The sequence below is a fragment of the Embleya hyalina genome, from assembly GCF_003967355.1.
In the GTDB taxonomy this organism is placed as follows: Bacteria; Actinomycetota; Actinomycetes; order Streptomycetales; family Streptomycetaceae; genus Embleya; species Embleya hyalina.
Map to the genome: position 1 here is coordinate 55500 of NZ_BIFH01000048.1, position 44056 is coordinate 99555.

The 44056-nt window shown below is 72.3% G+C and carries 45 protein-coding genes (1 of these 45 running past the window's edge); 26 read left to right on the plus strand and 19 right to left on the minus strand.

Annotated elements, in window-relative coordinates; all coding sequences use genetic code 11:
• The 4 genes in view from EMA17_RS44990 to EMA17_RS45005 are tightly spaced (at most 28 nt apart) and all read left to right on the plus strand, a layout consistent with a single transcriptional unit that may run on beyond the window.
• Positions 1-431: the final stretch of an FAD-binding oxidoreductase gene (locus tag EMA17_RS44990; protein WP_126643007.1), read on the plus strand. Its footprint begins 1111 nt before the window's first position; the window shows 431 of its 1542 coding nt (coding positions 1112-1542); its start codon lies off the left edge, out of view; its stop codon occupies positions 429-431.
• Positions 432-459: 28 nt separating this feature from the next.
• Complete coding sequence (locus EMA17_RS44995) at positions 460-1116, plus strand: glycerol-3-phosphate responsive antiterminator (RefSeq protein WP_126643008.1); 657 nt, start codon at positions 460-462, stop codon at positions 1114-1116.
• An 18-nt stretch (positions 1117-1134) separates the two neighbouring features.
• Entirely contained in the window at positions 1135-1434 is a 300-nt protein-coding gene (locus tag EMA17_RS45000) for a putative quinol monooxygenase (RefSeq protein WP_126643009.1), read from the plus strand.
• On the plus strand, positions 1431-2579 hold the full coding sequence (locus tag EMA17_RS45005; RefSeq protein WP_126643010.1) for an alcohol dehydrogenase catalytic domain-containing protein: 1149 nt from the start codon (positions 1431-1433) through the stop codon (positions 2577-2579). Before EMA17_RS45000 ends, EMA17_RS45005 begins: the two co-directional genes overlap by 4 nt.
• A gap of 35 nt (positions 2580-2614) precedes the next feature.
• On the opposite strand, the gene EMA17_RS45010 is transcribed toward EMA17_RS45005, so the two are convergent.
• Complete coding sequence (locus EMA17_RS45010) at positions 2615-2866, minus strand: DUF397 domain-containing protein (RefSeq protein WP_126643011.1); 252 nt, start codon at positions 2864-2866, stop codon at positions 2615-2617.
• 6 nt (positions 2867-2872) lie between these two features.
• The gene (locus tag EMA17_RS45015; protein WP_126643012.1) at positions 2873-3745 is read right to left on the minus strand and encodes a helix-turn-helix domain-containing protein; all 873 of its coding nucleotides are present in this window, start codon (positions 3743-3745) and stop codon (positions 2873-2875) included.
• A 188-nt stretch (positions 3746-3933) separates the two neighbouring features.
• Here EMA17_RS45015 and EMA17_RS45020 point away from each other — a divergent pair, with 188 nt between their 5' ends.
• Positions 3934-4776 (plus strand): phosphotransferase family protein, encoded by an 843-nt coding sequence (locus EMA17_RS45020; RefSeq protein ID WP_126643013.1) that lies wholly within the window; start codon positions 3934-3936, stop codon positions 4774-4776.
• Between the two features lie 439 nt (positions 4777-5215).
• Here the strand turns inward: EMA17_RS45020 and EMA17_RS45025 are convergent, their stop codons facing one another.
• The 5 genes from EMA17_RS45025 to EMA17_RS45045 form a co-directional block, all read right to left on the minus strand.
• Positions 5216-5881 (minus strand): HAD family hydrolase, encoded by a 666-nt coding sequence (locus EMA17_RS45025; protein WP_126643014.1) that lies wholly within the window; start codon positions 5879-5881, stop codon positions 5216-5218.
• Positions 5882-6038: 157 nt separating this feature from the next.
• Entirely contained in the window at positions 6039-7124 is a 1086-nt protein-coding gene (locus tag EMA17_RS45030; protein ID WP_126643015.1) for a WD40/YVTN/BNR-like repeat-containing protein, read from the minus strand.
• Between the two features lie 107 nt (positions 7125-7231).
• Positions 7232-7594: a DUF2203 domain-containing protein gene (locus tag EMA17_RS45035; RefSeq protein ID WP_126643016.1), complete on the minus strand. Its 363-nt coding sequence runs from the start codon at positions 7592-7594 to the stop codon at positions 7232-7234.
• A 95-nt stretch (positions 7595-7689) separates the two neighbouring features.
• On the minus strand, positions 7690-7890 hold the full coding sequence (locus EMA17_RS45040) for a hypothetical protein (RefSeq protein ID WP_126643017.1): 201 nt from the start codon (positions 7888-7890) through the stop codon (positions 7690-7692).
• 47 nt (positions 7891-7937) lie between these two features.
• On the minus strand, positions 7938-9152 hold the full coding sequence (locus EMA17_RS45045; protein ID WP_126643018.1) for a helix-turn-helix domain-containing protein: 1215 nt from the start codon (positions 9150-9152) through the stop codon (positions 7938-7940).
• Between the two features lie 213 nt (positions 9153-9365).
• Between EMA17_RS45045 and EMA17_RS45050 the strand changes: the two genes are divergently transcribed.
• The 4 genes from EMA17_RS45050 to EMA17_RS45065 are packed head-to-tail and all read left to right on the plus strand — an operon-like array spanning position 9366 to position 13501.
• Complete coding sequence (locus EMA17_RS45050; RefSeq protein ID WP_126643019.1) at positions 9366-12017, plus strand: sensor histidine kinase; 2652 nt, start codon at positions 9366-9368, stop codon at positions 12015-12017.
• Positions 12014-12472 (plus strand): roadblock/LC7 domain-containing protein, encoded by a 459-nt coding sequence (locus EMA17_RS45055; protein ID WP_078974301.1) that lies wholly within the window; start codon positions 12014-12016, stop codon positions 12470-12472. Before EMA17_RS45050 ends, EMA17_RS45055 begins: the two co-directional genes overlap by 4 nt.
• Positions 12469-12903 carry a DUF742 domain-containing protein gene (locus EMA17_RS45060; RefSeq protein ID WP_174861529.1) on the plus strand — a complete coding sequence of 145 codons (435 nt, stop codon included), beginning with the start codon at positions 12469-12471 and terminating at the stop codon, positions 12901-12903. Before EMA17_RS45055 ends, EMA17_RS45060 begins: the two co-directional genes overlap by 4 nt.
• Entirely contained in the window at positions 12884-13501 is a 618-nt protein-coding gene (locus EMA17_RS45065; protein ID WP_126643058.1) for a GTP-binding protein, read from the plus strand. Before EMA17_RS45060 ends, EMA17_RS45065 begins: the two co-directional genes overlap by 20 nt.
• Before the next feature lie 22 nt (positions 13502-13523).
• On the opposite strand, the gene EMA17_RS45070 is transcribed toward EMA17_RS45065, so the two are convergent.
• Positions 13524-15848: a terpene synthase family protein gene (locus EMA17_RS45070; protein ID WP_170222360.1), complete on the minus strand. Its 2325-nt coding sequence runs from the start codon at positions 15846-15848 to the stop codon at positions 13524-13526.
• 266 nt (positions 15849-16114) lie between these two features.
• Between EMA17_RS45070 and EMA17_RS45075 the strand changes: the two genes are divergently transcribed.
• Positions 16115-16540, plus strand: coding sequence for a RidA family protein (locus EMA17_RS45075; RefSeq protein ID WP_126643020.1), 426 nt, complete (start codon positions 16115-16117; stop codon positions 16538-16540).
• A 110-nt stretch (positions 16541-16650) separates the two neighbouring features.
• Positions 16651-17022, plus strand: coding sequence for an effector-associated constant component EACC1 (locus EMA17_RS45080; protein WP_126643021.1), 372 nt, complete (start codon positions 16651-16653; stop codon positions 17020-17022).
• Positions 17023-17123: 101 nt separating this feature from the next.
• On the opposite strand, the gene EMA17_RS45085 is transcribed toward EMA17_RS45080, so the two are convergent.
• The 3 genes from EMA17_RS45085 to EMA17_RS45095 all read right to left on the minus strand — a co-directional run bounded on the left by EMA17_RS45085 (position 17124) and on the right by EMA17_RS45095 (position 20064).
• On the minus strand, positions 17124-18392 hold the full coding sequence (locus EMA17_RS45085; RefSeq protein ID WP_126643022.1) for a VWA domain-containing protein: 1269 nt from the start codon (positions 18390-18392) through the stop codon (positions 17124-17126).
• Positions 18393-18532: 140 nt separating this feature from the next.
• Complete coding sequence (locus EMA17_RS45090; RefSeq protein ID WP_246127304.1) at positions 18533-19033, minus strand: aminotransferase class III-fold pyridoxal phosphate-dependent enzyme; 501 nt, start codon at positions 19031-19033, stop codon at positions 18533-18535.
• Positions 19034-19641: 608 nt separating this feature from the next.
• Positions 19642-20064, minus strand: a complete 423-nt coding sequence (locus EMA17_RS45095; protein ID WP_126643024.1) for a YjbQ family protein — start codon at positions 20062-20064, stop codon at positions 19642-19644.
• Between the two features lie 145 nt (positions 20065-20209).
• On the opposite strand from EMA17_RS45095, the gene EMA17_RS45100 reads away from it, so the two are divergent.
• The 3 genes from EMA17_RS45100 (at position 20210) to EMA17_RS45110 (ending at position 22853) form a co-directional block, all read left to right on the plus strand.
• The gene (locus EMA17_RS45100) at positions 20210-20578 is read left to right on the plus strand and encodes a winged helix-turn-helix transcriptional regulator (RefSeq protein WP_126643025.1); all 369 of its coding nucleotides are present in this window, start codon (positions 20210-20212) and stop codon (positions 20576-20578) included.
• Positions 20579-20767: 189 nt separating this feature from the next.
• Positions 20768-21958, plus strand: coding sequence for a 3-dehydroquinate synthase (aroB, locus tag EMA17_RS45105; protein ID WP_126643026.1), 1191 nt, complete (start codon positions 20768-20770; stop codon positions 21956-21958).
• A complete protein-coding gene (locus EMA17_RS45110; protein ID WP_126643027.1) occupies positions 21951-22853 on the plus strand; it encodes a carbohydrate kinase family protein in 903 nt (300 codons plus the stop codon). The genes aroB and EMA17_RS45110 overlap by 8 nt, the downstream gene beginning before the upstream one ends.
• Here the strand turns inward: EMA17_RS45110 and EMA17_RS45115 are convergent.
• From EMA17_RS45115 to EMA17_RS45130, 3 genes are all read right to left on the minus strand, one after another.
• Positions 22819-24009 carry a sugar phosphate nucleotidyltransferase gene (locus EMA17_RS45115; protein WP_126643028.1) on the minus strand — a complete coding sequence of 397 codons (1191 nt, stop codon included), beginning with the start codon at positions 24007-24009 and terminating at the stop codon, positions 22819-22821. The genes EMA17_RS45110 and EMA17_RS45115 overlap by 35 nt on opposite strands.
• A complete protein-coding gene (locus EMA17_RS45120) occupies positions 24006-24893 on the minus strand; it encodes a sugar phosphate isomerase/epimerase family protein (RefSeq protein ID WP_246127305.1) in 888 nt (295 codons plus the stop codon). The genes EMA17_RS45115 and EMA17_RS45120 overlap by 4 nt, the downstream gene beginning before the upstream one ends.
• Positions 24894-25252: 359 nt before the next feature.
• The gene (locus tag EMA17_RS45130; protein ID WP_160161796.1) at positions 25253-26167 is read right to left on the minus strand and encodes a BadF/BadG/BcrA/BcrD ATPase family protein; all 915 of its coding nucleotides are present in this window, start codon (positions 26165-26167) and stop codon (positions 25253-25255) included.
• 133 nt (positions 26168-26300) lie between these two features.
• On the opposite strand from EMA17_RS45130, the gene EMA17_RS45135 reads away from it, so the two are divergent.
• The 9 genes from EMA17_RS45135 to EMA17_RS45175 all read left to right on the plus strand — a co-directional run bounded on the left by EMA17_RS45135 (position 26301) and on the right by EMA17_RS45175 (position 35172).
• Positions 26301-27584 (plus strand): MFS transporter, encoded by a 1284-nt coding sequence (locus EMA17_RS45135; RefSeq protein WP_160161797.1) that lies wholly within the window; start codon positions 26301-26303, stop codon positions 27582-27584.
• Positions 27581-28663, plus strand: a complete 1083-nt coding sequence (locus EMA17_RS45140) for an SDR family oxidoreductase (protein ID WP_126643031.1) — start codon at positions 27581-27583, stop codon at positions 28661-28663. The genes EMA17_RS45135 and EMA17_RS45140 overlap by 4 nt, the downstream gene beginning before the upstream one ends.
• Positions 28663-30099, plus strand: coding sequence for a trehalose-6-phosphate synthase (locus tag EMA17_RS45145; RefSeq protein ID WP_126643032.1), 1437 nt, complete (start codon positions 28663-28665; stop codon positions 30097-30099). The genes EMA17_RS45140 and EMA17_RS45145 overlap by 1 nt, the downstream gene beginning before the upstream one ends.
• On the plus strand, positions 30092-31438 hold the full coding sequence (locus EMA17_RS45150; protein ID WP_126643033.1) for an aspartate aminotransferase family protein: 1347 nt from the start codon (positions 30092-30094) through the stop codon (positions 31436-31438). The genes EMA17_RS45145 and EMA17_RS45150 overlap by 8 nt, the downstream gene beginning before the upstream one ends.
• The gene (locus EMA17_RS45155; RefSeq protein ID WP_126643034.1) at positions 31435-32445 is read left to right on the plus strand and encodes an alcohol dehydrogenase catalytic domain-containing protein; all 1011 of its coding nucleotides are present in this window, start codon (positions 31435-31437) and stop codon (positions 32443-32445) included. Before EMA17_RS45150 ends, EMA17_RS45155 begins: the two co-directional genes overlap by 4 nt.
• A 10-nt stretch (positions 32446-32455) precedes the next feature.
• Complete coding sequence (locus EMA17_RS45160) at positions 32456-32866, plus strand: PPOX class F420-dependent oxidoreductase (RefSeq protein WP_126643035.1); 411 nt, start codon at positions 32456-32458, stop codon at positions 32864-32866.
• 369 nt (positions 32867-33235) lie between these two features.
• Positions 33236-33448 (plus strand): CbtB domain-containing protein, encoded by a 213-nt coding sequence (locus EMA17_RS45165; RefSeq protein ID WP_126643036.1) that lies wholly within the window; start codon positions 33236-33238, stop codon positions 33446-33448.
• Positions 33449-33543: 95 nt separating this feature from the next.
• Positions 33544-34302 carry a CbtA family protein gene (locus EMA17_RS45170; protein ID WP_126643037.1) on the plus strand — a complete coding sequence of 253 codons (759 nt, stop codon included), beginning with the start codon at positions 33544-33546 and terminating at the stop codon, positions 34300-34302.
• 375 nt (positions 34303-34677) lie between these two features.
• Positions 34678-35172: a P-loop NTPase family protein gene (locus EMA17_RS45175; protein WP_126643038.1), complete on the plus strand. Its 495-nt coding sequence runs from the start codon at positions 34678-34680 to the stop codon at positions 35170-35172.
• Between the two features lie 19 nt (positions 35173-35191).
• Here the strand turns inward: EMA17_RS45175 and EMA17_RS45180 are convergent, their stop codons facing one another.
• From EMA17_RS45180 to EMA17_RS45190, 3 genes are all read right to left on the minus strand, one after another.
• Entirely contained in the window at positions 35192-35725 is a 534-nt protein-coding gene (locus EMA17_RS45180; RefSeq protein WP_078979069.1) for an Lrp/AsnC family transcriptional regulator, read from the minus strand.
• A gap of 113 nt (positions 35726-35838) precedes the next feature.
• A complete protein-coding gene (locus tag EMA17_RS45185; protein WP_126643039.1) occupies positions 35839-37236 on the minus strand; it encodes an NAD(P)/FAD-dependent oxidoreductase in 1398 nt (465 codons plus the stop codon).
• A 341-nt stretch (positions 37237-37577) separates the two neighbouring features.
• Complete coding sequence (locus tag EMA17_RS45190; RefSeq protein ID WP_126643040.1) at positions 37578-39026, minus strand: aldehyde dehydrogenase family protein; 1449 nt, start codon at positions 39024-39026, stop codon at positions 37578-37580.
• Positions 39027-39319: 293 nt separating this feature from the next.
• Here EMA17_RS45190 and EMA17_RS45195 point away from each other — a divergent pair, with 293 nt between their 5' ends.
• The 3 genes from EMA17_RS45195 (at position 39320) to EMA17_RS45200 (ending at position 41445) form a co-directional block, all read left to right on the plus strand.
• The gene (locus EMA17_RS45195; RefSeq protein WP_246127306.1) at positions 39320-40387 is read left to right on the plus strand and encodes an APC family permease; all 1068 of its coding nucleotides are present in this window, start codon (positions 39320-39322) and stop codon (positions 40385-40387) included.
• Between the two features lie 11 nt (positions 40388-40398).
• Positions 40399-40767 carry a hypothetical protein gene (locus EMA17_RS54915; protein WP_246127307.1) on the plus strand — a complete coding sequence of 123 codons (369 nt, stop codon included), beginning with the start codon at positions 40399-40401 and terminating at the stop codon, positions 40765-40767.
• A 102-nt stretch (positions 40768-40869) separates the two neighbouring features.
• Positions 40870-41445 (plus strand): GNAT family N-acetyltransferase, encoded by a 576-nt coding sequence (locus tag EMA17_RS45200; RefSeq protein WP_126643041.1) that lies wholly within the window; start codon positions 40870-40872, stop codon positions 41443-41445.
• A 49-nt stretch (positions 41446-41494) separates the two neighbouring features.
• Here EMA17_RS45200 and EMA17_RS45205 read toward each other — a convergent pair whose 3' ends face one another.
• Positions 41495-42100 carry a CGNR zinc finger domain-containing protein gene (locus tag EMA17_RS45205; protein ID WP_126643042.1) on the minus strand — a complete coding sequence of 202 codons (606 nt, stop codon included), beginning with the start codon at positions 42098-42100 and terminating at the stop codon, positions 41495-41497.
• A 71-nt stretch (positions 42101-42171) separates the two neighbouring features.
• Positions 42172-44056, minus strand: a 1885-nt coding sequence (locus EMA17_RS55655) for a HEAT repeat domain-containing protein (protein WP_176605560.1), incomplete at its 5' end; no start/stop codon positions are given.

Below are 44056 nucleotides of genomic sequence, written 5' to 3' on the forward strand. Positions count from 1 at the left end.
ACGGCTTCACCCCGGGGCCCGGCTTCGTCGCCGACACGCTGGAGATGGCCGGATCGTGGACCGCGCTCGGCGAGGTGTACGACGAGGTGGTCGCGGCGATCCAGGCGGTGCCCGGCACGCTCGCGGCCTCCGCGCACCAGTCGCACGCGTACACCGACGGCGCCTGCGTCTACTTCTCGCTGCGCGGCGACGTGGACCGGCCCCGGCGCCGCGACTGGTACCGCGCGGTGTGGGACGCGGCCAACGAGGTGCTGATCCGGCACGGCACCGCGCTCAGCCACCACCACGGTTGCGGACTGCTGCGCGGCCCGTACCTGCCCGCCGCGCTCGGTGCCGGGTTCGACACGTTCGCCAAGGTCAAGGCCGGCCTCGACCCGGCCGGAATACTCAATCCTGGCAAACTGGGCCTGCCCAACCGCTTCGACGCGTGAGGCGGCCGAGACCCAGCCCAGGTAGGTCATGAACGCCAGTCGACGCCCCGCGAGCGCGCCCCGGATGTCCTCCGTGTTGTCGTCCGCCTTCGCCGAGGTACCCGTGATCGCGTCGATCATCGGACCCCAGCGCCTGCAGAACTTCCTCGGCGCGCCCGCACGGGTGTGCATTCTCGCGTCCATCCCGGTCGGGCAGCTGCCGAACATCGTGCAGCTGCTCGGCCGGGCGGACAAGACGGTGTTCGTCAACGTGGACAGCTGCCCCGGCCTGGCCCAGGACAAGGGCGCGCTGGAATTCCTCAAGACGATGGGTGCGCACGGCATGGTCAGCACCCGGCTCTCGCTGATGGAGAAGGGCCGCCCGCTCGGGCTGCTGACCATGCAGAAGGTGTTCGTCACCGACCGCTCCAACATGCGCCGCAGCACCGACGCGATCGCGCGCGGCGGCCCCGACCTGGTCGAGATCATGCCGTCGCCGATCGTGGCCCGGATGACCCCCGAGGCCAAACGCGCGATGTCGCCGTTCGTCGCGGCCGGCTTCGTGGAGACCGCCGAGGACGCCGCCGCCGCGCTCGCGCTCGGCGCGGTCGCCGTGGCCACGTCCGACCCCCGGTTGTGGGATCTGCGACGCGACCGGCTCGGCGCGACCGCGCCACCCCCGCCATCCGCTTCCTCCGCTCCGTAGTACGTAGGAGAACCACCCTTGAGTTACGTAGTCGTCGCCCGCTATCTCACCCACCCCGACGCGCAGGACCGGGTACTGGCCCTGCTCGACGAGATGACCCGCCACTCGCTGGCCGAACCCGGCTGCCGGAGCTACCGCGTGCACCAGGGCACGGAGGAGGCCCGGACGATCGTGCTCGTCGAGGAGTACGACGCCGAGGCCGACTTCACCGCGCACTGCGCCTCCGCGCACTTCCGGGAGATCGTGCTCGGCGAGGTGGTGCCGCTGCTGGTGAGCCGGGACGTGGTCCGGCTCACCCCGCGCGAGGTCGCGCCGTGAGGATGCGGGCGGCCGTGCTGCGCGGGACTTCGCAGGCCCGGCCGTACGGGACGAGCCGGCCGGTCGCGATCGAGGACGTGGAACTGGGCGACCCGCGTGCGGGCGAGGTGCTGGTCCGGATCGCCGCCGCGAGCCTGTGCCACTCCGACCTGTCCGTGGTCAACGGGGATCGGGTCCGGCCGCTGCCGATGGCGCTCGGGCACGAGGCGGTCGGCGTGGTCGAGGCGGTCGGGCCCGGGGTGGACCGGGTCGTGCCGGGCGAGCACGTCGCGCTCGTGTTCGTGCCCAGCTGCGGCCACTGCGTGCGGTGCGACGAGGGCCGGCCGGCGCTGTGCTCGGCCGCCGCCGCGGCCAACGGCTCGGGCGGGCTGCTGCACGGGCCGTCGCTGCTCCGGGACGCGGGCGGCGCGGTGGTGCACCACCAGCTCGGGGTGTCCGCGTTCGCCGAATTCGCCGTGGTGGCGCAGGAGTCGGTGGTGCCGATCCCGCGCGACGTGCCGTTCGAGGTGGCGTCGATGTTCGGCTGCGCGGTGCTGACCGGGGCGGGTGCGGTGATCAACACGGCGGCGGTACGTCCCGGCCAGTCGGTCGCGGTGTTCGGCCTGGGCGGGGTCGGCCTGTCCGCCGTGCTCGGCGCGCGGGCGGCCGGGGCGTACCCGATCGTCGCGGTCGACCCGGTCCCCGCGAAGCGCGACCTGGCGCTGCGGCTCGGCGCGTCGCACGCCTTCCACCCGGACGAGGCGGTCGGCTCGATCGGCGACCTGATCGGCGGCGGCCCGGACGTGGTGATCGAGGCGGTCGGCAGCGCGGGCGTGATCGCGGACTGCCTGGCGGCGGTGGGCCGAGGCGGCCGGGTGGTCTCCGTCGGCCTGCCCGCGCCGGGACGGCGGCTGGACGCGGTGCCGGCCCTGGCCTTCGCCGGCGAGGGCAAGTCGCTGATCGGCTCGTACATGGGCGACGCGGTCCCCCGCCGCGACATTCCCCGCTACCTGGCCCTGTGGCGGGCCGGGCGGATGCCGGTCGAACTGCTGCACACCGGCACGGTGGAACTGGACGATCTGAACGAGGCGATGGAGGCGCTGGCAAGCGGCGAGGCGATCCGCCAGGTGATCCGCACGGGGGCGCCGGTGGGAGCGCGGCGGTAGGCCCGGGGGCGCGCGACGATGCCCCGACTCGTCGGCTACTCGCCTTCGGGTCGGGGCACTTCCGCGTCGTCCATGGCCGGGGCGGGCGTCGGGAGCGGCGTTCGGCCGCGCAGCGAAGACGTCAGGGCCGCCCAGGAGGGCGCGGCGACGACGAGGTGGCCCACACTCGGGTCCTTGGAGTCGCGGACCGCCCGGTCGGCAGACGGGGTCACGGCTGTTTCCACACAGTTCGCCCCACTGTCCGAGTAGGACGACTTACGCCATTCCGATGCGATTTCGCGATTCACGTGCCTTCATCCCCTCTTCTCGGCCTTTCGCAACACTTCCGTCATGAGCGCCGCGGAGTCCGCGGCACTGTGGGCAGCCGTACGCAGGGCATCGAAAACGAGCGCGTACCCCGACAGTTCCTCCGGCTTCTCGAGATAATGACTGCCCGTCAGGTCCTCCAGGAAGACAGTGTCCGCCAGGGCGCGCCTGTCGAACGAGAACATCACGAACGGCCCACTCATCCCCGCATGCTCGACGGGACTGGTCGGCAGGATCTGAATCGTGACGTTGTCGCGCTCGCCCACCGTCAAAAGGGACTCGAGCTGCTCGCGATGGATGGCGGGTGTACCGGCCACGCTTGTCACCGCGGGTTCCCAGATGATGGCGTGGAGCCGCAGACCGGCGTCGGTCTCGATCCGCGCTTGCCTCTCGCGCCTGATGTCAAGCAGTTGTTCGGAGCGTTCGGGCGCGAGCATCGCCGGGTTGGCGCGCATTACCGTTCGAGCGTAGCCGGCCGTCTGCAAGAGCCCTGGAATGAGCGCCGATTGCCAGGTTCGAATGCACTGCGCGTCCCATTCCAACCCGATGAAGTCGGCATAGTACGGCGCGATCGTGTCCCGACCGTACGGCTCCCACCAACCCTGCCTGTTGCCGTCCTTCGCGAGCCGTTCCAGGTATGCGCGCCGATGTGGGTCGGTCACCCCGTAGTGGTCCAACAGCACCCGGAGATCGATCACTCGGGTCGTAACCGCGCCGGTCTCCATCCTGGAGATCTTCGGCTGACTGCACGCGAGGATCGAGGCGACCCGAGCCGTCGTCAGGCCGGCCGCCTCTCTCAGCTTCCGCAGCTCCGCGCCCAGACGCCGCGAGCGCACGGTGGGCTTGCCTCCAGCGGGCATGGATCGCGCCTTCCCGGTCGGGTGTTCCCCGTCTTTCGGTGAAGGCTAGCGACCACCCGAGCGGCACCACGTGTTCTGCATCGTATGCAGAACACGGCTTGCAGGATGCATACGATGCAGCTACCGAGCGGCGATTCCGTCGTGCGGGGCAGGGCGACACCGACCGTGACCGACGCGAAAGGCACCGCATGGAGCACCGCTGGACATGGCACGAACTGCCCGAACCGGTCCGCGCGGAAATCGAGTCGGTCACCGGTCCGGTACACGAGGCGGAACCGCTCCCCGAAGGGCTGACATCACCGTTCGCGGCCGTGCTTCGGGTGCCGGGGCGAAGCGTGTTCGTCAAGGGCACGCCGACCACGAACGACACAGCCGTCGCCCGCCAGCGGCGGGAGGCGACGGCGGCCCCGTCGGTCGGTGGACGCGTGGCGCCGACCATGCTGGGCCATCTCGCGCCCCCCGGTTGGGACGTGCTCCTGTTCACCCACGCGGCCGGGCGGCACGCCGACCTCACCCCCCGCGGGAACGACCTGACCTCCTTCGCGCACGCCCTGGGTCGAGCGGGCCGTATCCGCGCGCCGCACGGGCTCGACCTGCCGCCGCTCGCCGACCGGTGGGCCAAACACCTCACCCCTGACGAACGCGCCCTGCTCGGCGGGACACACCTGCTGCACACCGACCTGAACCCGCGGAACGTGATCGTCGAAGACCACGGAAACGGCGCACGAACCTGTTTCGTGGACTGGGGCATGTCCGCCATCGGACCCGCGTGGGCGGAACTCGCCTACGTCTACATGTTATTGCTGTGGTCCGATCACACACCCGAAGCGGCACACGCGTGGTTGCGACAGTTCCCGGCCTGGCGAGCGGCATCCAACGCGGGCATCAGAGCATTCATCACCGGCGCAACCACAGAAACAACCACCCACGACCAGGCCGGTCACTGGACATCACTACTCACACACCGACACAACCAAAACCCAACCCAGCCCACCCAACACATGAACCCAATCAGCCCGCCCGGCACATGAACCCAAACAGCCCGGCCGGCGTTTGAGGCCAAATAGCCTGGCCGGCGCTTGAGGCCACCTCGGCCGGAGGCCGGGGAACACTCAGCCCGGCTGGCACATGAACCCAAACAGCCCACCCGGCGCATGAACCCAATCAGCCCGGCCGGCGCTTGAGGCCACCTCGGCCGGAGGCCGGGTCACCCTCAGCCCGGCCGGCGCCTGAGGCCAAACAGCCGGGCTGGCGCTTGAGGCGAAACAGCCCGGCCGGCGCTTGAGGCCACCTCGGCCGAAGGCCGGGTCACCCAGCCCGGCCGGCGCTTGAGGCCAAATCAGCCCCGCCAGCGCTTGAGGCGAAACAGCCCGGCCGGCGCTTGAGGCCACCTCGGCCGAAGGCCGGGTCACCCAGCCCGGCCGGCGCTTGAGGCCAAAAGCCCGGCCGGCAGGCCGCCGGGGCGCGGCGTCACGCCCGCGCAAGCACCGCAGGGTGCAGGTCGCCCACCACGACCGCCGCGAGCGAGGCAACCACCCGACGACCGGGCGCAGCCGGAATCGACGCAGTCGTGCGCACCGCGACAACCGCGCACCCCGCCGACTCCGCCGACGTGACGCCGACCACCGTGTCCTCGACCGCGACGCACGCGCTCGGCTCGACCCCGAGCGCGGTCGCCGCGGCCAGATAAGGGGCGGGGTCGGGCTTGGTCCGCGCGACGTCCTCCGCCGCGACGGTGACCGCGAACCGCGCCGACCCCAACGCGTCCCGCACCAGGTCCACCACGTGCCGCGGCGACGCGGACACGATGGCCAGCGGCACCTCGGCCTCGGCCAGCGCGTCCAGCAGCGCCACGACGCCCGGAAGCGGCTCGATCCGACCCCGCACCCGGTCGGTGAACGCCGCGTCCAGCGCGTCGGACAACTCGTGTACGCACGGCCCCTCGGGCACCACCGCGTGCAGGTAGGTCGCGGTGTGCTCGATGGCGTGGCCCACCACGTCGGCCGTGTCGGTCGGTCCCAGCGCGTAGCCGACCCGGCCCGCCACGTCCTCGACCGCGTCCCACCACAACTGCTCGGTGTCGACGAGGGTCCCGTCCATGTCGAACAACACGGCGGCGGGCAGAACGCTGGACACACTGACTCGTTTCGACGCGATTCGCTGCGTGGAGCGCGGACGTCCCGACCCTCTCAGCCGGACGTGAGCGCAGTACCAAGGCCGGGTTGCGGGCGCGTGAACGTGTGCGAACCCCGCCGTCGCACAGCGCGAGCGCAGCAGCGATGACGCAGCGGCGTCACACCACCGCGGCGCGCAACGACAGTACGTCGGGCAGGTGTTGGGCGATCCGCTCCCAATGGTCGCCGCCATGGTGCCCCCGGTAGATCTCGCCGCTGCGCGAGCCGAAGTACAGGCTGGTGACCTCGGCGTCGTCGGCGCACATCGCGTCGCGCAGGACCGCGGTCCAGAAGCCGTCGGGCAGGCCGTCGGACAACGCGGTCCACGTCTCGCCGGCATCGTCGCTCCGATAGACCCGACAGCGGCCGTCGATCGGGAAGCGCATCGCGTCGGCGGTGAGCGGGACCACGTATACGGTGTCCGGTCGGCGCGGGTGCACCACGATCGTGAAGCCGAAGTCGGCGGGCAGGCCCTCGGCGATCGACCGCCACGTCGCGCCCGCGTCGTCGCTGCGGTAGACCCCGTGGTGGTTCTGCAGGAAGAGCCGGTCGGGCCGCTCCGGATGCCGGGCCACCTTGTGGACGCACTGGCCGTATTCCGGATACTCGTCCGGCTGGAAGGTGACGTGGATCCCGGTGTTGGACGGATGCCAACTGGCCCCGCCGTCCTCGGTGACGTAGACCCCGCCGGTGGACATCGCCACCACGATCCGACGCGGATCGGTGGGGTGCGGCAGCACGGTGTGGATCGCCTGGCCGCCGAAACCGGCCTCCCAGTGCGGACGGTGCGGGTGGTCCCACAACGCGCGGACCAGTTCGAAGGAGCGCCCGCCGTCGGCGGAGCGGAACAGCGCGGACGGCTCCACGCCGGCGTAGACCACGTCGGGCTCGGAACTCGCCCCGGGCACCAGTTGCCACACCCGCTCCACGGAGGCGCCGGCGTCGGCCGGGAAACCGACCCGCCCCAGGTCCGGCTCGCGCCAGCTCGCGCCGAGGTCGTCGCTGGTGACCACGACCGGGCCGAAGTGCTCGTTCACCACGCCCGCCATCACCCGGGGCGCCGACCCCCGCGTATCGATCGCGACCGAGTAGACGCCGGTCATCGGATGGTGCGGCCCGGTGAACTCCCAGGGCTCGGCGCCGCGTGAGCGGCCGATCCACAGGCCCTTGCGGGTGCCGACGGCGAGCAGGACGGATTTCGTCACGATGACCTCCAGGCAGCGATTCCCAGGTGGGAAACGCTACGCGCCACCGGTGACATTCGCCCGATTCGACGCTCTTGTCCGCCTGATTCCCCCGGGCGAACGCGGCACTACGGCAGCGGACGCCGGCCCGCGAAGCCCAGGTCGGTGCGGTGGTACCACCCCAGTTCCCGGTCCCCCTCCAACCAGCACAACAACACCGGTACGCCGTCCAGGTCGGCGGGGAAGTCGACGAGCAGCGGGGCGAAGCCCTTGAGTTCCGCGCCGGTCTGCTGGATCCGGGTCATCAGGTCGTCGAGCCGCGCCTGCATGCCCTTGAGCTCCGGCAGGCCGCCCAGTTCGCTACGGGTCCCGCCCGGCGCCAGCGCCGCGCCCAACTCCGCCGCGTCCGCGCGAACCGCGATCAGTTCGTCGAGTACCGGCATCAGCCGGGACAACTCCGCGCGTGCCTCGTCCACCGTGAACAGACCCATGGCGCACAGCCTCCCATGTCCGCCGGGTATCGACGTCGGCGCCGGGTGGGCGGTCCGCGCGTCCGGCCCGGGCCCGCCATTCCGTCGGACGGAACCTACCCGCCCGGCCGGGAGCCGTGGTCGGTGTGCGCACCGAGGACGCCGCCGGAGGCTTCGGCGCGCGTCGTGTCGTCCAGCTCGATGCGCGGACCGTCGTGCGTCGCGGTCCGGGTGCGCGGGCGATCGCGCAGGCAGAGCAGGACGATCAGCACACCGACGACGAGGAGCAGGTCGGTGACGAGAAAGACGGTGATCACGGCGACTCCCGGAAAGGATCGGCGGCCGGGGCGACCCGGACCACCCCCTATATGATCCATGCCCGTTCCGACCGGGGCGCCCCCTTTCCCGCACAGCGGGCGGCCAGTGCGCGCAGTCGGGCCTCGTCGCCGTCCACCGAGGAGTCCAGGCGCAGGATCTCCTGGACGAAGGTCCGGTTGATCGGCCGACAGCGGATCTCCTGGGCCGCCGCGGCCTCGGCGTCGAGCAGCGCGGTGACCGCCTCGCCGCGCCGGCCCAGCGCGGCCAGCGCCCGGGCGAGGTCGATCAGGTGTCGGGCCTGCCGACCGCGCGGCAGCACGGCGAGCGCGGCCGGGTCCAGCCGACCGTCGACGGCCCGTCCGTACTCGCCGAGCAGCACATGCGCGGTGACCCGGTACAGCGGCACCTGGATCGCGCCGGGATCGATCCGCTCGGCCGCGTCGAGGAGGTCGCGCGTGCCCGATCGATCGCCGAGCCGTGCGGTGGCCAACGCGGCGCCCAGGCGCAGGGTACGCAGCGCCGCCCGGCCGGCCGCCCCGCGCGGCCCCAACGCGGCCGCCAGGTCCGCCTCCACCTCCAGGGCGAACTCGGCGGCGGCCCCGGCCCCTTCGTGCCCGACCATGGCCGCGGTCAGCCGGTCGGCGGCGCGCGCGAGCACCACCGCGTCGCCGCTGCGCCCGGCCGCGGTGACCGCCCGGTCGGCGGCGCGCCAGGCCAGGTCGGCGTCGCCGAACACCTGCGCCGCGGCGGCGGCCAGGGTCAGCGCGCCGGCGCGCACCACCATCGGCGCGAGCGGGTCCGCCGGCCCCTCCCCGACCGGCGCGGCCGTCGTCGCGGCCCCGGTCCCCACCAGCATCGGCGGCACCACACGATCCAGGCACAGGTAGTCGGCCGCGGCGTACGCGGTCCAGCCGTAGGCCAACTCCCGCCGCAGCACCCCGGGGTCCGGCGGCTCGACGGGCGCGCCGGCGGTCGGCGCGAGGTCCGCCCGGCGCAGCGCGACCCGAACCGCCGCGAGCGGATCGTGGTCGCCACCCTCCCGGTTCGGCTCGGGAGGCAGCAGGCGGTCGATCCCGATGCGCAGGACGACCGCCGCCCGGGCGAGTACCGACAGCCGCGGGTCGGCCTGCCGGTGGCCGGCCTCCACGTCCTCGACCCAGCGCACCGATCGGCCCATCAGACGGGCGAATTCGGCCTGGGTCAGGCCCCTGCGCGTGCGCCAGTACGCGATCTGCCGACCGATCCCACCCACCGTGTGCATGCCGTACCCACTCCTTCGGGTAGCGCCGAATGCGCGTTCGGTAACCTATGTGCGGATTCCGCTCCGCCGCTCGTCGTTTCTGCGGTGTATGTGACGCACGGGTAGGAAGTTCCCCACGCACACTGCGTGGATTGTGTCGGGTGCCTCACCGGTACCTTCGGCCGGGTCGCGGCAACCGCAATTTCGGGCCCGGTTGCCCTTGCGGGAGAGTCGATGAGAAAACTGATGCGCGCCCCTCGGGCCGACCGGACCGGGGCGGCTCGCTCGCGGCCGCGTCGGACCTTCACCATCCGGACCCTGCTGGTCCTGCTGACCGTGGTGCCCCTGGTGGCGATGGTCGCCCTGTGGGCGATCGCGACCTATCGGCTCGCGGATCACGCGAGCGGTTTGGACAACGAGGTCTCCGTGGCCGAACGGGCGGGCACGCCCAGCTACTACACGATGATCGCGCTCCAGACCGAACGGCGCCTGACCGCGGCCTGGATGGCCAAGCCCACCCCCGTCGCGGCCGACGCGCTGCGCGGGCAGCGGGTCAAGACCGACGAGGCCGTGAAGCAGTTCGTCGCCTTCGCCCGCAGCGGCGCGCGCGAGACCCCGGGCAACGCGGTGCGCCGCGCCCGTGAGGTGGCCGCGGAGTTGGCGCAACTCCCCGACGCTCGCCGCCAGGTGGACTCCATCGGGGCGATCGGCCGGGACCGCTGGCTGAAGTTCTACACGAGCCAGATCGCCGACCAGATCTCGGTGGTCCAGGCGCTGGCCGAGACCTCCGACACCGACGTCACCTACGCCGGGCAGTTCCTCGTCATCCAGTTCCGCGCCGGGGAGGCGCTGGCACAGGAGGACACGCTGGTGTCGTTCTCGTTGCCCGCCGGGCGGCTGAGCCAGCCGGACTACGCCGCGTTCGTACAGAACGTGGGCGTGCGTCGGCACTCGATCGACGACGAGATCGAGCCCTTCCTGCCGCCGGAGTCCCGGGCCGGCTATCTGGCGCTCACCCAGAACCCGGCCTGGCACGACCTGGTCTCGATGGAGAACGCGATCATCGCGACGGTCGACGCGCCGCGCGAGGCGCGCGCCACCGGCAGCGGTATCCCGATCCCGGCCGAACTGGCCAGCTGGCGCAGCGTTCTGGACCGACTCGCCGAGCCCGCCTCGACCTTCGACTTCGCCCGTGTGGACCAGGTGTTCGCGGCCGGCGACGAGGCCACCTCGGACACCTGGAACCAGGTGTACCTGCTCAGCGCGATCGGCCTCGCCTTCGTGGCGATCGGCGGCGTGTTGTGCTGGCGGATCACCCGGGCGGTGCGGCGGCGGTTGTTCCTGCTGCGCGACGCGACGGTGGAACTGGGCACACACCGGCTGCCGATGGTCATCGAGCGACTGCAACGCGGCGAGCGGGTCGACCTCGCGGTCGAGGCGCCGGAGGTGGAGGCGGGTCGGGACGAGATCGGCCAGGTCGCCTCCGCGTTCAACGCCGCGCAGCGCGCGGCGCTGGACGGCGCGGTGCAACTGGCCCGACAGCGCGAGGGTTTCGCGAAGGTCTTCGTCAACACGGCGCTGCGCACCCAATCGCTGGTGAACCGTCAGATCGGCGAGTTGGACACGATGGAGCGCCGGCACCAGGACCCGGAGCTGCTGCGCGAGTTGTTCACCATCGACCATCTGGCCACCCGACTGCGGCGATACGAGGAGAACCTCGTGGTGCTCACCGGCAACCGCCCGGGCCGACGCTGGAGTCGCCCGGTCCGCATCGTGGACGTGGTGCGCGGCGCGGTCGGCGAGGTGGAGGACTACCACCGGGTCGAGGTGTACTCGGATCCGGACGTGCAGCTGTCCGGGCCGGCCGTGGGCGGGGTGATCCACCTGCTGGCCGAACTCGTGGAGAACGCCACGATGTTCTCGCCGCCGGACACGCCGGTGCATGTGCGCGCGGCGGCGGTGGCCAAGGGCTTGGCGATCGAGATCGAGGACCGCGGACTGGGCATGTCCGAGGTGGAATACGAGGCGGCCAACCGGCAGTTGGCGGTGCCGACCACGTTCGACGTGATCGCGCTCGCCGACGACGTGCGGATGGGCCTGTTCGTGGTCGCGCAGCTGGCCGACCGGTTGGGCGTCGGCGTGACGTTGCGGCCGTCGCCGTACGGCGGCACGCTGGCCATCGTGTTCCTGCCCGACGAGCTGATCACCCGCGAGGGCGGCGCCCCCGACGAACCGGAGCGCGCGGCGGGGCCGTTCGAGCCGGCGATCGGGGCGGTGCAACCGGCTCCGGAGCCGGACTCGGCCGCGACGCACGAGGCGGACGAAGCTCCCGATTCGGTACCGGAGTCGCCGGGCCGACCGCACCCCGAGCCGGTGGTGCGCTCGCTGGACCGGGTACCGATGCCGGTCGAACGCGCCGAGCTTGCACCCGCCGAGCCCGAGGTGTCGGTACGCCCGACCGCGTCGACGGGCACCGACCCCGGTCCCGTCCCCGCCCCGGAGCCGGCCTCGACCCCGGCTCCGAGGCACGCACGCCCGGCGAGCGCGCCCACGACCGCACCCGCCGTCGACGAGACCACCCCCGACGGCCGCCGCGCGCTGCCTCGCCGGGTGCGCCAGCGCAATCTGCCGATGCCGCTGCGTACCGAGACCGCCACCACGAGCGAGGGAGGGGCGCGAACCGAGGCGAAGCCCTCCTCACCGCGGGAAGCTGCGGCTACCTTGTCCTCGTTCCGATTCGCGAGCCAACGTGCGCGCGAGGCATCCGAACCGACCGCGGCCGACGACGAGTCCGCGATCGCGACCGAACCCGGAACCGGGACCGAGCCCGCTCCGGGCCCGCGCCCCGCAGCCGGAAGCACCACGCACCCTGGGGAACCGTCATGACGAACACGCACGATCTCGCCGGCGGCATGGCCACCACCGCGACCGACAGCCGCCTGGACTGGCTGTTGACCGACCTGGTCAAGCGCGTCCACCAGACGCGGCACGCGATCGTGCTGTCCGAGGACGGCCTGCTGATGAGCCGGTCCGAGACCATCCCGCGCGACGACGCCGAGCAGTTGGCCGCCGCGGCGGCCGGCCTGCAGAGCCTGGCCCGCAGCATCGGCCGGGGTTTCGCGGGGGGTTCGGTCCGCCAGACGCTGGTCGAGATGGACGACGCCTTCCTCTTCCTCACCGCCGCGGGCACCGGCGCGCATCTGGCCGTGCTGGCCGAACAGAGCGCGGACGTGGGCGTGGTCGCGTTCGAGATGAACATGTTGGTGAAGAAGGTCGGCGAATACCTCGGCACCCGGCCGCGCGGTGACGAGGGCGGTACTCGAACCGGCGGTCGAGCGTGAGATCCGGGTGGGATCAGTCCTGGGACGAGGACGCGAGCCCGGTGGTGCGCCCGTACACGCTCACCCGGGGGCGGACCAAGGCGGTGCGCGACGCGGACCTGACCCTGATCACCCTGGTGACCACGGTCGACCCGGACGAGCCCGCGGTCCGGACCCCAGGGTCCGACGAGTCGTCCCCGGGGCCGCGGCGCAAACCCCGCGACGGGCGCGGCCGTCAACCCGAGCATCAGCGGATCCTGGAGTTGTGCCGGGAACCGCAGGCCGTCGCCGAGGTGGCGGCCCTGATCGATCTGCCGGTGAGCATCACCAAGGTGCTCGTCGACGACCTGCTCCGCGACGGCCTGGTGACCGTGCGCGCCCCGCTGGCCCTGGCCCGCACCCCCGATACCGCCCTGTTGAAAAAGGTACGTGATGGTCTCCTTCGGCTCTGACCGACTGCCCGAGCGTGCGGCCGCGGTCAAGATCCTGATCGCGGGCGGATTCGGGGTCGGCAAGACCACGCTGGTCGGCACGGTCAGCGAGGTTCCGCCGCTGCACACCGAGGAGATGATGACCGAGGTCGGCGTCGGCGTGGACGACACCGTCGGCATCGAGGCCAAGTCGCGCACCACCGTCGCGCTCGACTTCGGCCGCATCACGCTGTCCGAGGAACTGGTGCTGTACCTGTTCGGCGCGCCCGGCCAGGAGCGGTTCTGGTCGTTGTGGCACGACCTCGCGATCGGCGCGCTGGGCGCGATCGTGCTGGTGGACACCCGCCGTCTGGAGGCCGGTTTCGGCAGCATCGACTTCTTCGAGCGGCGCGGCATCCCCTTCGTGGTCGCGATCAACCGCTTCGACGAGGCGGTGGAGTACACCGTCGACGAGGTCCGCGACGCGCTCGACCTCGACCCCGAGGTGCCGATCGTCCCGTGCGACGTGCGTACGCGCGGGTCGGGGCGCGACGTACTGCTCGCGCTCGTCGACCACCTCCTCGGCGTTCCGGTGCCGGCCGGTGCCGGTCGGGCACCGGCCGGCGCGGCCGGCGGGTGAGATCCGATCGATCGTGTCGGGGTCAGTGCGCCGTGACCCCGACGCGTGCGGCCGGTCGGGCGGCCGAAGTGCCCAGCCCCTTGGGCCCGTAGCACACCCGGGGTACCCCGGCCGGCTCGACCGGCGCCCGGGCCGCGCCCGACCGCACGCCCTGCCCGACCACGCCGACGCCCGGGCGCGGCGCGGTCGGCGCGAACCCCGTGCCGACCTGCCACGGGAACGGCACCAGCGGTTCGGGGTCGGCGTAGCGCTCGCACTCCCGATGCCACTTCAGGATCGCCGCGTTCCAGTCGCCGAGCGCCACCGCGTACTCGTCCAGCACTTCCCTGGCCGCCGAACTCAACTCCAGATCCCGGTACATGGCGGGGAGTTCGGTCGCCACCACCCGCTGGAACTCGCGCATCCGGGAGGTCATCAGGTCGTTCACGACGGCCAACGCGTGGTCGAAGTCGCAGCCGAAGAAGTTCCGCACGACCAGGAGCAGGTTGTGCAGCTCCCCCTCGACCTCGATCTCCTTGCGGTAGGAGAACACGTCGTTGATCATCCAGCCGAAGTCCGCCGCCGAGTTCTCCATCGCCCGCATCGCCCGTGAGCGGTAGGCCTGTTCGGGCACCACGTCGCCGTGGGTCAGGCGGGACAGGCTCTTGGTCAGGTCGGAGCCGAACGTACGGCGGCGCATCTCGATGTAGTCGACCGGATCCGGGATGCGATTCTGCGCGGTGTTGGCCAACTCCCACAACCAACTGTCCAGCATGTCGTCGACGGCGCACCGGAACCTGCGTCGCGAAGCGGGCGCCATCGGGCCCGCGGTGCGCGTCCACAGATCGGCCAGGCCGCGCCCCGTCGCGTCCGTCGGCGCGGGCGCGGCCTCGCCGTCGAGCGGCATCAGCGTCTTCAGCCGCTCGGTGTAGGCCTTCGCGCCGGCCTGGTCGCGCGAGCGCCCGAATACGATCGGGTAGTAGTCGTCGCCGTAGGTCCCCCAGGCCAACCACTGTGCGCCCAGGTCGAGTTGCTCAGGCGAGGCGGTCGGCGCGATGCCCGCCGCGCACAGCGCCAGATCGAAGCCGCGCAGGGCCCGCTCGTCCCAGATGCCCTCGTCGAGGATGCCCGTGCGCCGGCTCCACTCGACGAGGTTGTCCCGGGCGTCGTCCAGACGCGGGTTCAGGCGCGGTTCGAACGGAAGGTGGAAGTCCGGTATTTCGTACGGCGCGACCGGTTGGAACGGTACGTGCGTGTAGCCGCGCAGACCGCTGTTCAGGCCGGCCACCAGGCCCGGCAGCATACGCGCCGCCGAGGTGCCGATGCCCTGCGGGCCGGCCAGGACGCCGGGGACCGCGGGGGTGCCGCCCACCTCGGTCGCTCCGTTCATGTACCGGCTGGAGCGCATGTGCCACTCGTGGCCGCCGGACTGCCAGTCCTGGAGGCCCTTGACGTAGGCCATCACATCGATCCGGGATTGCGGATCCAGGCCGTATTCGGCGAACAGCGGCGGGAGTTCGGTGAAGGTGGTGTGCTCGAACTGGTGCAGGCGCGAGGTGAGCAGTTCGTTGACCGCGTCGGCCGCCTCCTGGGTGGCGCAGCCGAGGAACTTCTCGAAGACCAGGATGGCGTTGGCGTTCTCGCCCTCGTTCTCCACCTCGCGCTGATACGAGAACAGGTCGTTACGCAGGTGCACGGCGTCGGCGAAGGTGTCCTTGAGCACCCGCATCGGCCGGCTCCCGGCGATCACCGCGGGCACCTCGGCACCCGCGGCGTATTCCACCAGGTTGGCCGACCACGGCGCGCCGCCCACCTTGCGGCGCATCTCGATGTATTCGACCGGGTTGGCCACCCGCCCCTCGTTGATGTTGGCCAGTTCCCACAACGACTCCTCGAGCAGCGCCTGGGTGCTCGCGGCGAACCGCTCGCGCCAGGCCGGCGACATGCTCGGCACGGTCCGCGCCCACAGGTCGGCCAGGCCCTCCTCGACCTGGTTGGTCGGCTCGGGGATCGGCGTGCCCGGGTCGACCGGCATGAACGCGCGCAACCGTTCCAGGTAGGCCTTGGCGCCGGCCATGTCGTGGGTGCGCTTGAACACGTCCAGGAAGTGGTCGTCGAAGAAGAAGACCCAGACGTACCAGTCGGTGACCAGGTCGAGTCGCGGGCCGCCGCAGTCGGGATGGGTGTACGCGCACAGCAGCGCGTAGTCGTGCGAGTCGAAGTCGTGCTCGTCCCAGATGTTCGAGCCCTCGATCATCCGCATCCCGCGGGCCCACGCCTTGGAGTGCACGCGCGCGCCGTCGAGATGCGGATTCAGTCGTGCCGGGTACGGCACGTAGAACTCCGGGAGTTCGAAGGGTTGTGACATTCGATGCGCCCCTTTCGCCAGGGCACACCGTAGGGTCGCGTGCGGTCGAACGGGCCTTCGTCGCGCCGGTTCTCGCTCGATCGGGTGAAACCGGGCCGGCACAGGATTGACGATCTTCGCCGGCAGACATAGGGCGCGCCGGCCGGCCGGGACCGGCGCGCGGGCCGGGATGGTGGGGGTGCCCGCCGGGGCCCGGACACAGGCACGTGGCGGGCCCTGTGGGGGCGCGTGGCGGGCGCGCGGCGCGGCGGGTGAGGATGGGCCGCATGACGACATCGCAGCGGCTCACCCGTATCCCCGCGCCCGAGGGCGTCGCGCCGGGTCGGGGCTACACCAACGTGGTCATCGGCACCGGCCGAGTGGTCGCGATCTCCGGACAGATCGCCCTGGACGAACACGGCGACCTGGTCGGCGAGGACGACCCCGGGGCGCAGGCCCGGCAGGTGTTCGAGAACCTGCGCCGCTGCCTGTCGGCGGTGGGCGCGACCTTCGACGACGTGATCAAACTGACCTACTTCCTCACCGACATCGCCGATCTGCCGGCCGTCCGGGCGGCCCGGGACGAGTACATCGACCCGGAGCGACTGCCGGCGAGTTCGGCGATGCAGGTCGCGGCCCTGGTCCGGCCGGATCTGCTCCTGGAGATCGAGGCGTTCGCGGTGCTCCCCGAGTCCGCGCCGGCCGCCGAATAGGACCCGGCGCCGGCCCGCGTCCGGGCACGAATCGATGCCGGCATCATGGCCGGGCAAGGTCGGCCCGCCGTGCATGCGGGCCCCCGACGGTCTCCGAAGGGTGGCGGCAAGTGCTCGTGCAGGTGAGCGTGGTCGGCGACGATGGCATCGAAGTCGCGGCGTTGCAGCGGTGGTTGGCCATGGACCCCGATCTCCGCGGCGGTGCCGCGACCAGCTACGCCGAGGACGACACGACCGGCGCCATGGGCGCCACCCTCGATGTGGTCAACGTGGTGCTGAGCAACGGCATCGGCCTGTCCGGCCTGTTGGTGGCGATCGCCGGCTGGCGCCGCTCGCGCGCACCGATCGCGGGCGCGGGCGGCCCCGACATCGTGGTGCGCCGTGGCGATGTGGAGGTCGTGTTGTCGGAGGCGACGGAGGAGGACATCGCGCGGGCCGTACGCGCCCTGGCGGACCCCGACGGCTCCGGGAGCCCCGCGTGACGGTGTGCCCCGACTTGTGACGGGTCATCAAAAAACGCCCGACGGCCGACCGTTCGGTCGGCCGTCGGGCGTGCTCCGGGATACGACCGGATGAGACGCGGCTAGACCAACGCGTCCACCGGGTCCGCGGCGAGGACGCCGGCCGCGATCGCCTCGTTCAGCCACTCCGGGAATTCCAGGAGGAGTTGGTCGTACAGCTCCGCGTCACCGAGCGTCCGCGGATCCTGCCCGGCGTGGAAGAAGCCCGCGTTGTCCACCACGCGCTGCTCCGGCACGGCGAGTTCGTCCAGTTTGCGCAGGAAGTCGAAGCCCTTGGACTCGGGGTCGCCGAAGCCGAGGAACTGCCAGAAGATCGGCAGCCCGGCCGCGTCGCACAGCGCCTTCGCGGCGGCCGGCCGGCTGGTCGGCGCGCCGTCGGTCTGGAAGATCACCAGAGCCGGGTCGGTGCTGCCGGACGCGCGGTAGTGCTCGACCACCCGGGCGATCGCCCAGTGGTAGTTGGTTCGGCCCATGTGCCCGTAGGAGCCGTGCAGTTCCTCGATCCGGCCCACGTGGTTGCCGGGGTCGAGGTCGGCGACGCCGTCGATGTCGGTGGAGAAGAACACCAGCGGGACGACGGCCTCGCCCAGTTGCCCGGACAGCGCCAGCGTCTGGTCGGCCAGGTGCTGGACGGTGCCGTCCTTGTAGTAGGAGCGCATCGAGCCGGAGCGGTCCAGGACGAGGTAGACCACGACGCTGCGGCCGGTGAGACCGCACTTGGCCACGGCCGCCGCGGCGGCCTCCGCGCGGCCCGAGGTCGCGGGCGCGGGCTCCTCGGCGCGGGCGGACGGGACGGGGGCGACCGCGGTGGGCGTCGCGGCCGGGGTCGACTCGGTCTCGGCGGCGGGTGCCTCGGGCTCCGCCGGCGAGGACTCGACCTCGGCGGTCGGCGTGACGACCACCTCGGCCTCCGTCGGCTCCGCCTCGTCGCGGGTCGTGATCGACTGTGCCGGTACGGGAATCGACACCGGGGCGGGCTCGGCGGCGACCGACTCCGCTCGGGACTCGGGGATGACCACCGCCTCGGCGACGACGACCGGCTCGGGCTCGGGCTCGGGTGCGTGTACCCGCACCGGCTCGGGCTCGGGCTCCGGTTCCGGCTCCGGTTTCGTCAGGGCCGGCGGTTCCGGAACGGGCTCCGGCTCCGGTGTGCCCGGCGCTTCCGACGTGTGGTTCGTCTCCGCTGCCGTGCTCGCCTCGACCGCCGTGGCCGGCTCCGATGCGGGGCGTGCCGCCGGCTCCGCGACCGCGTCCGTCGCCCGGGGTGTCTCCGCCGTCTCGCGGGACGCCCGCGAACGAAAGACGTTGCGCAGCAGACTCCTCAAACCCATCGGCGAATCCTTACCTGTGTGAGGGACGCCGCCCCGATCATCAGGACGGTGACGTAAGGCTAGTCATGGCGCCCGCCGCCCGGCGGCCGACCCGCGCGTACGACACCCGACCGCCCCCCGAACAGCCGAAGGATTCCCCCTCACCCGCCGGCGAGCGGCACGAACGCCGCGTCCGCGGCGGCGAACCGTTCTACGTGCCAACGTGCTTGATCCGGTCGGCACCGATGTCGCCCATCACGTCCTGTCGCCCGGCGAACGCCGCGGTCGGCAGGCCGCCGCCGAGTGCCTTGCATCGCCCGTACGGTTTCCGCCAGTTCGATCTCCGGCACGGTGCCCGCGCCGAACATGGTGCCGCTCGCCGACACCTCGACCACCGCCGAGACGATTCGCGAATCGGCGTACCCCACCACCGCACAACCGTACGAAATCAGGTAATCGACATACTCGTTCCCGTCCACGTCCCAAATGTGCGCACCCTTTCCGCGCGCGATATACAGCGGATAGGGATAGGACCCGATGGTGATCCGGCCGGGCGAGGCCGTTCCGCCGGCCAGGGATCGTCGGGCCCGGTGGAAAAGCGCCCGGCCGGCTTCGGTCGACTCGGCCGAGACCACGAAATTCGCCGGCTTTGCTCGCCACACCCGCCGGGGACACGGCGCGGGTATTCTCCGCCGCCGCCGGCCGTCCCGGGCGCCGGGATCCCGCGCCCACCCGGATCGAGCGCGCGCGGCCCGGGATCCGCTCGGCGGTCGGCCTCGAACCGGGGCCTCGGCCGGTCCGGCGAATGGCCCGGCGCCTCCGGATATCCGGCTCGGTGAATTCGTCGATCCGGTCCTCGGCATATGGAATTGCCCCGCGTCGGTCGTGTCTCGGTGTCGATCGGCCGGTGGCATGGAAAGTGGAAGGCTTCTCGCATTTCCCGGTGAAAACCACGTGACCGAACGGAAAACGGAGCCTGATCGAACCGATACGAGAAATATCCGGGACCGGCCCGATCCATGCGCGGGTCGGACGGCTCGACCGGATCACTCCCCCGGCCGGCCGCGCCGACCGCCCGCTCGAAGGCCCGACCGAAACAGCGATCGAAAGGGCGATCGAAAGCGGACGAACCATTCCGATATCGACCGGGACGACGCCGGATCGGGCGTCTGCGACCGGATCCGTCGGGTGTGGGCGCCGATCCGCCCGGGGTGGTTTCACGCCACGCGGCGAGGACCCGGCCGGCGACCTCCGGGCCCGGCCGGCGGGCTCAGCCGAGGAAGGTCAACCGCACCGTGCGGTCCGGGTTGTCCCGGTTGGTGTCCACCATCGTGACCGACTGCCAGGTGCCGAGCGCGAGTTCGCCGGCGATCACCGGCAGGGTCGCGTGCGGTGGGACCAGCGCGGGCAGCACGTGATCGCGCCCGTGGCCGAGACTGCCGTGTCGGTGTCGCCACCGGTCGTCGGCCGGCAGCAGATCCGCGAGCAGCGCGAGCAGGTCCTCGTCGCTGCCCGCGCCGGTCTCCAGGATCGCCACCCCGGCGGTCGCGTGCGGCACGAATACGTTCAGCAATCCGTCCCGCCCCGCCGCCGCCTCGCGCAGGAATCGCGCACACATCCCGGTCAGGTCGTACACCCGCTCCTGCCGCCCGGTACTGACCTCGAACACCCGCGACACATTCGTCTCCGCCATCCCCCCATGCTCACCCGAACCCCGCCCGACGCCGCGCAGCCACACGCTCTCCCGGCGGATTCCTTTGCTTTCGGCCGAATACGTACGGACAATGTGCGGCAGTACCTACCTGTCGGTAAGGCAGTATCCGAGGAGGGGGAGGCGCATGGCCCGGCGCTACCAGTGCGGTCTCGACGCCGCCATGGACGTCATCGGCGGCAAGTGGAAGGCGCTGATCCTGTGGGCGCTGCACACCGAGGACCGGCGGTTCGGGGAGTTGCGGCGCGCGGTGCCCGGGATCAGCGAGAAGATGCTGATCCAGCAACTGCGCGAGATGGAGACCCGGGGCATCGTGCACCGCGAGGTGTATCGGGAGGTGCCGCCGAAGGTGGTCTACTCGCTGACCCCGCTGGGCGAGTCGCTCAACGAGGCGCTGTTGCCGCTGGGCGTGTGGGGGCAGGACCACGAGGAGCACATCACCGCCACCGCGCCCTCGACGACCGCGGCCCCGGATCCCGCGCGACCTGCCGCCTAGAGGTCGTTTCCGGGCGAAGTTTCCGGAATCGGCGAATGCCCGGGAATAGCGTCGAACGGTCTGCTATACCGCGCGGACGCACTCTGGGTGAGTCGTTGTTGACTTTTCGTAGCGCCCGCCGTAATTATTTCGGCAGCGAATATCCGGATTGTCTGCGACGTCTTCGTTGAGCCGCCGGGGTGTGAATATATGACCGAATACGTCCGAGTGTCCGAACAGCTGGCGCTGCCTCGCGGCCGGGTCGATCCGATCATGGCCACCGCTCGGCGGCTCGACACATATCCGGTCCACGTCTGCCTCGACGAGAACACCGCGCTCGCGCGCCTGTGCGCCGAGATCGACGGCCGCCGGGTCGCCCTGGTCACCGACGACACCGTGCTCGCGCTGCACGCGCGCCGCCTGACCGAACGCCTGGTCGCCACCGGACTCGACGTGGTCACCACCTCCTTCCCGGCCGGTGAGGCCAGCAAGAGCCTGCGCACCGCGAGCACGCTGCTCGACTGGCTGGCCGAAACCTCGCTGGCGCGTCGGGACATCCTGCTGGCGGTCGGCGGCGGCGTGGTGATGGACACCGTCGGCTGGGTGGCCAGCGCCTACATGCGCGGACTGCCGTACATCAACGTGCCCACCACGCTGCTCGCGCACGTGGACGCGGCCCTGGGCGGCAAGGTGGCCATCGACCACCCGTCCGCGAAGAACCTGATCGGCGCCTTCTACCAACCCCGCGCGGTGGTCTCCAACGTCGGCTATCTGAGCACCCAGGACGATCGTGGACTGCGCGCCGGACTGGCCGAGGCGATCAAGACCGGGATCATCGCCTCCCCGGAGTTGTTCGAGCTGATCGAGCATCGGCACGCGGCCGTGCTGGCCGCCGAACCCGGGCCCACCGCCGCCCTCGTGCATGCCTCCAGTGTGCTCAAGTGCCGCCTGATCGCCCGTGATCCGTACGAGCGGGACCTGCGCCGGCCGCTGAACTTCGGGCACACCATCGGACACGCGGTGGAGACCGCGACCGGCTACGGCCCGGTCCTGCACGGCGAGGCGGTCGCGTTCGGGATGGCCTGCGCGGCGCGGATCGCCGAACGCCGCGGGCTGCTCGACCCGGCCCTGCTCGCCCGGGTGACCGGGCTCCTCGACCGGGTGCGACTGCCCACCACGCTCGCCGCGTTGCCCGCGCGGCTCGATCCGGCGACCACCGTCGAGGCGCTGGGGCAGATCCGCAAGATCCGGGACGGCCGGCTGCGTTTCGTACTGCCCACCGCGCTCGGCGAGACGGTGATCACCGACGACGTCACCGACGAGGAGATCCACGCCGCGCTCGTGGTCTCCGCCGGATCCGAGGCCACCCTGGCACGCACCCACGGAGGTACCGATGGCTGAACCCGCCGGGCTGGACGTGTTCGTGGTCGGCGGGGTCGGCGTGGACGTCATCGTACGGGTGCCGGAACTGCCTTTACCGATAAGCGACTTCAAGGTGCCGCCGATCCGCAGCTATGTCGCGCACACGGGTAACGGGGTGGCCCTGGGCTGTCGGGCGTTGGGGCTGCGCACCCATCTCGCCGCCGTGCTCGGCGAGGACCCGGAGGCGGACTTCGTGCTCGCGCACTACGCGCGACACGGGCTGTCCTTCGCACATGCCACCGACCCCGCCGGCACCCCGCGCAGCGTGAACCTGGTCGGTCCGGACGGCGAACGACTCTCCCTGCACGACAGTCGGTTGCCGAAAGACCTGGTGGTCGACCCCGACCTGTACCGCCCCGCGCTGGCCCGGACCCGGCACGCGCACGTGTCGATCGGCGGCTGGTCGCGGGCCGCGCTGGCGGAGGCGATCGAGGCGGGCGTGTCCACCTCGACCGACCTGCACGGTTGGGACGGCAAGGACCCCGGCCGGGCCGACTTCGCCTACGGTGCCGAACTGGTGTTCACCTCCACCAACCGGCTCGGCGACCGGGTCGAGGAGGCCGCGCGGGACCTGCTCGCCCGGGGCCGGGCGAAGATCGTGGTCGCGATGGCGGGCGGTCGGGGCAGCTATCTGGTGGTCCCGGATCGGCCGCTGTGGCACGTACCGGCACTGGCCATGCGGGCCGACGAGGTGGTGGACACCAACGGGGCCGGGGACAGCTACGTCTCCGGGTTCCTGTACGCCTACCTCGCCGGCCGCGACTGGGCCGGCTGTGCCGCGGCGGGCACCCGTGCGGGAGCGCACGCGGTCCGCACCGCCGGTACGCACACCTCGTTCATCACGGCGGAAGAGCTGGATCGTGCGGTGTCCTGACGGAGTCGGAGGGCGGCTCGGGGTGGCCGGGCGGCGTTCCGGGTCCGGTGGGCGTCGCGGTTCCGGGCGATGTCGTGCCGCCGGGCGGGCTCGGTGTCAGGATCCCGTCCGGGGTGACGATGGCGTCGCGGACCGTACTGCCGGCGGCGACCGTGGCGCCCGGCAGCACCACCGAGCGCAGTACGGTCGCACCCGGTTCGAGGTGGCAGCCCGGGTGGAGCACGCTGCGCTCGACCCGCGCCCCCGGTGGTACCCCGGTGCCCAGCAGACTCCCGTCGGCGTACCGGGGGAACCCCTCCCCCAGGCCCGCGAGGGTGCGCGGCAACAGTTCGGCGGGAATCGGGTGCGGCCGGTCGAGCAGCCGCGACTGTTCGTCCCGGTAACGCTCGACGGTGCCGATGTCGGCCCAGTGGTCGGCCACCCGATACGCCGTCACCCGATCGCCCCTGGCGATCATCGCGGGCAGTACGTCGCGGCTGATGTCGTGTTGCCAGCCCGCCTCGCCGCGCCCGGCCAGCATCGCCAACACCTCGCGCAGCGCGGCGATCCGGAACACGCAGAACGCGGTGAACACCAGGTCGGAGGTCGGCCGCGCGGGCTTCTCGACCAGGGCCCGGACCCGGCCGTCGGGATCGGTCTCGACCATGCCGAACAGGTGCACCCAGCGGCGCTCGATGCGCTGAACGCCGATCGTGCAGTCGGCGTCGGCGGCACGATGCGCGGCGAGCATCGGCGCGTAGTCGAACACGTAGACGTGGTCCGCGTGTTGGATCAGCAGATCGCGCGCGCCCGGGGCGAACAGGTATTCCGCGTTGGCCAGCAGCGCGTCGGCGGTGCCGCGTTCGGCGGGCCGGGCGGGCAGGATCGCCCCGGGGCCGGATCGGGCCAGGGTGTCGTGCGGACCGAAGTGCAGGCGGGTGCCCGGGTGTTCGTCCCAGTGCGCGATCAGGTGCCGGACCAGGTCGGACTCGCGGTGCTGGGAGAGCAGGACCAGCTCGGGCAGGCCGGAGCGGATCGCGTTGGCCACGCTGAAGTCGACCAGGCGGCAACTCGCGGCGTACGGGACGAGCGGCTTGCAGACGGTCGCGGTGAGCGGGCCCATCCGCTCGCCCAGGCCGCCCGCGAGCAGACCGCCGCGTACTCCGTCGAGCGTCACCAGGTCCGCCCCGGGGCGACACCGGCGGGGATCAGTGTGCGCAGCAGCGTCAGCGAATTGGCGATGCCCTGCTCCGTCGGCAGTAGGGCGTCCTCGTGTTCCACGTAGATCACTCCCCGGTAGTCGTCGTCGAGCAGCGCGGCCACGATGGCCGGCCAGGGCAGGGTGCCGGCGCCGAGGGCACGGAACCGGATCGCCGGGCCCGGGCCGTAGCGCGACCAGCCCGCGCCGCGCGGCGATTCGGTGTCGGACCAGCGCTGGAGGTCCTTGGCGTGCACGGCGGCCAGTCGCCGGCCCCAGCCGCGGACGCAGGCCACCGGGTCGTATCCGATGGCGGCGAGGTTGGCGGGATCCACGCACAGGTGCACCCCGCTCGCGCCGGAGAGCAGCGCCCGCGTGCTGGCCGGGTCGTACGCCACCTGCTTGGGATGCGGCTCGATCACCACGCGTACGCCCAGCGTGTCCGCCAGTTCCAGCACCGGGCGCGCGGCGAGTACCCACGCGTCCACGTTGTCCTGCCAACTCACCTCGCTGCCCGACCAGGAGAACCAGCGGGCCAGATCGGGCACGCCCAGCATCAGCCGCACCAGCGGCGCGCCCACCCCGGCGGCGAACCGCACCGTCCCGAGCGCGGCGCGCACCCCGAACGCCCGCTTGGCCTCGGCGCTGCCGACCGACACCGCGTCGGTATGCGGCCCATGCGGCCCCAGCACGAGCTGGGTGTCCCGGCTGTTGCTCACACACCCGACCTCGACGCCGGCCGCCGCACACCGCTCCCGGACGTCGCGTTGATGGCCCGGATCCTCGAGGCGGGCCGCGTCCACCAGCGCGAAGCCACGATCGACCGGCAGATCGACGACGCCCACCCCGACGTCCCGAGCCACCGCCAACGCCCCCGCCAATCCGTACGGCGCCAGCGCGGCAAGACAGATCCCGAGCCGAATGGGCGCGGCGGCGGGGGCGGCTCGGGGCGCGCCCGGGTCGGGTGGTGCCGGTGGGGTCCGGGTTCGGTCTCCGGGTCCGGCGGGGCTCCTGTCTCCGGGTCCGGCAGGGCTCCGGTCCTCGGGCCCGGCGGGGCTCCGGTCCCCGGGCCCGGCGGGGCTGCGGTCCTCGGGTCCGGCGGAGCTCCGGTCTCCGGGTCCGGCAGGGTCCCGGACCTCGGCTCGGGTGGGGCTCCGGTCTTCGGCTCCGGTGGGGTTTCGGGTCATCGGCGGTCCCCCTCGTTCGGTTGCTTTTCGCTTCCTCACAGGTGGCGGATGTGTGCCCAACCCTTGGGCGGTGAACCCTCGTTCGCCCGCAGGGCGGCGTACACCGCGTCGACCGGATCGGCGATCACGGTCGGCGATTCGGCCGCGCCGAGTTCGGTGACCACACGGCGGCTCAGCTCGGCCGCATACGGCGGACAGCCCCGGAACACACCGCCGTTGAGCACGACGCGCCAGGTGCCGCTCAGGCCCGCCGCGTCCCGGGCCGCGCGTACCCCGTCGACCAGATCGTCGAGGCCCGCCCGCACCACCTCGCCCGCCACCGTGTCGCCCGCCTGCCACGCCGCGCACACCTCGGGCGCCAACGCGGCCACCGCGCTCTTGGGAAACGGCTCCGCGGCCAGCCGGCGGGCCAGTTCGCGCGCACCCCGGGCGGCGAACAGCGTGGTGGGCCGCCCGCGCCCGTCCGCGCCGCGTACGGCGGCCCGCAACCCGGCCGCGCCGAGCGCGTACGCGCTGCCCTCGTCGCTGCCCAGGTACTCGCATCCCCCGATCACCACCGGCGGCCCCGCGTCGGGCCCGGAACCCGCCACGCAGGCCGACCCCGTCCCGGCCACCACGACCACCCCCCGCCCGGCCGTCGGCGGCGCGAGCAGCAGCGGCGGTACGTCCCCGGAGACCACCAACCGCCCCACCAGGCCCTGTTCGCGCGCCAACACGGCCAATCGATCGATCTCCGTCGGCGCGGTGTCCATGGTGACCGCGGCGCTCGCGAACCAGCCCGACGCGGGCGCCCCGGCCAGGTCCGCGGCGATCTCGGCCAGCAGCCGCGCCAGCGTCTCCTCGGCCACCGCGCCCGCCGACGCGGGGTTCACCGACTCCCGGGTGTACCGCGTGTCGCCCACCCTGGCCGTGGTGCGCGTGCCACCGGCGTCGATCGCCCAGTACTCCACCGTCGAAAACCTCCGCAGTCCGTCGAAATCGCCCGCCGCCGATCACGCTATCGGTGCCGAAGGCCGGCTCGGGGTAGTGGTGGAGAGATACGGTGGGCGACACTCTCGGTCACCTGGGATGGACGGAGTGTGCATGCGATACGGCGGCGGTGTGCTCGGTCTGCTTGCCCCGGCGACGAGTTGGGGGCTGTTCTGGGGTGGTTGGGCCGCGCTGCTGCCCACCCTCCAGGACGAACTCGGTTTGAACGACGGGAAACTGGGCCTGGCGCTGTTCGCGGTCCCGGTCGCGGCGGTGCCCGCGATGTTGCTGACCGGGCCGCTCGCGCGCCGGCTCGGCCCGCGTACGTTGCCCCTGGTCACCCTCGGATTCGCGGTCGGCACGCTCGCCGTCGCGATGGCCGGGGCGCGCTGGACGTTCGCCGCCGCGCTGTTGCTGATCGGGGCGACCAGCGGGGCGATCGAGGTGGCGCTCAACGCCACCACCGCCGCGCGCGAGGCGCTGACCGGCGAGCGGCTGTTCCACCGGATCCAGGCGGCCACCCCGCTCGCGATGGTCCTGGCCGCCCCGGCGGTCGGTCTCGCGCTGCACGCGGGGGCGTCGGCGCGGGCGATCCTGGTGACGATCGCCGTCCTGGTCGCACTGAGCGCGGCGGCGGCGATCGACCGCCGGCCATGGCAGGAGCAGGCCACCGGGCCACCCGGACCGGAGCGCGCCGAGCGGGCGAACGGCCGTCTCCTGATCGCCCTTTCGGTGGTCGGCGCGGTCGGCGGCACGGTGCTGCTGATGGAGAACACCGTCGAGCAGTGGGGCGCGATCCACCTCACCGACAACCTCGGCACCGGCCCGTTCCTCGCCTCGTGCGGCCCGGCGGTCTACATGGCGGGCCTGTCCGCCGGCCGCCTGCTCGCCCAGTGGCGCGGCGAACGGGTCGGCGACGCCGCGCTGATCGTCGGCGGCGGCGCGCTCGGCGGCCTGGGCCTGGCCCTCGCGGCGGCGGCCTGGTCCGCCCCGACCACCCTCGCCGGCTTCGCGCTCGCCGGCATCGGCCTGGCGCCGGTGTTGCCCACGCTGCTCGCCGCGACCGGTCGCGCGATCGCCCCGAGCCGGCGCCCGCAGGCGATCTCGCTGGTCACCACCGTGTCCTACGCCGGCTTCCTCGGCGCCCCGCCGCTGGTCGGCACCCTGGCCGGCCGGCTGGGTTTGGGCACCGTGTTCGGCATCGTCGCGCTGTGCGGGGTAGTGGTGATGGTGGGCGCACGATCGTTGCGGCTGCTGCCCGCCGAGACCGGCCCGGGCCCGTCCGGCCCGGACGGCGATCCCGACGATCCGGGCGGCCCCGGCGGCCCCACCGAAGGTGATCGTTTCCACCCGCCGCACCATCCGCGTCCGCCGCACCGGAAGGGAGTCGCCCGATGACCCGGGTCCTGCTGTTCGGATCGGGGTACATAGCCGGCCACGTCGGCACCCGGTTGACCCGCCTCGGCCACGGCGTCGTGCTCGGTTCGCGGCGACGCCCCCGCACCCCGGAGACCCGGGGGCTGCGCTGGCTGCCGGTGGACGTGGCCGATCCGCGCGAGGTGCGCACGGTGGTCGACGCGGTCCGCCCCGACGCCGTGGTGGCCGCGCACGGGCCCTCGGACATCACCCGGTGTGAGGCCGACCCGGCGGGCACGGCCGCGGTACACGTCGCCGGTGCCCGCAACGTGGTGGCGGCGCTGGCCGGGCGGGCCGCGCGAATGGTGCTGATCTCCACGGACAACGTCTTCCCGGGCCACGCGGACAGTTGCGCCGAGTCCGCGCCGACCTCCCCCGCCAACGCCTACGGGCGGGCCAAGCTCGCCGCCGAGGCCGCCTACCTGGTCGGCGGCGACGCGCTGGTGTTGCGGGTCAGCCTGGTGTACGGCTGGGACCGGACCGGACTGCGGCCGAACTTCTTCACCATGTGCGCCGAACGGCTCGGCGCGGGCGCGCCCGTGGCGGTGCCGGACGAGCACTGGAACACCCCGGTGCTGATCGACGACGTCGCGGCCTGGACCGCCGCGCTGCTCGACTCGCCGCACACGGGGGTGGTGCATCTGGGCGGGCCGCGCCGGCTCTCCCGGGTGCGGTGGGCCCGGCACATCGCGGCGGTACACGGCGTGGACCCGGCGCTGGTGACCGCCGTGCCGCAGCGGGACACCGGGTACGCCTGCCGCCCGCGCAACGCGTGCCTGCACAGCGAACGCGCCGCGCACCTGCCGGAATTGCGCGGCCTGGACCCGGTCGACGTGTTCGCGGCCGACGCGGCGCTGATCGCGGCCGTGGTCGGGCCGACGGGCTCGACCGGGCCCTCCGGATCCACCGCTTCGACCGCTTCGACCGCTTCGACCGCTTCGACCGCTTCGACCGCCGACCCGAGCACCCTCGCGCCGCGCGCCGCCCTCGACACCTCGGCCGCCCTCGACGCTTCAGCCGTTTTCGACGCTTCAGCCGTTTTCGGAAGGGACCAGCCCTGATGGACCGTCATCTGTTCCTGGCCAGCAAGCGTGCCGCGGTCAGCTACGCCCCCGATCCGGTGACCGGCGCGTTGCGCCCCTGGCTCGCGCCCGGCGGCACCGGCAACGTGGTCGCCGAACAGGCGGGCGTGCTCGACGTGACCTGGATCGCCAGCGCGGACACCGACGACGATCATCGGGCGGCCCTGGAGAACCCGAACGGCCTGAGTCTGCGGCTGCGTTCGGGCCGCGACATCCGGGTCCGGCTGCTGCGGCACGACCGGGACACCTTCGACGTCGTGCAGAACTTCATGACCGCGCAGCTGATGTGGGCCGCGAACAACTACGGCTGGGACCGGTGGACCACACCGACCTTCGGCGCCGAGACCTACACCGCCCTGGAGCGATTCACCGAGTTCACCGAGGACTTCGCCGGTGCCCTGCTCGCCGACTCGGCCGACGTCGCCGATCCGGTGTACCTCGTGCACGACTACCAACTCGTCGGCGTACCGGCCCGGTTGCGCGCGGTGCGGGCGACCGCGCCGATCCTGCTGTTCGTGCACATCCCCTGGCCCTCGCCCGACTACTGGCGGATCCTGCCGCGCGCACTGCGGGTGGGCCTGCTCGAAGGCATGCTGCCGGCGACCACGATCGGCTTCTTCGCCGAGCGGTGGTGCCGCAACTTCCTGGACTGCGTGGCGGATCTGATACCCGACGCCGACGTGGACCGCAACGCGGGCGTGATCCGGTGGCGCGGCCGGCGCACGGGTGTGCGCACCATGCCGCTCGGCTACAGCCCGCGCGCGCTCGACGCGGACCATCCGCGCCTGCCGACGGGGATCGCGGACTGGGTGGGCGACGCGCCCCTGGTGGTGCACAGCGGCCGGACCGACCCGATGAAGAACGCCGAACGCGCCGTCCGGGCCTTCGTGGCCGCCCATCGCCGGGATCCCCGGGTGCGCTCCTCCCGGATGCTGGTCCGGATGAATCCGAACCGGCTCTACGTCGAGGCGAACGCCGACTACGTCCGGCGCGTGGAATACACGATCGCCGAGGCGAACGCCGAACTGGGCCCGGACACCGTGCGGTTGCACTGCGACAACGAGGTGGAGCACACCATCGGGTGCTTCCGCCGGGCCGACGCGCTGATCTTCAACTCGACGGTGGACGGCCAGAATCTGAGCACCTTCGAGGCCCCGCTGGTCAACGAGCGCGACGCGGACGTGATCCTGTCCGAGATGTGCGGCGCGGCGGAGATCCTGGCCCCGGTCTGCCGCACGGTCAACCCGTTCGACCTGGTCGAGCAGGCCGACGCGCTGATCGCCGCGCTGACCGCCTCCCCCGCCGAACGGGCCGCGGCGGCCGAGCGGCGGCGCAAGGTGGCCGAGCCGTGGACGCTGGAGGCCTGGGTCCGCACCCAGTTGGAGCGGCTCGACGCGGACCACCGCGATGACTGAGTCGGCCGAGGAGCGCGCCGCCGCGACCGCCCGGGTCGCGCAGTACCGACTGGGCGAGGCGCAGTTGGTGCGCGGCGAGGGCATCCGCTCGTGGGACGCGAGCGGCCGGGAATACCTGGACTGCGTGTCCGGGACGTTCAACCTGATCCTCGGCCACCACCACCCCGAGGTGATGGCCGCCGTCCGCGCGCAGACCGAGGAACTGGTCTTCGCCTCATCGGCGTTCCGCACCGAGTCCACCGACCGCCTGATGCGCGACCTGGCCGCGCTCGCGCCGGCGGGCCTGACCCGGGTGAACCTGCGCAGCAGCGGCGGCTCGACCGCCAACGAGGGCGCGATCAGGATCGCCCAGCACCACACCGGCCGGCGCGACGTGATCGTGCCGTTCCGGGGCCACGTGGGCCAGACCATCGCCGCCGCCGCGTACAACGGCAGCAGTCGTATGCGGGCGCCGTTCCACACACCGCCGCTCGGCGCGGTGCACGTGCCCGACGCCTACTGCTTCCGCTGCTTCTACCGGCAGACCCCGGACAGCTGCGGCATGTTGTGCGTGAGCCGGATCGAGGACTTCATCGCGTACGCCAGTTCGGGCAGCGTGGCGTGTGTCCTGATCGAGCCGATCAGCGGAATGGGCGGCAACATCGTGCCGCCGCCGGGCTATTTCCCGGCCCTGCGGGCCCTGTGCGACGAGCACGGGATCGTCTTGATCTTCGACGAGATCCAGACCGCGTTCGGCCGCACCGGGCAGATGTTCGCGGCCGATCTGTTCGGCGTGGTCCCGCACATGATGACCGTCTCGAAGGGGCTGACCGGCAGCGGACTGCCGCTCGCGGCGATCCTGACCGAGGAGCGCATGGCCGACTGGGATCGCTCGCTGCACGGCTTCACCTACGGCGGCCACAACCTGGCCGCCGCGGCGGCGGTCAAGACGCTGGAGATCGTGCGGCGGCCGGGTTTCCTGGAGAACGTCCGCCGGACCGGCGCGATCCTGACCGAGCGGCTGGGCGCTCTGCGGCGGGAGCATACGATGCTCGGCGACGTGCGCGGGCCCGGGCTGATGATCGGCCTCGAACTGGTGCGCCCGGACGGGGGCAAGGCTCCGGAACTCGCGCACGCGTTCCAGCGCGCGCTGCACGCGCGGGGTGTGCTGACCCGGGTCTCCGAGCACGGGCTCGGCAATGTCATCGAGTTGCGTCCGCCGCTGATCCTGACCCCGGCGGAGGCGCACCTGATCGCCGACCGGTTCGGCGAGGCGCTGGCGGTGGTGGCCGCCGAGGCGGTCGGGCGGACCACACTCGTGCCCCGAGTCGGCACCGCTCGCCCGGATCGGGCGGGATGAGGGTCGAGTTGGGCCCGCACGGCCCGCACCTGCGGCTCGGCCGACCGCACCCGCCGACGGGCGAGCATCGGGTGCGGATCCGGGTCGAGTTGGCCGGCCTGTGCCGCTCCGATCTCAAGGAGGTGGCGCGCGAGCGACACGGTCCGAGTCAGTTCGGCCACGAACTGGTGGGCGTGGTCGCCGAGTCGACCCTGCCCGAGGCGCTGCCGCTCGGTGCCCGGGTGGCCCTCGATCCCAATGTGCCGCTCGCGCGCACGAGCGGCTTCGCCACCGAGATGTACGCGGCCGGCCCGGTCGATCGGTTGACCGCGGCGCTGCCTCGGATCCCGGCCGAACTCTCGGACCGACAGGCGGTCTTCGCCGAACCGCTGGCCTGCGCCGAGCACTGCGTCGCGACCCTGGTCGGGCACACCGGCGTCCCCCTGCTCGGTCGGCGCGTGGTGGTGTTCGGCGCGGGCGCGGCCGGTCTGTGGATCGCCCGTCTCGCCGAACTCGCGGGCGCCGAGGTCACGTTGGCCAACCGCAGCACCGATCGCACCGAGTTCCTGCGGGCGCGCGGCTTCGAGGTGCGGCCGACCGTGGGTCTGCCGGCGTCGGCCTTCGCCGTGGCCGTGATCGCGACCAGCTTCGTGCGCCCGGAGATTTTGGCCCAGGCCCTGCGCACGCTCGTCCCCGACGGCCTGGCCCTGCTCTACGGCGGCACCGCCCCGGGCGACCGACTCCCGGACCTGGCCTGCGATCTGGACCGGGTCCGCCGCCGCGAGCAGGCGGTGCGCACCACCTGGGCGGGTCGGCCGGTCACCGTGGCCGGCAGCTACGGCACCGGCCGCGCCGACTTCGCCGCCGCGCTGGCGGTGTTGCCCAAGTTGCCCGTCGAGCGTCTGGTGACCGCGGAGATCACCCTCGCCGAACTGCCGGCCGTGCTGCGCGCACAGGTGAGCGGTCGGCCGCTGGGCAAGACGCTGATCCGACCGCGAGCCGCGACCGCCCCCGCGAACGCGACGTAGGATCCGGGACATGACGATCCCCCTGGGTGATTCCGCCCGCAAACTCCTCGACGCGGCGTACCCGGCCGTACTGGCCACGGTGAACCGGGACGGCAGCCCGCAGACCTCGGTGGTGTGGGTCGGTCGCGACGGCGACGACATCCTCGTCTCCACCCAGGCCGGCCGGCTCAAGGACCGCAACCTCCGCCGCGAACCGCGCGCGAGCCTGACCATCTACGACCCCGTCGACTCCGACGTCTACGTCGAGGTGCGCGGCACCACCACGATCACCGAGGACGTCGGCCGCAGGCTCGCGGTCGAGTTGGCCGAGAAGTACGAGGGCCCCGGCGCCGGCGACGAGTACCTGAACCTGCCGCCGGAGTCGGTGCGCGTGGTCGTGCGCCTGACCCCGACCCGAATCACCGGCACCGCGACCGACTGAGCACCGGCACCGCCCCGCGAACCGGGCGACCGCGGCGCGGATACCGCGACCGCGCGCGGTGGTCGTCGTCGCGGCATGGCACGGCAAGGTGACCCGTGTACTCATATCCGGGCACTCGTCCCGGTCCGCCCGGTTCAAGACTTGCACAAGTCTGCCGCCCGGAGCCCCGCGCCCGTTGACCCGCTCGCACGGCGACCCCTAGATTCCGGATCGACCTCGCGTCGCGACGAGGAAGCCGGTGGGACTCCGGCACGGACGCGCCACTGTGATCGAGCCGTCGACCCGCGCGAGCGGGGTATCGGCGGCCGTGAGTCAGACCCTCCCGCGACGCACCCCGCACACGGGCGCGTTGCCCCGAAGGAGGATTCCGTGGCTCAGGCTGCCGTTCCCCGTCCCGCCGCCACACCGATCGCGATCCCGGTCCGGGCGATCGTGCCCTGGGCCGCCTTCGCCGGGGCGTTCCTGCTGTTCCTGATCTACTTCGTCGCCTCCGAGCAGGGCGCGGTCGCGCTCTTCTCGGGTACCGGCGTGCACGAGTTCGTGCACGACGGGCGCCACCTGCTCGGCTTCCCCTGCCACTGACGGCCGCGCGATCGTGCGGCCGCACGGTCGCGCCGTGAGGCATGTTCGGCGCGGCCCTCGATCGAGGGTCGCCGCACAGGGAGTCGACATCACGCATGGTGCGAAATCTGTTGATCCGCGGCATGCTCACCGGCGTTCTCGCCGGGGCACTGGCGTGGGTGTTCGCGTGGGTCTTCGGTGAGCCGCAGATCCGCGACGCGATCGCGTTCGAGGAGCACGGACACGAGGCCGGCGCGGCCGGCGATCATCCCGAGGAGGAGGTCGTCAGCCGGGGCGTGCAGAGCACGATCGGCATGCTGACCGGGGTCGGTGTGTACGGGATCGCGATCGGCGGCCTGTTCGCGCTGGTCTTCGCGTTCGCGTACGGCCGGATCGGCCCGTTCCGGCCCAGGGCCACCGCCGGGTTGTTGGCGCTGCTCGGCTTCGTGGCGGTGATCGTGGTGCCGTTCCTGAAGTATCCGGCGAACCCGCCGGCGGTCGGCGACTCGGACACCATCGGGCGGCGTACCGCGCTGTACTTCGGCATGCTCGCGCTGTCCGTGCTGTTCGCGGCGGCGGCGGTGATCCTGGCCCGGCGGCTGACCGACCGGCTCGGGGCCTGGAACGCCGTCCCCGTCGCGGTGGGCGGTTTCCTCGTCGCGGTGGGGATCGCGATGTGGGCGATGCCGACGGTGAACGAGGTGCCGGCCGAGTTCTCGGCCACGGTGCTCTGGCGATTCCGGGTGGCCTCACTCGGCGTGCACGCCATCATCTGGACCACGTTCGGCCTGGTGTTCGGCCTGTTCGCAGAGCGCGTCCTGCGACCAGCGGCCAACCCCAGGCCCGACCCCCGGATCCCGGCCGCCGCCGGTTGACCGGACCGGTCCACCCCGGTGTCACGGCCACCCCGGCCGCAACACCACCCGCCGGTCGGGCGCCCTCCAGGCCCCGACCGGCACCCGAGACCAACCAGCCGCACCGGCGCCCGAGACCAATCAGCCCGGCCGGCGTTTGGGACCAAGTAGCCCGGCCGGCGCTTGAGGCCAAACAGCCCGGCCGGCGCTTGAGGCCAAACAGCCGGGCCGGCGTTTGAGGCCAAGTAGCCCGGCCGGCGCTTGAGGCCACCTCGGCCGGAGGCCGGGTCACCCTCAGCCCGGCCGGCGCCTGAGGCCAAACGGGACCGGGCCCGCCCGGCAAACTCCCGGTAATCCACGCGCGTGGCGCCCACCACCTCCGTACGCTGCGAGACCATGCGCAAGATCGTCGTCGTCGGCGTCGGCGGCACCGGCAGGCCCGAGTTGGCCGACGCCCTGGGTACCCGACTCGACCTCCCCGTCACCCACCTGGACACCCTGTACCACCGGGAGGATCGAACCACCGCCCCGGCCGAGGAGTTCGCCGACGCGCAACGCGCGCTGGTCGCCCGGCCCGGGTGGATCGTGGTCGGCAACTACGCCTCCACACTGCCGATCCGGCTGAAGGCGGCGGACGCCGTGGTCTTCCTCGACATCCATCCGCCGGCCGCGATCACCGCCATGCTGGCCCGCCGCCGACACCCCGAGGCGGGCGATCACGACCGGCTCGACCCGAGCGTCCTGCGCTCCGTCCTGGCCTACCGGCACTCGGTCCGCCCCCGGGTGCGCCGACTGCTCGCCGCACACGCCGCGCCGGAGGTCCCGGTACACACCTTCACCACCCGTCGCGCCGCCGACCGCTGGCTCGCCGGCCTGCCGACGAACGGCTGAGCCGGCAACGGGCGGACGGTCAGCGGCTGTCCCGCTGGTCCAGGCCCGACCCCGGCGCTATCTCCGGCGCGTCGAGCAGCGAGGACTCGACGCCGCCGACACCCCAGCCGTACGCGAGCTTGTGCACCTCCAGCACGAAGAAGGAGTCGGTGGAGAGCACCCCGTCGATCAACAGCAGGCGCCGGTTGAGCAGATCGGTGAAGTGGTCGGTGTCCCGGCAGATCACCTCGACCATCACGTCGTACTGTCCGGCGACCATCACCACGTACGACGTCTCGGGCAACTCGCGCAGCTCCCGGCACACTTCCCGGGCGCTGCCGGGCCGTACCCGCATGCCGATCATCGCGAGCCGGTCGAACCCGATGGTGAGCGGGTTGGCGATGCCGACGATCTGGAGCGTCCCGCTCTCCTCCAGGCGCTGCACCCGATAGCGCACCGAGGACGCCGGGATGCCCAGGTCCTCGGCGATCTGCTTGTACGCGCGCCGGCCGTCGGCCTGGAGGATGGCGATGATGCGCCGGTCGATGTCGTCCAGCGGACCTGCAGGGGTCATGCGGCTGCTCCGGGTCTGGTGCGGCGCCGGGTTCGGCGCGTGTGCCTGGTCCTGATCTCCGGCGGCCATCTTCCCCTGTTCCCACCGGTCCTCGGATCCGACGCCCGCGTGGTTCACGAGTCGAAGCCCAGTCCGAGTCGGTCCAGCGAGCGCAGCCACAGGTTGCGTCCGCCGTGCGCGTCCTCGCGGGCCATCGACCAGCGGGTGGCCTGGATGCCGATCCAGCGTGCGGGCTCGGGCGGGAACGGGATCGGCTTGCGCTTGATCATGGTGAGTTCGGTACGTTCCGACCGGGTGCCGGCGAGCAGGTCCAGCATCACCTCGGCGCCGAACCGGGTGGCCCCGACACCGAGTCCGGTGAAGCCGAGCGCGTAGCCGACCCGGCCGGCCGCGGCGGTGCCGGCGAACATGCAGAACCGGGTGGTCGAGTCGATCACGCCGCCCCACGCGTGCGAGAAGGCGACGTCGGCGAGCGGCGGGAACGTCGCGGCGAACTGCTCCGCGAGGACGTCGAAGGTCTCCGGGCGCTGGGTCAGCGCCTCGTCGACCCTGCTGCCGAACGGGTAGATGGCGTCGTAGCCGCCCCACAGGATGCGGTTGTCGGCGGTCTTGCGCAGGTAGTGGAACTGGTTGCCCGCGTCGGTGACGCCGTGCTCGCCGGTCCAACCGATCGCGGCGAGTTGTTCGTCCGTCAGCGGCTCGGTGGTGAGCGCGTAGTCGTACACCGGGACCATGCTCAGGCCGAGCCGGCGCAGCAGCGGCGGGTAGATGTTGGTGGCGAGCGCGACCCGGCGGGCGGCGACGAGCCCGTAGGCGGTGCTCAGCCGGACCGCGTCGGCGGGCTTGGTGTCGATCGCGGTGACCTCGGTGCGCTCGACGATCCGCACACCGGCGTCCAGGCAGGCCTGGCGCAGCCCCCAGACCAGGCGCGCGGGATCCAGGAGCGCGTAGTCGGGCTGCCACACGCCGGCCGCCCACAGCGGCGAGTCGACGTAGGCGCGCAGCGCGTCCCCTTCCAGGTATTCGGTCTTCTCCCCGTGGCGATTGGCCACCCCCACCGACGCCCGCAACGACTCGGCCTGCCAGGGAGTGGCGGCGACGGCGACCTTGCCGGTACGCCCGAATCCACAGTCGATCCCATGCGCGTCCAAGTCCCGCTCGAACGCGTCGAGATTGCGCGCACCCAGGCGCTGCAACGTATCGATCTCATCCGGCCAGCGCTGGAGCCCGTTGGCCAGCCCATGGGTGAGACTCGGCGAACAGAACCCCCCGTTGCGCCCACTGGCGGCATGCCCACAGGTGCCCTGCTCCACCACGAGCACGTCCCGCCCGGGATCCCGCTGCTTGGCGATCAACGCGGTCCAAAGCCCGGTATACCCGCCACCGACCACGGCCAGATCGACCCGAACGTCCCCCACCAGCCGCGCCAACGGCTCGGGACGCTCGATCCGATCCAACCAAAACGGCTCCTGGGCAGCATCACGCAAGGCAATGCGGTGACTCGGGCTCATGCGGTTCCCTACGGGATAGTGACCGGAATTCCAAAGGTCAAGCCAACGCGGCCTCAAACACCGACCGGGCCATCAACGGCCCGACCCACAAAATCCAGCCCGACCGGCCCTTGAGACCACGGCCGAAGGCCGGACCAATCAGCCCGGCCGACGCCTGAGGCCAAACAGCCCGGCCGGCGTTTGAGGCCAAACAGCCCGGCCGACGCTTGAGGCCAAACAGCCCGGCCGGCGTTTGAGGCCAAGTAGCCCGGCCGGCGCCTGAGGCCACACAGCCCGGCCGGCGCTTGAGGCCACCTCGGCCGGAGGCCAGGTCGCTCTCCGGCGCCGGCAGGCAAACGCGGCTACAGGTTGATCACGCCCGTACGGAGATCGGACATGTCCAGAAGCGTGTGCTTGCCCCCGATCCGCCCCCACCCCGTACCCCGATTCCCGGCCCCGCCGAACGGCATGTTCACGTCCCAGAAACACGTGCTGTCGTTCACCACGACCTGCCCCACCGCCATCTCCTCCACGAACCGATACGCCGCCCGCATGCTCCGCGTGAACACCGCCCCCTGAAGCCCCAACTTGTCGTCGTTGGCCAGGCGCAACGCATCGTCCTCGTCCACCGCCGTGATGATCGGCACCACCGGCCCGAACGACTCCTCCCGCGACAGCAGACTGTCCACGGGAACCTCGTCCACCACGGTGAACTCGTAGTACAGGTCGGTCGGCATCCCCACCCGGCGCTTGCCGCCGACAAGCACCTTCGCACCCCGCTCGTGCGCGTCCGCGATGTGCCGATCCATCTTCGCGGCGACACCCTCGTTGTTCAGCGACCCCAGGTTGGTGGCGGCATCGAACGGGTCGCCGAGCACCACGTCCTCGGCGGCCCGCAACACCGCCGCCACGAACGCGTCGTGTACCGCGTCGACCACGATCACCCGCTCGGTGGCGCAGCAGACCTGCCCGGCGCACAGGTACGCGCCGTACACCGCGGCCTTGGCGGCGGCGGCCAGATCGGCGTCCTCCAGCACGACGAGCGGCCCGTTGCCGGAGCACTCCATGATCGAGCGCTTGAGCCCGGCGGCGGCCTGGATCTTGGCGCCGGTGGCGGAGGACCCGATGAAGCCGATCGCGTCGATGCCGTCGTGCCGCACGAGCGCGTCACCCGTGGCGCCCTCGCCCGGGAGGATGTTGATCAGCCCCTCGGGCACCCCGGCGGCGACGAACGCCTCCATCGCCTTGAGCACCGTCAGCGGCGTGTTGGCCGGCGGCTTGACCACGTGCGCGTTGCCCGTGGCCAGCCCCGGGGCGACGAACTCGGCGAGCATGAGCAGCGGGAAGTTCCAGGGGGTGATGATGCCCCAGGTGCCGACCGGCGCGTAGAAGGTCCACATGCGCTTCGTGCCGTCGGTGGAGGGCATCGTCTCGCCGTGCAGCCGGACCGCGTCCTCGGCGTGCAGGTGGAAGAGCTGCGCGGCCTCCTCGATGTCGGCGACCGACTCGGCGAGCGGCTTGCCCTGCTCCAGGGTCTGGAGGCGGGCCAGCTCGTCGACCCGCTTGGTGATCTCGTCGCCGATGCGGTGACACAACTCCGCGCGCTGCCAGACGTTGACCCGGGCCCACGCGCGCTGCGCGGTGTTGGCGGCGGCGACGGCCCGGTCCAGGTCGGCGGCGGTGGGCACCGGGACGGTGGCGACGTGCTCGCCGGTGACCGGGCTGATCACGTCGTAGCCCTCGGTGCCGGAACCGTCGACGTAGGCGCCGTTGATGAAGAACTGGTGGCGGGTGGGGCCGTTGCTGCTCATGCGGGGGGATCCCTCTCTGTCCTCGGGCGGCGTGTGCTCAGACTTCATCAGCAACTTTGACCTGTCAATAGATCTCAATGAGCAACTTCGACGGCTCTCATTTGTCGAACGAACAAACAACAACCCTTGACGTGGTTGAAAACCCGGATCTATAACAGGGCCATCAGCAGGGCCACCGGCAGGGCCGACGACGGCGCCGACAGCAGCGCGTCCGGAGCCCGCGCCCCCCTCCCCCAAGCGGCCGTCCCCCGGGAACCTCCACCGGCCGCTCCCACCCCGCGAAGGGGAAACGTATGTCCGCAGCACCTCAACCGGCCGCCCCCGGCTCGACCGGTACCGCCGCCGACACCGAGGCCGGCCCGCCCGCGCTCGCCAAGAAGATGCGCTGGTACGACGGCTTCGCGATGTCCCTGACCATGCCCGCCGCGCTGATCGCCTCGCTCGGCGCCTCGATCGGCGGCCTCGGCGCGTGGGGCGCGATCGCTCTGTGGGCCGGTTCGATGCTCCTGGCCACGATCGCCAACTGGATCTACACCGAGCTGGCCGCGATGTTCCCCGAGTCGTCCGGCGGCATAGCGCACTACGCGACCGAGGGTTGGAAGAAGCGCGCGCCGTTCGTCGGCCCGCTGGCCAGCATCGGCTATTGGTTCCCCTGGACCACCGCGCTGTCCGTGTACGCGGGCATCATCGGCTCGCTGGTCCAGGCCCAGTGGTTCCAGGGGCAGGACTGGACTCTGGACCTGGGCTTCGCCGAGCTGACCTTCCCGATCGTGGTCGGCATCGCGGTGATCGTGCTGCTCTTCGGCGCGGCCATGTTCGGCCTGCACGTCGCGATGTGGGTCGTCTACGTCACCGGCGGCATGCTGCTCGTCCCGCTCGCGGTGTTCATCGTGCTGCCGTTCGCCAGTGGCGACTGGAGCGCGAGCAACCTGCACTGGAACCTGCACGGCGCGGCCGGCATCCGCGAATCGCTGGTGTGGCTGTACGTGATGGCCTGGACCTCGTTCGGCGTCGAGGTCTGCGCGACCTTCGCGCCGGAATACAAGGACACCGTCAAGGACACCTCGCGGGCACTGCGCGCGGGTGTGCTGTTCTCCCTCGGCGTGTTCGTCCTGCTGCCGCTGGCGCTGGCCGGCTACGTCGGCGAGGAGAAGATCGGGCTCGACCCGACCACCTTCTACGTCGGCGCGTTCAACGACCTGGTGGGCGGCGCGGCCGACCTGATGGTGGTCTTCCTGATCGCCTCGCTGCTGCTGATCATGATCACCGGCCTGGCCGACGGTTCGCGCGTGCTCTACAACATGGGCAAGGAGGGCACCACGATCAAGCAGGTCGGCGTGCTCAACCGGCGCGGGCGCTGATGATCGCCCTCGTGGTCAACGTGGTCATCCTGATCGCGCTCAAGACGCCGCTCGCGATCATCGTGACCGGCAACCTGGGGTACATCCTCACCCACGTACTGGCCATCTCGGGTTTCGCCATGTTGCGCCGGGACCGCCCGGACCTGGCCCGGCCGATCCGGCTGCCGAACTTCTTCGTACCGCTGGCCTGGCTGCTCGCCGCGTTCCTGGCCGTGGTGTTGGTGGTCGGCGCGACCGGCTTCTCCATCACCGGCTACGGCGGCTTCAAGGAACTGGGCATCGCCTGCGGCGTGTTGGTCATGGGCGTGGCCCTGTGGCTCTACCGCACCAGAGTCCAGGACCCGCGCGACGCGGCACACGCGGGCACTACCGGGCGGTAGTTCCGATCCGCACCGGATCAGGGCGGCTCCCGGCACCCGACACGGGGCCATCGCGCGCGTCGCGGTGGCCCCGCGGCCCCTCCGCCCGGGCACACTCGAACCATGTCCGCCGAATCGTCGCCCGCGTACGTCCTGCCGTCCCGCGTCGAGGAAGTCGCCCCCGGCATCCATCTGCGGGAGTGGACCGACGCCGATCCACCCTCCCTGATCGAGTTGTTCGACGAGATCGAGATGGCCCGCTGGACGCCGCTCGCATCCCCGTTCGATGCCGAGGCGGCCCGTGCGTTCCTCGCCGACGTCCGGCGGACCCGGGCGGAGCAGCGGGCGATCCAACTGGCGGTGACCGTCGACGGGGGTCGTCCGTGCGGCGCGGTGATGTTGTTCATCGGCGACGAAACCGGGTGCGATCGCGCCGAGTTGGCGTACGGGATCGGCGCCGGTCATCGTGGGCTCGGCCTGGCCGCGAAGTCGGTGCGGTTGATGACCGAGTATGCCTATCACTCGGTCGGCGTGCCCGAGGTGGTGCTGCGCATCCCGGCGGACAACGTGGCGAGCATCGGCGTGGCCCGGGCCACGGGATTCGTGCGCACGGACGCCCCGCCGGTGGTTCGGGATCGGCGGGGCCTCGAACTGACGTTGGATCTGTGGGTACACCGACCGGCCGAGCCGGAGCGCTGAGCGCCCGAGGTCGGGTGCCGAGCCGCTCCCCCGGGCCACCGCCGCCGGACTACGCGGGGGTGTGCGGTTTCCGCTTCGTGGTTCGGCCGGTCTGTTTCTTCGCTCGGTTGCCGCAGGTGTTCATCGAGCACCAACGGCGGGTGCCGGGGCGGGATTCGTCCAGGAACAGGGCACCGCAGAGCGGGTCGGCGCAGGCCCTGACCCGGGTGATCGCGCCGGAGTCGACCAGGTCGATGGCGTCCCGGGCGACCAGCGACAGGGTGGCGGAGAGCGGGTCCGGCGCACTCCAGCGCACCCGTCCCCACGCGTCCACCGCCGGGGTCGGGGTCTGGGCGGCGGCGGCGCGGTTGACCCGCTCCCGGGCCGGGGATCGCCAGGCGGCCAACCCCTCGCCCCGGCAGGCCACCACGATCAGTTCGTGGATCGCCTCGCGCAACTGCCGGGCGTCGGCCACCGATAGGGCGCCGAGGGGGGCGACGGCGACGATCCCGCCGCTCGGGCCGAATTGCCGAACCCACGCGAACAGGGCTTCCGGATCCGGTAGTTCCTCGATCTCCTGCGGCGTGCCCCGGCGGCTCAGCGTGCGGATGAAGTCCAGGGCGAGCCGGCCCGCTCCGTGGCGGAATCGACGGGTGTCGGCGGCGGATCGCGGCATACCCGCCAGCGTACTCGGGAACCGGTTTGACCGGTATGGCCTGGAACGACGACGCGAGGTGCCATGATCGGCTATTCGGGGGCCGCCGCGATCCGGTCGCGCAGTTCCAGGTAGCGCCCGCGGCGATCCGGGCGGGCGTGCGCGGCGGCCTTGCGCAGCGCGGGCAGGGCGGCGACCCCGATCCTGGCCAGGCCCTCGCCGGCGGCCTCGCGGATCACCGGGTCGGCGTCCGCGAACAGGGCGATCAGGGACGGGACGGCCGGCTGCCAACCCGCGTGCGACAGCGTGCGGATCGCGCCCCGGACGACGTCCCGTCGCGGGTCGTCGAGCAACTGCCGGGTGTGTCGCAGGTATTCGTCGCGGTCGAGCACGCGCCGCGAGATCCGATGTGCGTGCAGGCGCACACGCGGGTGCGCATGGCCGAGCAACTCGACCACCAGCGCCTGCACTTCCGGATCGGCGCCGTGTTCGTCGGCGAGCCGGGACAGCGCCCGTCGGGCCTGCTCGGGGGCGTCCGCCCGTACCGTGGCGATGAGTTCGTCGCGGGTGGGGCGATCGGCGCCGGGTGGCACAACCCGGGAGCGCAGGGACACCAGGGCCAGGCCGTTGCGGTCGGGGCCGGGTGCGCGGAGTACGCCGTCGACCAGGGTCAATCGGTCGGCGAGCGCCCCGCGTCCGTCGACGCGCAATCGGCGTACGGTCTCGGTCAGTTCCGGGGTGCGCCGCATGGTGCGGTCGAGCAGCAGGTCGAGGCAGCCCGGGGCGCCGGCGTCCAGTCGGGTCCGGAGGGCTTCGGCGAGGACGTCGGCGGACAGGGCTCGGGTGGCGGAGAGTATCGCCGCCCGGGCCGTGGGCGTGCCCTGCTCCCACCACGAGACGAGGTGCGGGGCCGCGCGTTCCAGGTGCTCCGGGGCCATGATCGCGCACAGCCGCGCGGCTCGGGTCCGGGCGAGGTCGGCGTCCGGGCGGGCGAGCACGCCGGTGGGGTCGGTGTCGTCGGCGAGGTCGAGCAGGGTGGGGGCGAGCGGACGCAGGAGGTGCGCGGGCAGGTCGACGGTGCCGCGCAGGTGGGCTTCCAGGACGACGCGTCGGGTGGCCGGCTCGGCCCGGTCGCACAGGATCTCGGCGGCGGCCCTGCGGCGGCGCGGGTCGGCGGCGGCGAGCATGGCCATCAGGCGCTCGTGTTGCGGGGTCGAGCGTGGTTGGTCGAGATCTTCCGCCCGCGGGATCCGGGCAGCGGGACCGGTGCGGGCGAACTTCCGGGCCCAGGCGGCCCGTTCGGCCGACACCCACGGCGGCGCGTCGATCGGCTGGAGTTCGGCCAGCCAGTCGAGCAGGGGCGCGCGGGTGTCGGGCGCGGCGCTCGGAAAGGCGTCGATCAGAGCGGCAACCCGCGCCCGGGAGCCGGGATCGCCGCCGGTCCCGGTGCCGTTGCCGGTCCCGGTCGCGGTCCCGGTCCCGGTCCCGGTTGCGGTGCCGATGCCGGTCCCGGTGCCGGTCCCGGTCCCGGTCCCGGTTGCGGTGCCGATGCCGGTCCCGGTGCCGGTCCCGGTCCCGGTTGCGGTGCCGATGCCGGTCCCGGTGCCGGTGCCGGTGCCGGTCGCGGTCTCGATCCCGGTCGCGGTCACTGTCTCCGTCCCGGTGCCGGTGCCGGTCGCGGTCTCGATCCCGGTCGCGGTCTCGGTCTCGGTCTCCGTCCCGGTGCCGGTGCCGGTGCCGGTCTCGGTGCCGGTCTCGGTGCCGGTGCCGGTGCCGGTGCCGGTCTCGGTGCCGGTCTCGGTGCCGGTCGCGGTGCCGGTCGCGGTGCCGGTCGCGGTCTCGGTGCCGGTCCCGGTCGCGGTGCCGATTGCGGTGCCGGTCTCGGTGCCGGTCTCGGTGCCGGTGCCGGTCTCGGTGCCGGTGCCGGTCTCGGTGCCGGTGCCGGTCTCGGTGCCGGTGCCGGTCTCGGTGCCGGTG

Bases quoted from the DNA above. Each gene is read 5' to 3' on its own strand.
- EMA17_RS45170 (WP_126643037.1), top strand. From the start codon at position 33,544: ATGGTGCGAAATCTGTTGATCCGCGGCATGCTCACCGGCGTTCTCGCC.
- EMA17_RS45075 (WP_126643020.1), top strand. From the start codon at position 16,115: ATGACGACATCGCAGCGGCTCACCCGTATCCCCGCGCCCGAGGGCGTC.
- EMA17_RS45160 (WP_126643035.1), top strand. From the start codon at position 32,456: ATGACGATCCCCCTGGGTGATTCCGCCCGCAAACTCCTCGACGCGGCG.
- EMA17_RS45100 (WP_126643025.1), top strand. From the start codon at position 20,210: ATGGCCCGGCGCTACCAGTGCGGTCTCGACGCCGCCATGGACGTCATC.
- EMA17_RS45015 (WP_126643012.1), bottom strand. From the start codon at position 3,745: ATGCCCGCTGGAGGCAAGCCCACCGTGCGCTCGCGGCGTCTGGGCGCG.
- EMA17_RS45055 (WP_078974301.1), top strand. From the start codon at position 12,014: ATGACGAACACGCACGATCTCGCCGGCGGCATGGCCACCACCGCGACC.
- EMA17_RS45180 (WP_078979069.1), bottom strand. From the start codon at position 35,725: ATGACCCCTGCAGGTCCGCTGGACGACATCGACCGGCGCATCATCGCC.
- EMA17_RS45150 (WP_126643033.1), top strand. From the start codon at position 30,092: ATGACTGAGTCGGCCGAGGAGCGCGCCGCCGCGACCGCCCGGGTCGCG.
- EMA17_RS45045 (WP_126643018.1), bottom strand. From the start codon at position 9,152: ATGCACACGGTGGGTGGGATCGGTCGGCAGATCGCGTACTGGCGCACG.
- EMA17_RS45200 (WP_126643041.1), top strand. From the start codon at position 40,870: ATGTCCGCCGAATCGTCGCCCGCGTACGTCCTGCCGTCCCGCGTCGAG.
- EMA17_RS45135 (WP_160161797.1), top strand. From the start codon at position 26,301: ATGCGATACGGCGGCGGTGTGCTCGGTCTGCTTGCCCCGGCGACGAGT.
- EMA17_RS45085 (WP_126643022.1), bottom strand. From the start codon at position 18,392: ATGGGTTTGAGGAGTCTGCTGCGCAACGTCTTTCGTTCGCGGGCGTCC.
- EMA17_RS45155 (WP_126643034.1), top strand. From the start codon at position 31,435: ATGAGGGTCGAGTTGGGCCCGCACGGCCCGCACCTGCGGCTCGGCCGA.
- EMA17_RS45175 (WP_126643038.1), top strand. From the start codon at position 34,678: ATGCGCAAGATCGTCGTCGTCGGCGTCGGCGGCACCGGCAGGCCCGAG.
- EMA17_RS45020 (WP_126643013.1), top strand. From the start codon at position 3,934: ATGGAGCACCGCTGGACATGGCACGAACTGCCCGAACCGGTCCGCGCG.
- EMA17_RS45195 (WP_246127306.1), top strand. From the start codon at position 39,320: ATGTCCGCAGCACCTCAACCGGCCGCCCCCGGCTCGACCGGTACCGCC.
- EMA17_RS45190 (WP_126643040.1), bottom strand. From the start codon at position 39,026: ATGAGCAGCAACGGCCCCACCCGCCACCAGTTCTTCATCAACGGCGCC.
- EMA17_RS45070 (WP_170222360.1), bottom strand. From the start codon at position 15,848: ATGTCACAACCCTTCGAACTCCCGGAGTTCTACGTGCCGTACCCGGCA.
- EMA17_RS44995 (WP_126643008.1), top strand. From the start codon at position 460: ATGAACGCCAGTCGACGCCCCGCGAGCGCGCCCCGGATGTCCTCCGTG.
- EMA17_RS45035 (WP_126643016.1), bottom strand. From the start codon at position 7,594: ATGGGTCTGTTCACGGTGGACGAGGCACGCGCGGAGTTGTCCCGGCTG.
- EMA17_RS45185 (WP_126643039.1), bottom strand. From the start codon at position 37,236: ATGAGCCCGAGTCACCGCATTGCCTTGCGTGATGCTGCCCAGGAGCCG.
- EMA17_RS45110 (WP_126643027.1), top strand. From the start codon at position 21,951: ATGGCTGAACCCGCCGGGCTGGACGTGTTCGTGGTCGGCGGGGTCGGC.
- EMA17_RS45145 (WP_126643032.1), top strand. From the start codon at position 28,663: ATGGACCGTCATCTGTTCCTGGCCAGCAAGCGTGCCGCGGTCAGCTAC.
- EMA17_RS45205 (WP_126643042.1), bottom strand. From the start codon at position 42,100: ATGCCGCGATCCGCCGCCGACACCCGTCGATTCCGCCACGGAGCGGGC.
- aroB (WP_126643026.1), top strand. From the start codon at position 20,768: ATGACCGAATACGTCCGAGTGTCCGAACAGCTGGCGCTGCCTCGCGGC.
- EMA17_RS45065 (WP_126643058.1), top strand. From the start codon at position 12,884: ATGGTCTCCTTCGGCTCTGACCGACTGCCCGAGCGTGCGGCCGCGGTC.
- EMA17_RS45095 (WP_126643024.1), bottom strand. From the start codon at position 20,064: ATGGCGGAGACGAATGTGTCGCGGGTGTTCGAGGTCAGTACCGGGCGG.
- EMA17_RS45050 (WP_126643019.1), top strand. From the start codon at position 9,366: ATGAGAAAACTGATGCGCGCCCCTCGGGCCGACCGGACCGGGGCGGCT.
- EMA17_RS45140 (WP_126643031.1), top strand. From the start codon at position 27,581: ATGACCCGGGTCCTGCTGTTCGGATCGGGGTACATAGCCGGCCACGTC.